Genomic DNA, 54,602 nt, shown 5'->3' with positions numbered 1-54,602 from the left:
GGTGGTTGAACGGCGCCGCCGGCAGGGTGCCCAGGCCACCGCGGTCGAAGCGCTCGACCATGGTGAGGCCGGCGACCAGCGGGTAGCCGTAGACGTACGCGTCGGCGGCCAGGGCCTCCAGCTCGGGCTGGTTCATCACGGGTCCTTCGTCCGGGGCGGGCAGCCGGTCGGCGGGGGCGGCGCCGCCGGCACGGCACCGGTGGGACGCTCGACGCCGGCGGGCCGTCGGTGCCGGCGCGGCGGGCGGGTCCGCCGTGCGGGGCGCGCACCGGGCCGGGGTGCGGTCGCCGACCGCGGTACACCTCGGATGCTAAGCGGGGCCGGGTGGGGCGGCATGTCGGACCGGAAGCCGCGCGGCTTCCGCCCGCCGGGATCTGCTGAGCGCTGATCCGGGCGTACCGGCGGGGCGGCCGGGAGAGGGTCGTCGGCATGAAGATCATCCTGCTTGGGGGCTCGTCCTTCCTCGGACGGGCCTACGCTGCCGAGGCCCTCGCCAGGGGCCACCGGGTGACCACCTTCAACCGCGGCCGCAGCGCCGCCGACCTGCCCGGTGTCGAGGCCGTCCGGGGCGACCGCGACAGCGCCGGGGAGCTCGCCCGGCTGGTCGACGGCCGCGGCTGGGACGCCGTCGTCGACACCTCCGCCCAGCAGCCCCGCCCAGGCCGCGCTCAGCGCCCGACTGCTGCGCGAGCGGGCCGGGCACTACACCTTCGTCTCCTCCGTGCACGCCTTCGCCGACTGGCCCGCCCACGTGGTCGATGAGGGTTCCGCGCCGCACCCCTGCCCCGCCGACACCCCGCCCGACCAGCCGCCCGGCAACGCCCTGAAGGCCGGCTGCGAGCGCGCCGTGCTGGCGGGGTTCGGCGCCGGGCGCACGCTGGTGCTGAACAGCGGGCTGCTCGTCGGGCCGTACGAGTTCGGCGGCCGGCTGCCCTGGTGGCTGGAGCGGATGGCGCGCGGCGGGCGGGTGCTCGCCCCGGGGGATCCGCGGCGGACCATGCAGGTGATCGACGTCCGGGACTTCGCCGGCTTCGGGCTGGACCTGCTGACGGCCGGGACGGCGGGGCGGTTCGTCACGACGGCGCCGCCGGGGCGGCTCCGCTTCGGCGAGTGGCTGGAGACCTGCCGGGAGGTGGCGGGCGCCGCGGACACCGAGCTGGTCCGGGTCCCGGACGGGCCGCTGCTCGCCGAGGGGCCGGACCGGGTCGACTGGTGGACCGAACTCCCGCTCTGGGCACCGGACCTGCCCGAGCTGGCGGGCGTCTGGCTGGCCGACACCGGCCGGGCGGAGGCGGCCGGGCTGCGCTGCCGACCGTTCGCCGAGACGGCGCGGGACACCTGGGAGTGGCTGCGGACGCGCGAGCCGGTCGAGGACACCGACGCCGAGGGGCGCAAGGGGCGGCCGGGGGCGGCGGTGCGGCACGGCATCGAACCCGCCAAGGAGCGGCGGCTGTTGGCCGCCTTCGGCTGACGGCGAGGTCGGCCGGGCCGTGGAAGCGGCCGGGAGTGGGAAGCCGGCCGGGCCGACTTCCCACTCCCGGGGAGACACCGGGGAAAGGCCCGGGGACGCATCCGGCCCGGGCGGCCCGCTCAGTGCGTACGGCGGGTGACCAGCTCGGCGAGCGCCAGCAGCTCGTCGGCCGCGGCCGGCTCCGGGACCGCGGCGGCCAGCTGCGCCATCGCCGTGGCCATCCGCTCGCAGGACTCGCCCTGCGCCCAGCCACGCCCGCCGGCCGCCTCGACGGCCGCCGCGCACCGCGCCAACTCCTCGGGGCTCAGCGGGCGTTCGATCGCGTACAGCTCGGCCAGCCGCTTGCCGTCCACGGTGCCGGACCCCAGCGCCGCGACCACCGGCAGCGACTTCTTCCGGGCGACCAGGTCCGCGCCGACCGGCTTGCCGGTGACCGCCGGATCCCCCCAGATGCCGATCAGGTCGTCGATCAGCTGGAAGGCCAGGCCGATCTCCCGGCCGAAGCCGTCCAGCGCCTGCGCCGCCTCCTCGGAGGCACCCCCGTACAGGGCGCCCATCGAGCAGGCCGCGCCGAGCAGCGCGCCGGTCTTGGCCTCCGCCATCGCCAGGCACTCGGGCAGCGAGACGTCGTCGCGCCGCTCGAAGGCGCAGTCGATCTGCTGGCCCTCGCAGAGCTCGACCACGCAGTCGGCGAGCCGGCGGATCGAGCCCTGGGCGGCCGGGTGGGTGTCCTCGGCGAGCAGGCGCAGCGCGAGGGAGTGCATGGCGTCGCCGGCCAGGATGGCCTCGGTGGTGCCGAACACCCGCCAGGCGGTGGGCCGGTGGCGCCGGGTGTCGTCCCGGTCGATGACGTCGTCGTGGAGCAGGGTGAAGTTGTGCACCAGCTCCACCGCGGCGGCCGCGGCGACGGCCTCGTTGGGCCTGCCGCCCAGGGCCTGGGTGGCGGCGAGGACCATGGCCGGCCGGATCGCCTTGCCGGCGGGGGCCTCGGCGGGGGTGCCGTCCGCCTCCCACCAGCCGAAGTGGTAGCCGGACACCTTGCGCATGGTGCCGGGCAGCGAGTCGACGGCGGCCCGCAGGACCGGGTCGACCAGGGCGCGGGTCCGGGCGAGGATGTCCGCCGCCTCGTGCCCCTCTTTGTGGTCCCGCTCCAGCGTGGGACTCGTCATGGGTCTCTCCCCCTGTCGGGCGCCTGTCGTGGGACGGCCCGCCGACGGCGGACCGGAGTTGCGCTGCGGTGCCGGGCGCGGTCGCGCCTCGCCCCGGCCGGGCCCGTGCCGGCGGGGTCGGTACGCACCAGGGTCGTACCGGCAGGGTCGGTACGCGCCGGGGTCGTACCGGCCGGGTCCGTACGCGCCGGGGCCGCCGTCCGCCGGGGCCGGATGGGCGGCCCCGACGGACGGCACGACGGCGCGGCGCCGCGACCGGCCGTGCGAACCGTCAGTACTGCGCGATGTCCACGTTCTCCAGGACGCCGACCGCGTCCGGCACCAGGATCGCGGCGGAGTAGTAGGCGCTCACCAGGTAGGAAATGATGGCCTTGTCGTCGATTCCCATGAACCGCACCGAAAGGCTCGGCTGGTATTCGTCCGGAATTCCGGTCTGGTGGAGGCCGATGACGCCCTGGTTGTCCTCGCCGATGCGCATCGCGAGGATCGAGCTGGTGCTCCCGACGATCGGGATCTTGTTGCACGGGAAGACCGGGACGCCGCGCCAGGACTGGATCTGCTTGCCGTCGACCTCGACCGTGTCCGGGTAGAGGCCGCGCTTGTTGAGCTCCCGGCCGAAGGCGGCGATGGCCCGGGGGTGGGCCAGGAACAGCTTGGTGCCGCGGCGGCGGCTGAGCAGCTCGTCCATGTCGTCCGGGGTGGGCGGGCCGGAGTGGGTCTGGAAGCGCTGGTCGTACGCGGCGTTGCCGAGCAGCCCGAAGTCGGGGTTGTTGACGAGCTCGTGCTCCTGGCGCTCGCGCAGGGCCTCGATGGTCAGCCGCAGCTGGTGCTCGGTCTGGTTCATCGGCTGGTTGTAGAGGTCGGCGACCCGGCTGTGCACCTTGAGGATGGTCTGCGCGACGCTGAGCTCGTACTCGCGCGGCTTGAGCTCGTAGTCCACGAAGGCGCCGGGCAGCTCGTACTCGCCCTGGTGGCCGGCGGAGAGGTCGATCGCGGCCTCGCCGTGCTTGTTCTGCGCCTGCTGGAAGCCGTTCAGGTATTCGATGATCTGGAGCTGGAGCGCCTCGGAGCGGTCGTGCAGCTCCTGGAAGGCGGGCCAGGACAGCGTCATCACGGTGCCGGCCGTCGCGGCGCGGACGGTGTACGGCCAGGCGCCGCCGTCCTGCCGGACCGCCTCGTCGCCGAGGTGGTCGCCGTCGGCGAGGGTGCCGACGACCGTCTCCTCGCCGTACTTGCCGGTTCCCAGCCGGTCGAGCTTGCCGTGCGCGATCAGGAACACCTCGGTGATCGGGGCGCCGGCCTGGACCAGCACGTCGCCCGGGGCGAACTCCCGCTGCACGAAGCGCGAGGCCAGCTCCTCCAGCACGGCCTCGTCCTGGAACCCGCGCAGCACCGGCACCTCGGCCAGCGTGGGCGCGACGATCCGCACCTCGGCACCGGTCTTGACGAAACCCACCCGGCCGCGGCCGACCGAGTGGCGCAGGCGGCGGTTCACCCGGTAGGTGCCGCCGGACACCTGCACCCAGGGCAGCTTCCTGAGCAGCCAGCGCGGGCTGATGCCCTGCATCTGGGGCGCGGACTTGGTGGTCGTCGCGAGGTTCCGCGCGCCGGCCGTGCTCAGACTCTGCTGCTGCCGGATCTCCGACTGCGCACTGGGCGCGGGAATTCCGGCATTGGTTTCGGTCGACATGGGGGAGCCCTTCGCATATCCCGATGAAGTGTCGCCTTGCACATGCGTGTTGCAGCTTCATGGTGGGCCCTGTCGAGGGTGCCCCGCAATCACTCGTTCGAGTGGTTCGGAATGCCTAAACAAATAGTACGAATAGATCACCCGATCGATATCTGTTCGACCGTCAATTCGAACAACTCGGAGCGCGGCGCCCCATCCTCCCCCATCCGCGCCCCGAACCGCGCCACCCCGCGCCACGATCCACAGGCGGCGCCCCCGCCGTCCGGACCGTTCGAACAGGCCGCTAGGGTGCCCTGACCCTTCGTCAACTCTCTTCCCGAGAGGGTCACATGAGTGCACCCGTACGTGTCTGGCTGAACCGCACCTACGCCGAGAACGTCTTCTTCATCGAACAACTGCGCGCCGCCCCGCGCCCGGTGGTGGTCCACGCGACCCACGGCGACCCGGACTCCCCCGTGCTCGCCGCCGCCGACCACGGCAGCGCCGAGCCGGCCGACCTGCCGGCGGACGGCTACGTCGGCTACGCGCTGGACTACTGCGCCCGGCACGCCGTCGACGTCTTCGTCCCGCAGCTGCACCAGCTCGCCATCGCCCTCGCCCGGCCGGAGTTCGAGGCGATCGGCACCGCGCTGCTCTGCCCGCCGGCCACCGCGATAGCGGCCTTCACCAGCAAGGCCGACGGCTACGCGGTGATCGCCGGGGCCGGCCTGCCCACCCCGCCCTGGTGGCGGGTGCGCACCCCCGGCGAGCTGTGGGACGCCGTCGAGCGGATCGAGGACGCCGGGCACACCGCCTGCCTCAAACCCACCGCCGGTGCGGGCGGCGCCGGCTTCCGGGTGCTCACCCGGGAACCGTACGGAGCGCGGCGGCTGACCGGCTGGGACCACCGGGTGCAGGTCGATCAGGTGGCCGCGGCACTGGCCGAGGGCGGTCCGGACGGCGAGCCGGTGGACCTGCTGGTGATGCCGTACCTGGACGGACCGGAGGTCTCGGTGGACTGCCTCGCCGACCGGGACGGCGGCCCGCTCACCGCGGTCGGGCGCACCAAGGAGGGCCGCCGCCGCGGCTTCACCACCGAGGAGTGCTACCTGGACCCGGTCCGGCGGCTGGTCCGGGCGACCGGCATGGCGTACCTGTCCAACGTGCAGTTCCGCCGCTTCGACGGCCGGCCGGTGGTCATCGACGTCAACACCCGCCCCGCCGCCGGGCTCCACCAGCTGCGGCTGTGCGGCCTCAACCTGCCGTGGGACGCGGTGCGGCTGGCACTCGGGGAGCGGCCGGAGTACCCGGGGGCGGAACCGGACGTGCGCGGCATCGAGTACACGCTGGTGTCCGGCATCCGGCCGGTGCTGCAGCGCCGGGCGCCGGGACGGGTGTCACTGGTCCGGGCGCTGCACCGGTGAACGGCCGCGGCCCTAGAGCGGGCCGTTCCAGTCGAGGGTCGGCTCCAGCACGCCCTCCAGCGTGAGCAGCCAGCGCTTCACCTCGATCCCGACCCGGCCGCCGCCGAAGCCGCCGATCCCGTCCGCCGCCACCACCCGGTGGCAGGGCACCAGCAGGGGGACGGGGTTGGCGGCCATCATCTGCCCGACCGTGCGGGCGGCCAGGCCGGGCTCCGTCACGTCCTCGAACACCCCGCTGCGGGCGGCCAGTTCGCCGTAGGTGATGGTCCGGCCGTACGGCACCTCGCGCCAGAGCGCCTGCAGCACCGCGCGGTGCGGGCCCGAGCTCAGGCTCCAGTCGATCGGCAGGCCCAGGTCGCGGGTGCGGCCCGCCAGGTAGGCGCCGATCCGGTCGGTCACGGCGGCGATCTTCGACTCGTCGGTGCACGGCGGCGCCTCGCCCTCGCGCGGCCCCCGGTAGCCGGCCGACACCACACCGAGCGGGGTCACCGCGATGTGCATCGGCCCGCTGGGCAGCGGCGTGGGCACGGTCAGCCAGGACATCGACCAGGACTGCGGCACGTTCGGGCCCCCACCCTCCGCCGGACCGGCCGCCGGCCACCCCGGCGTCCGGGGGGCGTCCCCGCCCCGCGCGCCATCGTACGGCGGGCGGCCGACAGGCCACGGCGCGCGATCCACGGGCTCGGGCGGGCCGGCAGCGGGCTCAGGCGGGCGGACAACGGGCTCCGGCGAACGGGCCGAGGGCTCCGGCGGGCGGCCCGGGTGCGGACGGTCCGCGGCCCGGGCCCGGGCGGCTCCGGTCAGAACTGCCCCTTCAGTCCGCGCGCGTTCGACGCGCACCAGTGCACCAGCTCGGCGCGGTCCGGGGCGCGGCCCTCGCACAGCACGGCGAGCTGTTCGTCGTTGATCCGGTTCGGCCCCGGGATCTCCAGCAGGTACGCCAGGTCCGCCAGTACGGTGGCGAGCCGCTCCGCGTCCGCGTGGTCCAGGGTGACCGCGGACCCGTGATGGCTGATGGTGAGCGAGCCGGGCATGATCGACCTCCTCCGTCACCCCCGTCCTCCACCGTACGACCGGGTCGGCCGCCCCGCCCGCCGCGGAGGCGTACGTGCGCGGGTGGGGCAGCCGGTTGCGCTCCGGGGCCGGCCGGGCGCGGTGCGCGGTGGGCCGGGGGTGCGCCCCGGAGCCGTCCGAGGGGTTGGTCAGCTGTCCGGGCCCTCCTCCCAGCGACGGTCACGTACCGCCGGTACGGCCAACACTACGGCCCCGGCCGCCAGTTGCCAGACCGCTCCGATCAGCAGCACGGTGTCCGCGCCGAACCGGCCCGCCAGCGGACCGGCCGCCGCCAGCCCGAGCGGGCCGAGGGCGAAGGAGCCCAGCACGCCGAAGGCCGTCACCCGGCCGAGCAGTTCCACCGGCACCCACTTCTGGGTGGTGGTGCCGTAGAGCGTCCCGCAGACCGCCGAGCCGACCCCGGCCACCAGCGCGCCGGCGGCCACCCAGGGCAGCCCCGTCCCGGCCGCGAGCGCCGCGGAGGGCAGCGCCCAGGCCAGCGCCGCCAGGGACGCCACCGCGAGCGGGCGGGCCGGCGACCGGCCGAGCACCAGCAGGCCGCCCAGCACCGCGCCGACGCCGTAGACGCCCATCACCAGGCCCCAGGCGCGGGCGCCGCCGAGGTCCCGCTGCGCGAGCAGCGGGCCGAGCACCAGGAAGGGGGCCCAGACCAGCAGGTTGAACAGGCCCATCTGCACGGTGGTGATCCACAGCCACGGGCGGGAGGCGAACTCCGACCAGCCGGCCCGCAGGTCCCGGACCATCGAGCCCTCGCCGGCCGCCGCCCGTACCGGCAGTCGCAGCCCGGCCAGCGCGAAGGCGCCGACGCCGTACGTCACCGCGTCGGCCAGCAGCACCGTCGCCGGGCCCCAGGCGGCGGTGACCAGGCCGGCGGTGGCGGGGCCGACCACGGTGGACACCGAACGGGCCAGCCCCAGCAGGGCGTTGGCGTCCGCCACCAGTCCCGTACGGCGCACCAGGTCGGGCACGATCGCGCCGAAGGCCGGCATGAACAGCCCCTCGCCGACCCCCCAGACCGCCACCAGCGCGACCATCGCCCAGACCGGGGCGTGCCCGGCCGCCAGCAGCCCGGCGAACAGCGCCTGGACCACGCCGCGCAACAGGTCCGAGCCCAGCATCACCCGGCGGCTGCCGATCCGGTCCGCGATCGCCCCGCCGGCCAGCAGCACCAGCACCACGGGGAGGATCCGGGCCGCCATCACCCACCCCAGGGCGGTGCCGCCCCCGCCGTTGCCGCTTCCACCACCACCGCCGTCGAGCACCGCGAAGGCGACCGCGACCGGCGCCATCGAGGAGCCGATCAGGGAGGTCGTGTACCCCAGGAAGAACCACGTGAACTCGCGCTCGCCGAACACGGCGAGCCGGTCTCCCAGGCGCCTTCGACGGGCCGGGATCCGTTCGGTCTGCACTGCCATGTGCAGAAAGTCTGCGCGTCGACGGAGGGCGGATTCAAGGGATTGCGGGAAAAAAGTTGAGCCTTTGGGAATCAATTCGACGAGGATTCGCTCTACCGCAGTAAATTCACACCTCTATGGCTCTTCACCTGCCATTTACTGCGCCCAGCGACTATGGTTCAGGCGTCCCGGAACAGTTATTTACTGCGGCACTTGGACACTTCGGAAGAAGGCGATCGTGACAGGAACCGCGACAGCACTCCCACCGGTCGAATACGCCGTCGCCGTCGAGCGCTACCTGGCCGCCTCCGGGCTCGCCGACGGCTCCCGGCGGATCTACCGGATCGCACTGGACACCTGGGCCTGGGCACTCTCCGACCGGCCCGCCCCCACCGGCCCCGAACGGCGACGGGCCCGGCCGCCCGTCCTGCCGCTCGCCCTGCTCGACCACCCCGACGCCGCCGAGCGGCTCCGCGCCGCGGCCGCCCGGCGCGGCGCCGACACCGACCCGCGCACCCTCAACCGGGAGCTCTCCACCCTGCGCGCGGCCGTGGCCTGGTGGCGGGCCCGCGGCTGGCTCGACGGCGACCCGACCACCGGCCTGCTCCCCCGCCCACTGCCCGAACCCGCCACGGCCACCGGCCCGTTGAGCCCCGAGGAACTGCGCGCCCTGTTCGCCCTCCGCGCGCCGCTGCGCGAGCAGGCGCTCTGGCACCTGCTGCACGAGTCCGGCGCCGCGATCGAGACCGTCCTCGCCCTGGACACCGACCACCTCGACCCGCCCCACCGCCGCACCCGCCCGCCCGGCACCCCGGTGCACTGGCAGTCCGGCACCGCCCGGCTGCTCCCCCTCCTGGTCGCCGGCCGCGCCACCGGCCCGCTCTTCCTCACCGACCGCCGCGCCCCCGCCGGCACCCCCGACCGCGACCGCTGCCCGTACACCGGCCACGCCCGCCTCTCCTACCGCCGCGCCGCCGAACTCTTCACCGCCCACACCCGGCCGCTCGGCCCGGGCTGGACGCTCCGCCGCCTGCGATCGGGGCGGTAGGGCAGGGCCGTAGGGCAGGGCGGGGGTGGCGGCAGCGTCGGGCTTTCCGGCGGCCCCGTCCGCGCCGTTACGCAGCCGATGGGCGGCCGTGACACGACCGGCCGAGGACCGCGACACGGCCCTCCTAGCGTCATCCCCGACGCCACCGGCCGAACCCGTCGAACCGGGTGAAGCGGCCGGAGGGCGTCCGCGACGAGGACGTACGCGTCCGGCGCCGACGACGGACGTCCCGCGACACCGGCTCGCCGGGGCCCGCGAACCGCACCGCGGACCGCACCGCGGACCGGCGGCCACCACCCACCGACCGACGCACGATGGAGACACCCCGTATGAGCAGGAGCCGTACCCACCACTCCCCCGCCCGCCGCGTCCTGGCCGCCTGCGCCCTGACCGGCGCCGCGCTGCTGGCCACCGTCACCGGCGGGCAGGCCTGGGCCGACGGCGCGCCGAAGCCGGCCGCGCCCTCCGCCGCCCCGGCCGGCGACGCCGCGGTGCGGACCGCCCCGCCCGCGCCCGCCGCGCCCTCCGCCGCCCCGAAGCCCGAGGCCTCGCCGGCCGTGGCCGCCCCGAAGGGCGCCGCCCCGGCCCCGGCCGCCCCCGGCGGCGCCCAGCCGCAGGTCCGCGAGGTGCCCAAGGGCGCCGCGCAGGCCGGTGACGGCTCCACCGCCTCCGACGGTTCCGGCCTGATGCTCGCCGGTGGCGGCACCGTCGCGGCCGTCGGCGCCGCGGGCCTGGGCTTCGCCCTCCTGCGCCGCCGCTCCGGTGCGCGCGGCTGACACCGGTCCCGAGTCCGCCGGGCACCCCGGCGCCGCTTCCCCGTACCCGGCCAGTCGGGGAAGCGGCGCCGGGGCCGCCCCGGTGGCGGGGACCGACAGCCACCGACGCGCCCCGGGCCACCGGCGGGGGCGCCGACGCGCCGCCCGGCCCGGCCCCGGCCCGCTGCGCCGTACCGCCTTCGGCACCGCGGGCCTGCTCTGCCTGGTGCTCGGCACCTCGCTCGCGCTGTCCGGCCGGGAGACCCCGGTGGTACGGGTCGAGACCTCCGGGCACGGCACCGGCGCCGACACCCCGGCGGCCCCGGGCACCCCGGGCGCCCCGGCCACGACCGGCACCGCACCCGCCGCCCCGAAGCCGTACGCCTCCTCGCCGCCGACCCGCCTGCTGGTGCCCTCCGTCGGAGTGGACGCACCGGTGACCGACCTCGGCCTCAACCCCGACGGCACGGTCGAGGTGCCGCCGGCCGACCGGGGCGAGGAGGTCGGCTGGTACCGCAACGGCCCCACCCCCGGCGAAGCCGGCCCCGCCGTGCTCATCGGGCACTACGACACCGTGCACGGCCCGGCGGTCTTCAAGCAGCTGCCGAAACTGCGCCCCGGCGACCTCATCCGGATCCGGCGCGCGGACGGCGGCACCGTGGACTTCAAGGTCCGCGAGCTGCTCCAGGCCGCCAAGGACCGCTTCCCGACCGAGCAGGTGTACGGCGACACGCCCGCGCCCGCGCTCCGGCTGATCACCTGCGGTGGCCGGATCGGCTCGGACGGCCACTGGACGGACAACATCATCGTGCTGGCGGACCTGGCCTGACGGTGCACGAACCGCCGTCGGGGAACCGCCGGCCACCGCCCGCACGACCTACCACCGGGGCGGCGACGGGAGGCGACGAGCCGGACCGTCGCCGTGGACGCAGGCAGAGCAGGCAGCGCGGACAGCGCAGGCCCGGCAGGAGGACGAGCACCGACCGTGGCAGCAACAGCACCCCCACCACCCCGCCGCCGTCCCGGCGCCGTCCCGGTGGCCGCCCTGGCCGGCCTGGTCGTCGTCCTCGCCCTCGCCGCCCTGGCCTTCGGCCGGGCCACCCCCGGCGAGCTGCGCGACCAGGGCCCGGCCCGGGCCGTCAGGCCGCCGGCGGTGTCCCAGCCGCTCTGGCCGGACCTGCCCACCTCCCCGCCGCCGGCCGCGTCCGCGACCGACACCACCCAGGAACCGCCGCAGCCCGTACCGGACGTGACCGTCCCCGGGCGCGACATCACCGCGGTCGACGTCCGCACCGTCCTCGCCAAGGACCCGGACGTCGACCAGGAGGAGCGCCAGGCACTCGGCTCCTGCGCCGGCTGCGAGGTCCGCGCCCCGGAGTTCCGCGACCTCACCGGCGACGGGCAGCCCGAGCTGATCACCGTCGTCACCACCCCCGGGCGGGCCGTGCTGCACGTCTACGCCCTCGCCGAGGACCGACTGCTGCCCGTCCTCCGGGTGCGGGTCCAGCCGGCGTTCAACGCCTCGACCATCGGCACCGACCTGTGGCTGATCGAGCCGACCAGCGTCGACGCCCGGACCACCAGCCACTACGCGTGGGACGGCAAGAGGCTCACCCTGAACGAACGCAGGGACGAGGGCGTCATACCGCTCCCGTCCACCGGCCCGGACGCCGGCCGGCCGGTCACCGCCGTACCCGACCCCGGACCGGCGCCCCGCCCCGCCCCGTACGCGCCGAAGCAGGCGGCCCCCGAGGCCGCCGTCCCGTCCCCGCGCGGCGCCCGGCCGTCCTCCGTGCCCTCCGCCCCCTCCGTGCCCGGCGCGTCCGTCGCGCCCGTCGCGCCCTCCGTCCCCGCCGTGCTCCCGGAAGCGAAGCGATGACCCCCGCCGCCACCCCCGCCCACCCGCACATCCTCCTGGTCGAGGACGACGAGGTGATCCGCGAGGCCACCCGGATGGCCCTGGAGCGCTACGGCTTCCCGGTCACCACCGCCGCCGACGGCCTGGAGGGCCTGGAGGCCTTCCACGCCGTCCGGCCCGACCTGCTCCTGCTGGACGTCATGCTGCCGCTGCTCGACGGGGTCGGCCTCTGCCGCCGGATCCGGGAGGAGAGCCAGCTGCCGATCCTGATGATGTCCGCCCGGACCGACCCGGTGGACGTGGTCTCCGGGCTGGAGGCCGGGGCAGACGACTACGTGGTCAAGCCCTTCGAGAGCGCCGTCCTGGTCGCCCGGATCCGTACGGTGCTGCGCCGCGTCCCGGTCGCCCCGGCGGCCGACGCCCCGCCGTCCCCGTTCGCTCCGCCCCCGCAGTCCTCGCCGTCCCCGCCCGCCCTGTCGCCCGCTCCGCCGTCCCCGCCCACCCTTCCGTCCGTCCGCAGCTTCGACGGCCTCCGGGTGGACACCGACAGCATGGAGGTCCGGGTGGACGACCGCCTCGTCCCGCTCACTCCCACCGAACTGCGGCTGCTGCTGGAGTTCAGCGCCGCGCCCGGGATCGTGCTGGAGCGCTCCACCCTGCTCGAACGCGTCTGGGACTACGAGTGGGGCGCCGACACCCGGGTCGTGGACGTCCACGTGCAGCGGCTGCGCGCCAAGATCGGCTCCGGCCGGATCGAGACCGTCCGCGGCTTCGGCTACAAGCTGCGGCGCCCGGCATGACCCTGCGCCGCCAGATCGCCGCCGCCGTCGCCGCCATCGCCGTCCTGGTCGCGGTGGCCGTCGGCCTGCTGGTCCACCAGGCGATGATCCGCCAGCACGTCGACCAGGCCCGCTCCTCCTCGCTCGCCACCCTCGACTCCGCCTTGAACGACTACGAGCGCGGCGGCGGGAAGGCGGTCGGCCGGGGCGCCGTCCTGAACGACCCGGCGCTGCCCGAGCGGCTGCGCGCCCTCACCGCCGGCGACCGGCACGGCTCGCTGCTCGTCGCCGACGGCACCGGCGAGTCGATGTGGGCGGCCGGCCCGGTGCCGGACGGGGTGGTGTCCGTCCGGGTGGACTTCACCCAGGACCGCCAGGCCATCGCCGACCTGGACCGGATCATCCTGCTCACCGTCGTCGCCGCGGTCTTCACCACCGTGCTGGCCGGCGTGCTCGTCGCCGACCGGATCAGCCGCCGGCTGCGCACCGCGGCCACCGCCGCCCGCGGCATCGCGGCCGGCGGGACGGACACCCGGATCGGCGAACTCGTCGACGGCAAGGACGAGGTCGCCGACCTCGCCGCCGCCGTCGACCTGATGTCCCGCACCCTGCACCGCCGGCTGGAGGACGAGCAGCGCTTCACCGCGGACGTCGCCCACGAACTGCGCACCCCGCTCACCGGCCTCGTCACCGCCGCCGAACTCCTGCCGCCCGGCCGCCCCACCCAGCTCGTGCAGAACCGGGTCCAGGCACTGCGCGGCCTGGTCGAGGACCTGCTGGAGGTCTCCCGCCTGGACGCCGACGCCGAGTCCCCCGACCTCTCCGCCGTCCCCCTCGAACGCGCGGCCCGCCGCACCGTCACCCTCACCGGCCTGGACGTCACCGTCGAGATCACCGCCGACCGGCAGGTCCGCACCGACCTGCGCCGACTGGACCGCATCCTCGGCAACCTCATCCTCAACGCCCACCGCCACGGCACCGGCCCGGTCCACCTGCACGTCGACGGCCCGCGGATCACCGTCCGCGACCACGGCCCCGGCTACCCCGAGGACCTCCTCCGCCACGGCCCGCAGCGCTTCCGCACCAACGCCCCCGAACGCGGCCGCGGCCACGGCCTCGGCCTCACCATCGCCACCGGCCACGCCCGCGTCATCGGCGCCACCCTGACCTTCGCCAACCACCCCGCCGGCGGCGCCCTCGCCACCCTCACCCTCCCCCCGAACTGACCCCGGACACGACGGAAGGGCCGGCCCGACAACCCGTCGGACCGGCCCTTCCCGTTCTGCCCGGAGCCCCCTGTCGGGTTCGAACCGACGACCCCCGCTACTGGGCCGGACGGGACCTGTCGGCCGGGGCTTCAAGATGGCGCGCGAGGATGGCGGCGAACGCGAGGTACGCCTCGATCTTCGCGGCTCCGACGAGAGCATCGGGCGACACATGCTTTGGCAGCCGGTCCAGGTACGCGCGGGCAGCGTTGGCGTGGTCAACGTAGTCACTCATGCAGGCCCCCCTGAGGATGATCACGAAGTTTGTGCGAAGCCTACGGCTGTACACCGGGCGGCGGCGCTGTTTCGGCGGATGTCCCGTCCGGACCAAGGTCGACAGTGCCGAGCGCCGCCGGCACACTTCGGGCTGAGCGGGTGGTTCCCTCCTCGATCGGGCAGCTTCGCCGCACCCGGGTTCTCCAGGAGCCGCCAAGGCCAAGGCCGGTGTCTCCCCGGACATCCACTTCCACGACGTCCGGCACACCGGACGCTTCTGGCACGCCCGTGGCACAGCCCGAGCAGGACCACAACAACGACGAAGGGCCAGCTCTCCCGGATCACCCCGGCGAACTGGCCCTCCGTACGACGAGCCCCCTGTCGGGTTCGAACCGACGACCCCCGCTTTACAAGAGCGGTGCTCTGGCCAGCTGAGCTAAGGAGGCACGGTGGCCGTCCGCGATGGATCACGGCGGCACCGGGGGGCAGTCTACCGGGCCCGGGTGACGGGATGGGGGTATATCCGGGGGTTGGTGGGATGGGTGGGCGTGATGGAACCGATGCCGAAATCGGGTCGGGTGGGGGCTGACAAGCGGCGGACGCGCAGGTAGCGTCGCCGGGAGCCGGTTCGTGGCAGTGGTTCAGACCACTGGTGGGCCGGCGGAGCAGAACAGACCCCCTTTACTCGGATCGTCCGGCACGTTCCTGCCGGTGAAGGAGACAAACAACCATGGCTTCTGTCACGTACGACAAGGCGACCCGCGTGTACCCCGGGGCGGACAAGCCCTCGGTGGACGCGCTGGACCTGGAGATCGCGGACGGCGAGTTCCTCGTGCTGGTCGGCCCCTCGGGCTGCGGCAAGTCGACCAGCCTGCGCATGCTGGCCGGTCTGGAGGACGTCAACGCCGGTGCGATCCGGATCGGCGACCGCGACGTCACCCACCTGCCGCCGAAGGACCGGGACATCGCCATGGTGTTCCAGAACTACGCGCTGTACCCGCACATGACCGTCGCCGACAACATGGGCTTCGCGCTCAAGATCGCCGGCGTGAACAAGGCGGAGATCCGCACCAAGGTCGAGGAGGCCGCGAAGATCCTCGACCTCACCACGCTGCTGGACCGCAAGCCGAAGGCGCTCTCCGGCGGTCAGCGCCAGCGCGTCGCGATGGGCCGCGCGATCGTCCGCCAGCCGCAGGTCTTCCTGATGGACGAGCCGCTGTCGAACCTGGACGCCAAGCTCCGCGTCTCGACCCGTACCCAGATCGCCGGCCTCCAGCGCCGCCTGGGCATCACCACGGTGTACGTCACCCACGACCAGACCGAGGCGCTCACCATGGGCGACCGGGTCGCGGTGCTCAAGGACGGTCTGCTCCAGCAGGTCGACACCCCGCGCAACATGTACGACAAGCCCGCGAACCTCTTCGTGGCCGGCTTCATCGGCTCGCCGGCCATGAACCTGGTCGAGGTGCCGCTGGTGGACGGCGGCGTGAAGTTCGGCGGCTCGGTCGTCAACATCTCCCGCGAGGACCTGGCCGGCGCCGGCACCGACAAGACGGTGACCGTCGGTGTCCGCCCGGAGCACTTCGAGATCGTCCCGGCGGGCGGCATCGAGGGCGTCGCGGTGACCGTGAACGTGGTCGAGGAGCTCGGCTCGGACGGCTTCGTCTACGGCACCACCCAGATCGGCGGCGAGAACCACGACCTGGTCGTCCGCGTGCCCGGCCGCCAGATCCCGGCCCGCGGCGAGACCGTCCACGTCGTGCCGATCGCCAACGAGACCCACGTCTTCTCCACCAGCTCCGGCCTGCGCCTGAGCAACTGACGCGACCCCGCGCGACGGCCGCGACCAGCGCGGCACCCGGAGCCCGTCGGACCCTCGTGGTCCGGCGGGCTCCGTCCGTACCCCCGCCCCTTCGACCCCGTCCGGACGCCCCCGCGTCAACACGGCAAGGGGACAAACCCGGACACCGTGTCACTCGATGGGGTAACGGAGGGCGATCCGGCCCGTACCCACCGCTACTCTCCTGAGGGTGAAGCAGCTGTTGCGCCGTATCGGCCAGACCGTCGCCCTGACCCTGCCGGTCGTCCTGGTGACCACCGGCACCCTCGCCGTGACCAGGGTCCCGTGGGCCCCGCCGACCGGGCTCGACCAGCAGGTCGTGGCGGCGTCCAGCGGCGACGGCGCCGGGATCGGACGCTCCAACAACGCGGCCGGCGCCGTGGCCAAGGCCTCGGACGGGCTCGCCCCGCAGGAGTCGCTGCGGGTGGTGCTGCTGGACGAGCTGCGGGCGAAGAACCCCTCCGCCGCGCTGGACCTGCTGGAGCGCTCGATGCGCGAGCAGCCCTCGCTGACGCCGTACTGCACCTCGCTGGCCACCGAGTTGGGCAAGGCCGCGGTGCGCAAGTACCAGGGCGACGTCCAGCGGGCCCGCACCTTCGCCCGCCCGGTCTGCGACGGCGCGTTCGCGGCCGGCGTCGTCGGCTGAGGCGGCCGGGAACGCAAGGGAAGGCAAGGGGGCCGAGGCAGGCCCCCGAGGCGGCGGACGCCCCCGTCCGCCGCCTTATTGTTCAGGCATGACCGCTGACTCCGGCCCCACCGCCGACCTCCCGTCCGCCCGGCCCCCGCAGCCCCACCCGCCGCGGCCGACCACGACGCCCGTCACCCAGGCCGTCATCCTGGCCGGCGGCCAGGGCTCCCGGCTGCGCCCCTACACGGACGACCGCCCGAAGCCGCTGGTCGAGATCCCCGGGACGGGCACGCCGATCCTCGGCCACCAGCTGGCCTGGCTGGCCGAGGAGGGCGTCACCGACGTCGTGGTCTCCTGCGGGCACCTCGCCGACGTGCTGGAGGAGTGGCTGGACAAGGCGGACCTGCCGCTGCGGGTGCGCACGGTGGTCGAGGCGGAGCCGCTCGGGCGCGGCGGCGGGCTCAAGTACGCGGCCAAGGCGCTGCCCCGCCCGGACGAGCCCTGGTACGCCACCAACGGCGACATCTGGACCCGGTTCAGCCTGCGCGAGATGGCCGCGTTCCACCACGAGCGGGACGCCGTCGCGACGCTCGCGCTGGCCCGGCCGCGGATCCCCTGGGGCGCGGTGGAGACCGACCAGTTCGGCAACGTGCTGGACTTCATCGAGGCGCCGCCCTCGCCCTTCCTGATCAACGCTGGCCTGTACGTGTTCAGCCCCGAGTTCGCCGAGCTGCTGCCGGACGTGGGCGACCACGAGCGCACCACCTTCCCCCAGCTCGCCCGCGGCAAGCGGCTGGCGGGCTACCAGCTGCCGCAGGGCGTGTACTGGCGGGCCATCGACACCGCCAAGGACCTCACCGAGGCGGCCAAGGAGCTCGCCTCCGGCGCCGGCCGGTCCCCCAGGTAACCAGCGGGCCGCGAGCCGTACGGCCGCCCGCGGACACGCGTCGGCCGGGTGCTCCCCGCGGAGCACCCGGCCGACCGCCGTCACGAGGGCCTCAGGTCGCGGTCGGCACCCCCGGGTGGGAGGTCCGGCCGCCGGAGAGGTCGGCCAGCGGCGCGCTGCCCAGCACCCCGCCGAGCAGCCCGCCGGAGCTCGGGCTGGACTTGGCCGCCGGCCCCGAGCCGCCGGTGCCCGGGGTGCCGCGCGAGGCGGGGGCGGTGCCGCCGGAGCCGCCGGACGGGGCGGGCGCGGCCGGGGAGGAGCCCGACCCGGCCTCCGGCTTGCCCGAGTGCGCCTTGCCGCTCGGCGTCGGGGTGGCCGGCTTGGTGGACGGCGTGGCGGCCGGGGTGGTCGCGCTCGGCGTCGGGGTGGCCGGGTGCGGGGCGGCGGGTTGGGGCGTGGTGGACGTGCCCTTGCCGCCGGGGGCGCCGGACGGGCTGCCGGACGGCCAGACCGGGGTGCCGTAGTCGGTGGCCGGACGGTCCGGCGCCTGGTGCGCCCGGGCGCCGGTACGGACGGCGGCGCCGAGCATCGAGCCGAGCAGCAGGGTCAGGCCGACGACGACCGTGGTGACCACGGTGCCGCGGCGCAGCACCCGGCGGCGCAGCGCCCCGGGCGCGTCCGCGCCGTACCGGCGCCAGGCCTCCAGGCTGAGCCGCCCGTCCAGCGAGGCGAACGGCGCCCCGGCGATCAGCAGCGGGCTCCACGCCGCGAGGAAGATCAGGTCCGGGGTGTCGTAGACCGGGACGGCCCGCCAGCTGACGGTGAACAGCAGCGCGGCGGAGAGCGCCATCGCGGCGCCGGCGGCGAGCCGCTGCCAGAGGCCGAGGACGGTCAGCACGCCGACCACGATCTGGGTGAACGACACCACCAGGCCGGCGCCCACCGGGTGCGCCATGGCGAAGGCCAGCAGCGGTTCGGCGACCTTCCAGGGGTGCAGCGAGGAGAGCCAGCGCATCATCGAGCCGCGCTCGCCGCCGTCGAAGTACACCGGGTCGCAGAGCTTGCTGAACCCGGCGTAGACGGAGAGCGAGCCGAGGACGGCGCGCAGCGGCAGCAGCACCAGGCCGAGGTCGACCCGGCGGCCCGGGTACCAAGGCTGCCTGCCCGCGGCGTCGACGGCGGAGACCTCGGGCAGTTCGCCGCTCGGGGTCCAGCCGTGCGGCTCGCCGACCGGGCCGACGCCCGCGTCGGTGGCGGTGCCGGCGCCCTCGCGGGGCTGGCGCGGGAGGGTGCGGGCGCCCGCGAGGGAGGGGAGCGCCTGGGTGTCCGCCTCGATCAGGCGGACGCCGCCGGCCTGGGTGCCGCCGGGGCGCACCGCCTCCAGCAGCCGGGTGGCCGCGAGGTCCCCGGGGGGCGCCTGACCGGTCCAGGTGACGGCGGTGACCCGGCCCTTGCGGCGCGGTGCGCCGCCGGCCCCGGCCCCGGCCAGCGCCGGGACGGCGGAGGAGGGCACGACGACCTGCGGGGTGACCAGCGGACGGCGGATCAGGCCCTGGTTGGCGTACGGGTCGCCGAATGCGGCACCGGTGGACAGCAGTCCGGCCGGGGCATCGATCAGCGGCGCCACCGGGCCGCCGAGCCGGAGCCGGAAGCTCGCCTGGGTGCTGCTGAGCCGCGAAGGGTCCGACTCCACCTTGACGGTGTTGAGGCCGGGGCCCGCGTCTATCCCGGTGCTGCCGTCGCCGAACAGGGGGCGCCGAGGTGTTCTGGTGTCCACGCCCGTCTAACCGGGTGACGCCCGCTTAGGACACTCTCCCGGGTGGATGTCCGGCGCACACTTGAAGTGATCATGAAAAAAGCGATCGGGCCCGGTCGGGGCCCGATCGCCTTCACTCGGATTGCGGGGAATTCGGAAGATCTCCTGCGCGCCGCGACCCGGCCGTGCTCAGCGCTTGGCGCGCAGTCGCGCGGCCTCGTACAGCACGATGCCCGCCGCGACACCGGCGTTCAGCGACTCGGTCAGGCCGGACATCGGGATCCGGACCCGCATGTCGCAGGTCTCCGAGACCAGCCGGGACAGGCCCTTGCCCTCGCTGCCCGCGACGATCACGACCGGACCGGTCAGCAGCTCCAGGTCGCCGATCTCGGCCTCGCCGTCGGCGGCCAGGCCGACCACCATCAGACCGGCCTTCTGGTAGGCCTCCAGGGTGCGGGTCATGTTGGTGGCCCGGGCGACGGGCAGCCGGGCCGCGGCGCCGGAGGAGGTCTTCCAGGCACCGGCGGTCATGCCGGCCGCGCGGCGCTCGGGGATGACCACGCCGTGCGCGCCGAAGGCGGCGGCCGAGCGGACCACGGCGCCCAGGTTGCGCGAGTCGGTCACGCCGTCCAGCGCGATGATCAGCGCGTCCTGGCCGGCGTCGGCGGCGTCGACCAGCAGGTCGTCGGGGTGCGCGTACTCGTACGGCGGCACCTGGAGCACCAGGCCCTGGTGGTTCATCCCGCCGGTCATCTGGTCCAGCTGGGGCCGCGGGGCCTCCATCAGCGGGATGCCGCGGTCGTTGGCGGCCTGGAAGGCGTCGCGGACCCGGTCGTCGGTGTCGATGAACTGCTGGACGTACAGCGCGTTGGCCGGGACGTCGCCCTGCAGGGCCTCGACCACCGAGTTGCGGCCGAAGACCAGCTCGGCGCTGCCCGCACCGCCGCGGCCACCGCGGCCGCCGCCGCCGGCCCGGCGCATGCCGGCCCGGGCCTTGGCGTCCCGCTCGCGCTTGATCGCGGCGTTGGCGGCGCGCTGCTTCGGGTGGCCCTTGCGCTCCGCACCGGGCGGCGTCGGGCCCTTGCCCTGGAGCGCCTTCCGGCTGTGGCCGCCGGTACCGACAGACGCGCCCTTCTTCGATCCGGGGTTGCGACGGTTCCTGCGTGCACTGTTGCCGGCCATGGCTGTACTTCCTGTCTGTCCGGCATGCCCCGGCCGTCCCGGTCTGCCCGGTGGCGGCCGACGGCATGCGCTACGTCATGCGGGAGGGCCGCACCGGTCCGGTACGGCCCACCCATCACCCCGATCGTCGGATGGGGTTACTGGCTGTTGATCGTCCAGCGCGGGCCGGACGGGGTGTCCTCGATGGCCAGCCCGGCGAGGCCGAGCTGGTCGCGGATGGCGTCCGCGGTGGCGAAGTCCTTGCGCTCGCGCGCGGCCTGCCGCTGGTCCAGGACCAGACGGACCAACGAGTCGACCACTCCGTGGAGGTCCTCGCCGCGCTCCGTCCCGGCCCAGTGCGGGTCGAGCGGGTCGAGGCCCAGTACACCGAGCATCGCACGGACCTCGGCCAGTCGCGCCACCACGCTCTCCTTGTCGTCCGCGTTCAGGGCGCTGTTGCCCTGGCGGACGGCGGTGTGCACGACGGCCAGCGCCTGCGGCACGCCGAAGTCGTCGTCCATCGCCTCGGCGAAGGCCGGCGGCACCTCGGGCGCCGCGTCGACCGTGCCGCAGCGCTCGACGGCGCGCTGGATGAAGCCCTCGATCCGGCCGAAGCCGGCCTCGGCCTCGCGCAGCGACTCCTCGCTGTACTCGATCATCGAGCGGTAGTGCGGGGCCGCCAGGTAGTAGCGGAGCACGATCGGCCGCCACGCCCGGACCATCTCGGAGACCAGCACCGAGTTGCCCAGCGACTTGCTCATCTTCTCGCCGGCCATGGTGACCCAGGCGTTGTGCACCCAGAAGCCGGCGAAGTCGTCGCCGTAGGCCTTGGACTGGGCGATCTCGTTCTCGTGGTGCGGGAAGATCAGGTCCAGCCCGCCGCCGTGGATGTCGAAGGCCGCGCCCAGGTACTTGTGGGCCATCGCCGAGCACTCCAGGTGCCAGCCCGGACGGCCGCGGCCCCACGGGGTCTCCCAGCTCGGCTCGCCCGGCTTGGCGGCCTTCCACATCGCGAAGTCGCGCTGGTCCCGCTTGCCGGTCTCGCCCTCGCCCTCGGGCTGGCGCAGGTCGTCCAGCTTCTGGTTGGAGAGCGCCAGGTAGTCGGGGTACGACCGCACGTCGAAGTAGACGTTGCCGTCGGCCGCGTAGGCGTGGCCCTTCTCGATGAGCCCCTGCATCATCGCGATCATCTCGGGGATGTGCCCCGTGGCCCGCGGCTCGACCGTCGGCCGCAGGCAGCCGAGCGCGTCGTAGCCGTCGTTGAAGGCGCGCTCGTTCTCGTAGGCGATCTGCCACCACGGCGTGCCGAGCTCGCGCTCCTTGGCGATGATCTTGTCGTCGATGTCGGTGACGTTCCGGGCGAAGGTCACCTGGTAGCCGCGGTAGGCGAACCACCGCTGCATGAGGTCGAAGTTGAGGTACGACCGGATGTGCCCGATGTGTGGCGCCGACTGAACGGTAGCGCCGCACAGGTAGATCGAGACACAACCCGGTACAAGCGGGACGAAGTCGCGTACCTGGCGGGTGCTGGTGTCGTACAGACGAATGCTCACAGCGTCAAGCGTAGTGGGCACCGGGGGGTGCCCCGCCACATTCCCCGGGACAACGGGGGCGTGATCCCGGGGAAACGGCGGGACGCGGACGGGACTCAGATGTTGCCGAGCACCTTGTCCGGGGAGATCCGGACGACCACCCGGACCGCCTCCGGGCCGTCGAAGGTGTAGTCCTTGCCCAGGTACTTGCGGGACAGCTCGTCGATCAGCTCCCGGCCGCCCTCGGTGGTCAGCGTCGCCTCGCCGCGCGCCTCGAAGTACTCGTACGGGTTGTCCTTGTCGTTGATGACGAGGGACACCCTCGGGTCCCTGACCAGGTTGAGGTGCTTCCGGCGGCCCTCGACGGTGGAGAACAGGATGTCGTCGCCGTCCCGCTTGACCCAGACCACGGAGGCCTGCGGGCCCCCGTCGGGCTGGATGGTGGAGACCACGGCGAAGCTCGTGCTGTCGAGCAGTTCCTTGACCTTGTCCGCAAGTTCGACACCCATCGGAAACCCCTTCACGTCGGCGTTCGGCCCGAGCGGAAGCCCCGTCCGGGCCCGAGCCGAACACTAGCGACTCGGGCCCCGGGAACACCCGGTGAACACCCGTCAGGTCCGGGTTGTTCCCGACCGCTCACCGCGACCGGCTCAACGCCGTTCGTACACCAGGGCGGTGGCGATCGCGGCCAGGCCCTCGGCCCGGCCGGTCAGCCCCAGCCCGTCGGTGGTGGTGCCGGAGACGGACACCGGGGCGCCGACCGCCTCGGACAGCGCGGCCTGCGCCTCGGCCCGCCGCTTGCCGATCTTCGGCCGCACGCCGATCACCTGGACCGCCACGTTGCCGATCTCGAAGCCCGCCTCGCGGACCAGCCGGGCCGCCTCGCCGAGCAGCTTCGCCCCGGACGCGCCGGCCCACTCCGGGCGGTCGGTGCCGAAGTGGGCGCCCAGGTCGCCGATCCCGGCGGCCGAGAACAGCGCGTCGCAGGCGGCGTGCGCGGCGACGTCGGCGTCCGAGTGCCCGGAGAGGCCGACCTCGGCGTCCGGCCAGTCCAGCCCGGCCACCCGGAGCGGGCGGCCGGTCTCGAAGGCGTGCACGTCGGTGCCGATCCCCACGCGGGGGATCACGGGGGTCTGCGGGTCAGTAGGCATCGGCGGCCCTCCTGCGGGCGAGTACGGCCTCGGCGAGCACGAGGTCCAGTGGACGGGTGACCTTGAACGCCTCCTCGTGGCCGGGCACCACGACGACCCGGCCGCCGTAGCGCTCCACCAGGCCCGCGTCGTCGGTGACCGGGGGCGCGTCGGCGGTGCCCGCGCTCTCCTCGGCCAGCGCCTTGGCGTGCACCTCGACCAGGGTGGCGCGGTCGAAGCCCTGCGGGGTCTGCACCGCGCGCAGGGTGGCGCGCTCGGGCGTGTCGAGCACCGGCTCGGGGCCGCCCGGGTTCGGCTCGACCCGCTTCACCGTGTCGGCCAGCGGCACCGCGGGCACCACCGCCCGCGCCCCGGCCCGGACGGCGGCCGCGACGGCGTCCACCACCTCGACCGGGACCAGCGGGCGGGCCGCGTCGTGCACCAGCACGATCCCGACCTCGTCCGGGATCGCGGCCAGGCCCAGCCGGACCGACTCCTGGCGGGTCGCCCCGCCGGCCACCACCCGGATGTCCTTGTCGTCCAGCCCGTGGCTGTCCAGCAGGGCGACCACCTCGGCCACCCCGTCGGCGGGCGCGGCGACCACGACCAGGCCGACCGCCCGGCTGCGGGCCAGGGCCCGGACGGCGTGCACCAGGAGCGGCACGCCCCCCAGTTCCCGCAGGGCCTTCGGGGCCCCGGGCCCCAGCCGCTCACCCCGTCCGGCGGCGGGCACCACTGCTGCTGCGACTGCTCCTGACGCGTTCAGGTTTCACTCCTTCGGCGAAGTGGGTATGGCCATGGCGTGCCCGGCGGGCGCACCGGGCCCCTTCCGAAGAACCACGGTCCACCGTCCGCCGCACAGCTCCGCAAGTTCCGCGCAAGAACGGGTGCGGAAACGGTCTTGCAGGCCTGGGCCAGCTCGGGCGGGTGGCGTGGTCCGGACATGCCTCAGCGCCCGGAGTGCCACTGCACCACTCCCGGACGGTTCGTCCGAGGAGTGGCGCGCCGGCACCGGGCGCTGTGAGCGTTGGGCGGCAGCCCGACCGCACTGCGGTGGCGCGCTACGAGGCGAGGACCTCGTCGAGCAGCGTCTCCGCCTTGTCCTCGTTGGTGTTCTCCGCCAGCGCGAGCTCGCTGACGAGGATCTGGCGCGCCTTCGCGAGCATCCGCTTCTCGCCGGCCGAGAGGCCGCGCTCGCGCTCGCGGCGCCACAGGTCGCGGACGACCTCGGCGACCTTGATGACATCACCCGAGGCGAGCTTCTCCAGGTTCGCCTTGTAGCGACGGGACCAGTTGGTCGGCTCTTCCGTGTACGGTGCCCGCAGCACCTCGAAGACCCGGTCCAGACCCTCCTGGCCGACTACATCGCGCACACCGACGAACTCCGCGTTCTCGGCGGGCACGCGGAGCGTCAGGTCTCCCTGCTGCACCTTGAGCACCAGGTAGGTCTTGTCCACACCTTTGATCTGGCGAGTTTCGATGGCCTCGATCAGCGCGGCCCCGTGATGGGGGTAGACCACCGTGTCGCCAACCTTGAACGTCATGTGACAGGACCCCTTCCGTGGCTTTCCAGAATAACACGCTTCTCGGCCCACCCGAAGGGCGTTTTCGCAGGTCAGGGCCGGTCTCGGGGCTTGACAAGGACCCCCATGACGTGCTGCGACCGGTGTTCGAGAGGGGCTTCCCGCAGGTCGGAGGCGGTTCCGGGGTTCGACGAAACCCTTGCGCAACACCCCCGCAACCATGATTGGATCTTGAGCTTTCACCCCTTTTCGAGTCGCGGCCGAATCGTTATTCGATCTTGGTCGAACCTTGTCCTCCGCGTGACCCGGACATGTCGACGTACCGCCGGACGCACCCCCGGCGTACGGCCGGACGGCCCCCGGCGGCCCCCGGGAGTGCGACACGGGGACCACCCCGTGAGGAGCGCATAAGCGAGGTCGATAATCTGAGACCTGACCACCCGACACGTGACCTAGGGAGAAGCCGCCGCCGTGAGCCGCAGCCTTCGACGCGGCAGCATCGCCGCCCTCGCCGCCATCGCCATCGCCTCGCTGTCCTCCTGCGCCGCCGGCAACACGCCGGACACCCTGCAGATCAAGCCGGACAACGCGGCGGCGACCCTCGGAACGAACCTCCGGCTGAACAACATCGTGGTCGTCACCGGGGAGGGCGCCTCGGGCGACCACACCGGTCCCGCCAACGTGGTCGTGAACATCGCGAACACCGCGGACGCCCCGGCCGAGCTCCAGTCCGTCACCGTCGGCGGTGCCGCCACCACCTTCGCGGACGCCGCCGGCGCTCCGCTGTCCGGCATCATCATCCCGGCCCGCGGCGCGGTGGTGATCGGCGGCCAGGGCAACCCGTCCGCCACCGCCGCCTCCGCGACCGTCCACGTCGGCGGCTTCGCCCCGACCGTGTTCACCTTCAAGGACGGCCAGAAGGTCGAGGCCCAGGCCGCCGTGAGCCCGGACTCGGGCGCAGACGGCCGCGGCCTGTACAAGGGCTTCGGTCCGACCCCGTCGCCGACCGCGACCCCGGCCAAGACCACCACCCCCGGTGCCGCCACCCCCGGTGCCACCGCTCCGGCCCCTGGCGCCACCACCCCGGGCGCGCCGGCCACCGGTGCCGCCGTCCCGGCCGGCACCACCGCCCCGGCCGTCCCGGCCGCGCACTGACGCCGCACCCCGCCCCCGGCGGGCCCTCCAGGGCCCGCCGGAGCGACGCGAAGGCCCCCTCCGGCTGCTGCCGGCGGGGGCCTTCCGCGTGGTGGGGACGGTTTACGGCTCGAACTTGTAGCCCAGGCCGCGGACCGTGACCAGGTAGCGCGGCGCGCCCGGGTCCGGCTCGATCTTGGCCCGCAGGCGCTTCACGTGGACGTCCAGGGTCTTGGTGTCGCCGACGTAGTCCGCGCCCCAGACCCGGTCGATCAGCTGCATCCGGGTGAGCACCCGGCCCGCGTTGCGCAGCAGCATCTCCAGCAGGTCGAACTCCTTGAGCGGCAGGTCGACCTTGGCGCCGTCCACGGTCACCACGTGGCGGTCCACGTCCATCCGGACCGGGCCCGCCTCCAGGGCGCCCGGGCCGCCGCCGTTGTCGCCCGCGCCGCCGTCCTCGCCGCGGCGGCGCAGCACCGCGCGGATCCGCGCGACCAGCTCGCGGGTGGAGTACGGCTTGGTGACGTAGTCGTCAGCGCCTATCTCCAGACCGACGACCTTGTCGATCTCGCTGTCCTTCGCGGTCACCATGATCACCGGGACGTTGGAACGCACCCGGAGCTGGCGGCAGACCTCGGTGCCGGGCAGGCCCGGCAGCATCAGGTCGAGCAGGACGAGGTCGGCGCCGTTCCGTTCGAACTGCTCCAGGGCGTCGGGGCCGGTGGCGGCCACGGCCACCTCGAAGCCCTCCTTGCGGAGCATGTACGAGAGGGCGTCGCTGAACGACTCCTCGTCCTCGACCACCAGTACTCGGGTCACGATCAGGCCTCCGGGGCAAGCTGCGGGGTTGTGTCTGACAGGTGTGGTGCCCGCTCCCCGGTGGGGAGCGAACGGTCCGTGCGGGGCGCGCGGGGAGCGCGGTCCGTCCGGTCCGTGGTGAGGGTTCGGGGTGCGGCGGCGGGGCCGGCGGGGCCGCCGTCCGGCGTGTGGTCCGGCTCGTCGCCGAACTCGTCGTCGAACGCGTCGTCGGGCTCGTCCTCCGTGGGTGCCTGCCCGGCGGGCAGGCGGACGGTGAAGGTCGACCCCTGGCCCTCGACGCTCCACACCGAGACGGTGCCGCCGTGCGAGGCCGCGACGTGCTTGACGATGGACAGGCCCAGGCCGGTGCCGCCGGTCGCCCGGGAGCGGGCGGGGTCGACGCGGTAGAACCGCTCGAAGACCCGCTCGCGGTCCTTCTCGGAGATGCCGATGCCCTGGTCGGTGACCGAGATCTCGATGAGCTCGCCGTCCGCCTCCCCGAGCGCCGCGGCGCTGGAGATCCGCCGGGTGGCGATGGCCACCCGGGTGCGGGGCGGGCTGTAGTTGACGGCGTTCTCGACCAGGTTGCCGAGCGCGGCGGCGAGCTGGCCGCGGTTGCCGTGCAGGTAGAGGCCGGCGATGCCGCCCGCCGCGATCAGGATCTGCTTGGCGGCGGCCTGCTGGCGGCAGCGGTCGATCGCCTCGGCGATCAGCTCGTCCACCGCGACCGGCTCCGGGTCGATCATCAGCCGGTCGTCCTGGACCCGGGAGAGGTCGATGATCTCCTGGACCAGGCTGGCCAGCCGGGCCGCCTCGACCTGCATCCGGCCGGCGAAGCGCTGCACCGCCTCCGGGTCGTCGGACGCGTCCACGACCGCCTCGGAGAGCAGCGACAGGGCGCCGACCGGGGTCTTGAGCTCGTGGCTGACGTTGGCCACGAAGTCCCGACGGACGGCCTCCACCCGGCGGCGCTCGGTCTGGTCCTCGACCAGCACCAGCACCAGCCGGGAGCCGAGCGGGGCGACCCGGACGGAGACCGCGAGCGGCTCGGCCGCGCGGGCCGCGCCCGGCCGGGGCACCTCCAGCTCGACCTGGCGGATCTCGCCGTCCCGGCGGGTGGAGCGGGCCAGCGCGAGCATCTGGTCCACCGCGACGGCACCGCCGCGCACCAGGCCCATCGCGTACGCCGCCGAACTGGCCTTGACCACCTCGTCGCCCTCGCCCAGCACGATCGCGCAGGAGCGGAGTACGGAGAGCACGGTGTCGACCCCGGGCGGCAGCGGCGGCTCGGGGTTGCCGGTACCCAGTGACTGGTACCGGCCGGGGTTCCTGCCGCCGGTTGCGCTGTACCTGCCCTTGGCCTGCTCGCGCTCGCTCCAGCGGAAGGCGATGGAGGCGGTGAGGCCGACACCGAGCCCGGCTATGGCACAGGCAGCGGCGGCGGCCACGTTCACGTCCATGTGGCCAGCGTAAGCGCACGGCCAGGCCAGTCCCCAAGCACCCGATCAAGGCATCGACCACGCGTTGCCGAGAATTCACCTTCAGGTAGCCGCCGATTCACCAGAGCGGCCGTGCACCGTCGCCCAGGCGGCCGAAAGTTGGCCAGGCAGCCCGTGTGGGAGAGATCGGTGTGCCGAACAGCGGCCACCGGCTCGGGTGTGCGCGTACGATGCGCGCCACCAGCAGCGGTCACCCGGACACCGGAACGACGGTCGGACGGGCTGACCGGTCGGCACCGCCACCGACACAGCTACTGAGGAGAGAACATGCGCGACGCGTACCACGAGGAACTCGATGCGATCGGCGACAGCCTGGTCGAGATGGCCCGGCTGGTCGGCTCTGCCATGGGCCGCGCCACCACCGCCCTCCTCGACGCGGACCTCGCCCTGGCGGAGGGCGTGATCGCCGCCGACGAGAAGGTCAACGAGCTCCACCACGACCTGGAGAACCGGGCCATCGACCTCCTCGCCCGCCAGCAGCCGGTCGCCACCGACCTGCGCATCGTCGTCACCTCGCTGCGGATGAGCGCCGACCTGGAGCGCTGCGGCGACCTCGCCCGGCACGTCGCCAAGGTCGCGCGGATGCGCTACCCCGACACCGCCGTGCCGAGCGACCTGCACTCCACCGTCCTGGAGATGGGCCAGCTCGCCCAGCGCCTGGTGGCCAAGGCCGGCCTGGTCATCGCCACCAAGGACGTCGACAAGGCGCTGGAGATGGAGCAGGACGACGACGCGATCGACACCCTGCACCGCGAGCTGCTGTCGCACCTAATCGACGAGCGCTGGCACCACGGGATCGAGACCGCCGTCGACATCACCCTGGTCGGCCGCTACTACGAGCGCTTCGCGGACCACGCGGTGTCGGTCGCCAAGCGCGTGGTGTACCTGGTGACGGGCGAGCACGTGGCCGAGTTCGTGGCCGCCACCGAGGCCGCCGAGGCCGCGCCGGTCGACTGACCTCCGGTCCGGGCGGTGCTTCGTGGCCGCTCCCGGCTCACCCCCCGGGGCGAGTAAACCTGCGACGAGGGTGGTGCGGGCGCACGGCACTCCGTGCGCCCCACCACCGCGCGCCCGTTGACGCTCCGTCCATTCGGCGGCTTCACTCGACGTTGGGGGCACAGGACTGTGCCCGTCACAAGGAGGGAAGCTCGATGAAGGCCCACCCGACCCGACCGGCATCCGCCCACACCACCGTCGAGCCACCCGCCCCGAAGCTGCTCCCCGTCCTCGCCGCCGGCTGCGGCTGCGGCCCGGGCTGCGGCTGCGGCTGCCAGTCCGGCGCGCCCTGCCAGTGCGGCGGTGCCGACGGCGGCTGCTGCGGCGGCCACTGAGCGCGCCGCCGTCCGAGGACTCCCCGAGGTGCACGGTCTTCCGGCGGCCGTGCACCTCGTTCGCGTCCGGGTCCGCGTCCTCGTCCGTGTTCGCGTCCGCGTCCGCGTCCGCGTCAGGACCGGACGTCAGAACGCGACGTCGGTGCAGGAGTAGAAGGCGTTCCCGGTGTCGGAGATCGTCCAGACCGCGACGACCACCTGGTGGCCGGTGCGCCCGCCCGGGATGGTCGCGGTGTGGCTGAGCGTGCTCGGCACCTGCTGCCCGCCGTACGGGACGGTCAGGAAGGGCGTCAGGTCCAGGTTGGCCCGGGTGACCGGCTGGCTCGCGTCGTAGCCCGGCTTGGTCATGTAGTACCGGAAGTCGGTGGTCGCGTGCCGGGCGGTGAACTTCCAGGTGAAGGTGAGCTGCCCGCCCGCCGTCACCGGCGTGGTCGGCCAGGCGCCCGCGTGCGGGTCGTCCAGCTCGGCGAAGCGCGCGTTGCCGCCGGCGCAGATGGTGCCGTCCGAGAGGCCGAGGGCCGGGAAGCCCTTGGGGCCCTCGACGCTCTGCGGCTCCCACTGGATGTCCCCGCAGTCCCACGGGACGCCGTCCACGTGGGTGTCGCAGAGCGCGGCCCGGCTGGGCGGGGTCGTGATCCAGCCGTGGGACGCGGCCGGGAAGGCGAGGGTCAGCGGGATCGCCAGCGCGGCGACGGCCGCCCCGACGATGTGGCGTGTGCGCATGGTGCTCCTCCGTGGGGGTGGATGGAGTGTGCGCCGGGGGCACAGACGCGCGCGCGTGGGGGTGCGGCGGCCCGGACGGGGAGATCCTGGCATGCCTGCGCCAGTCCGGTGCCCTCACGGTAGGAGCCGCCGACTGCGGCCGTCAATGGTCTGAACCATTTTCCCACCTACCCAACTCCCCCACCAGGCAAGCGGGTTGACCCCGAACCGACCGAAAACGAACGAAGGCCCCGCCGCCCGGTCGGACCGGGTGACGGGGCCGTAGCGGCAAGCGGCCTACTTCTTGCCCTGGTTCTTGACCGCCTCGATGGCGGCCGCGGCGGCGTCCGGGTCGAGGTAGCGGCCGCCCGGGGTGACGGGCTTGAAGTCGGCGTCCAGCTCGTAGACCAGCGGGATGCCGGTCGGGATGTTCAGGCCGGCGATGGCCTCGTCGGAGATGCCGTCGAGGTGCTTGACCAGCGCGCGCAGGCTGTTGCCGTGGGCGGTGACCAGGACGGTCCGGCCGGCGGCGAGGTCCGGGACGATGGCGTCGTACCAGTACGGCAGCATCCGGTCGACGACGTCCTTCAGGCACTCGGTGCGCGGACGCAGCTCGCTCGGGATGTCGGCGTAGCGCGCGTCACCGGCCTGCGAGTACTCGGCGTCGTCGGCCAGCACCGGCGGCGGGGTGTCGTACGAGCGGCGCCACAGCTGGAACTGCTCCTCCCCGAACTCGGCCAGGGTCTGGGCCTTGTCCTTGCCCTGGAGCGCGCCGTAGTGGCGCTCGTTCAGCCGCCAGCTGCGGCTGACCGGGATCCAGTGCCGGTCGGCCTTGTCCAGGGCGATCTGGGAGGTGCGGATGGCGCGGCGCAGCAGCGAGGTGTGCAGCACGTCGGGGAGCAGACCCTCGGCGGCCAGGAGCTCGCCACCGCGGGCGGCCTCCTTCTCGCCCTTCTCGTTGAGGTCGACATCGACCCAACCGGTGAACAGGTTCTTCTGGTTCCACTGGCTCTCGCCGTGGCGGAGCAGGATGAGTCGGTACGTCGTGTCAGCCATGGCCCCCAGCTTAGTGGGGGGTCGGAAAACCCCTGGTGGGGACCTTCGGCCGATGTGTAATGTGTGCTCCGCGCATCTGACACTTACATGCGTCGGCTGACCGGGCCTGCCGCACCGTTCGGCGGACGCCTGCCCACGGGAGCCCCCACATGCTCGTCGCCCTGGTCGCCAACCCCCGGATCCGAAGACTCGTACAGGAGACCGTGGGCGGGCTGCCGCGACAGTTCTGGTGGCTCTGGGTGAGCACGCTGGTGAACAAGCTCGGCGCTTTCGTCGTCACCTTCCTGGCGCTGTATCTGACCGTCGACCGGGGGTACTCGGCCTCCTACGCGGGCCTGGTGGCCTCGCTGTTCGGCCTCGGCTCGGCCGTCGCGGCGATCCTCGCGGGCGTGCTGGCCGACCGGATCGGGCGCCGGCCCACCCTGCTCGCCGCCCAGCTCGGCACCGCGCTGTTCACCGCCGTGCTCGGCTTCGCGGACGGCCAGGTGGCGATCGCCGTGGTGGCCTTCCTGGTGGGCCTGTGCAACAACGCCACCCGGCCGCCCACCTCGGCGATCATCGCCGACCTGGTGCCGGCCGAGGACCGGGTCCGCGCGTACTCGCTGAACTACTGGGCGATCAACATCGGCTTCGGCCTCTCGGCGGCCGTGGCGGGCCTGATCGCCACCCACGGCTACCTCACGCTCTTCCTGCTGGACGCGTTCTCCACCCTGGTCTGCGCGGTGGTGATCTTCATCCGGATCCCGGAGACCAGGCCGCAGGCCGCGCCCGGCCGGGCGGACGGCTCCGCCGAACCGCCGGTCAGCCTGCTCTCGGTGTTCCGGGACGCCCCGTTCATGGCGCTGGTCGGGCTCACCCTGCTGCTCGCGCTGGTCTTCCAGCAGGGCAGCACCACGCTGGCCGTGGACATGGGCGCCTCCGGCATCACCTCCACCGAGTACGGCCTGGTCATCGGCCTGAACGGGCTGCTGATCGTGGTCCTGCAGATCCCGCTGACCCGCTGGATGGAGGGCCGCTCGCGCACCGGACTGCTGATCACCAGCTGCCTGCTCACCGGCTGGGGCTTCGGGCTGGCCGCGCTGGCCGGGTCCTCGGCCTGGCTGTTCGCGCTCTCGGTGGCCGTCTGGACGGTCGGCGAGATCCTCAACACGCCGGTGATGATGGGCCTGGTCGCCGAGCTGGCGCCGACCCACGGGCGCGGCCGCTACCAGGGCGTGCACAGCCTCTCCTGGTCGCTCGCCTCGTTCCTCGGCCCGGCGGGCGGCGGGCTGCTGCTCCAGCACGCGGGGCCGGCGGTGCTCTGGACGGCCTGCGGGGCGGTCGGGACGGTCACCGCGCTCGGGTACGTGGTGCTGGCCCGCCGGACCGGCGCGGCCGGGCGCCGGCGGCCCGTGGCCACGGAGGTCCCGGCGCCCGCGGTGGGGGCTCCGGCGCGCACGGCCACGGCGCCTTCGGCCGCGGAGCCCGCGGTGGAGCCGGCCGGGAAGGCCCCGGCGGGCGCCTGACCGGCCCGCGGGTCAGCCGGCGGCCGGGGTGTCCGGTGCGGCCGGCGCGTCCGGAGTGACCGGGGCCTCGGCCGAGGCGTCCCGCGGGGCGGCCAGGTGGGCGAAGGCGGCCAGGTTGCGGGTGGACTCCCCGCGCTTGGTCCGCCACTCCCACTCGCGCCGGATCGCGGTGGCGAAGCCCAGCTCCAGCAGGGTGTTGAACGGCTCGTCCGCGTTCTCCAGCACCGTGCCGAGCAGCCGGTCCACGACCTGCGCGGTGAGCGCCTCCAACGGCAGCCGGCCGGCCAGGTAGACGTCGCCGAGCGCGTCGATCGCGTACCCGACGCCGTACAGCCGGGTGTTGCGCTCCAGCAGCCAGCGGTAGACGGCCTCGTGGTTCTCGTCCGGACGGCGGATCACGAAGGCGTTCACCGACAGGGTGTGGTCGCCGACCCGCAGGGCGCAGGTGGTGCTCAGCTTGCGGGTGCCCGGGAGGGCCGCCACCAGCGTGTACGGGTCGGTGGCGGCCGGCTCCCAGGCCACCCCGGCGTCGTCCAGGGCGGCGCGCAGGAGGGTCAGGGCCTCGTCCTTGGTGCGGATTGCCATGGGGGTGACGTTACTCGTCGGTACCGGGCGGGCGCAGCCCCAGGCCGCTCGACCCCGGGGCTTCCGCCCGGGCCTCCGCTCAGGCCGGTCGGCGACGGACCCCGGCCAGCCGGCCCGCCGGGCGGGCCATGCTCCCGGCGTACACCTCGGCGGTGGTCGCCGCGGCCGTGTCCCAGCCGAAGCGGGACGCGTGCCGGGCCGCCGCCTCGCCGCGCCGGGCCGCGAGGCCCCGGTCGGTGACGTACGGCTCCAGCGCGTACGACCAGTCCAGCGGGTCGTGGCCCTGCACCAGGGTGCCGGTCTCGCCGTCCCGCACCGCGACCGGCAGGCCGCCCACCGAGGCCGCCACCACCGGGGTGCCGCAGGCCTGCGCCTCCAGCGCGACCAGCCCGAAGGACTCGCTGTACGAGGGCATCACCAGCGCCGACGCCGCGCGGTACCAGTCGGCGAGGTCCGGCTGGCCGACCGGCGGGTGGAACCGCACCACGTCGCCGATGCCCAGCTGGGCGGCGAGCTTGTGCAGGCTCTCCGGCCGGGCCAGCCCGGTGCCGGACGGCCCGCCGACCACCGGCACCACCAGGCGCTCGCGCAGCTCCGGGCGGCGGCCCAGCAGCGCGGCGACCGCCCGCAGCAGCACGTCCGGGGCCTTCAGCGGCTGGATCCGGCCCGCGAACAGCAGCACCGCGGCGTCCTGCGGCAGGCCCAGCCGGGCCCGCGCGGCGGCGGGCGTCCGCGGCCCGCCGGGGCGGAAGACGTCCAGGTTGACCCCGGGGTGCACGACGGCCAGCTGGTCCGGCCGGGCGGCGTAGTGCAGCGCCAGCTCGGCGGCCTCCTCGGTGGTGTTGGCGATCAGCCGGTCGGCCGCCTCCACCACCTGGGTCTCACCGATCACCCGGGCCGCGGGCTCGGGCGTGTCGCCCTCGGCCAGCGCGGCGTTCTTGACCTTCGCCATGGTGTGCATGGTGTGCACCAGCGGCACCCCCCAGCGCTGCGCGGCCAGCCAGCCGACCTGCCCGGAGAGCCAGTAGTGCGAGTGCACCAGGTCGTAGTGGCCGGGGCGGTGGCCCGCCTCCGTCCGCAGCACCCCGTGGGTGAAGGCGCACAGCTGGGCCGGCAGGTCCTCCTTGACCAGGCCCTCGTACGGACCGGCGGTGACGTGGCGGACCAGCACGCCCGGGGCCAGCTCGACCGTCGGCGCGTCGTCCGAGCAGATCGACCGGGTGAACACCTCGACCTCGATGTTGAGGTCGGCCAGGCGCTTGGCCAGCTCCACGATGTAGACGTTCATCCCGCCGGCGTCCCCGGTGCCGGGCTGGTGCAGCGGCGAGGTGTGGACGCTCAGCATGGCTATCCGGCGCGGGCGGCGGCGACCGGGGACGAGCGACTGGAGCCGGCCGCGCGCGGGGGCGGCGGGCTGGGCCCGGCGTACCGAACGGACGGGGTGCTGGATCACCTGGCTGAAGCCTCCTCTGTGCGGCCCGTCGAGGCGGTCCGCGCCGGGCCGCCCGTTGTCCGGTGTGCGCAGCCCCGTCCGGGCACACATCACCATCAGGGTGCCAACCACACGGACCGCGCCCGGCATTCCCGCCCCGGCCCACCGGCCGGAACGGCCGCCATCGCCCCAGGTCAGCACGGTGCCGTCGGCAACCCGACTACCCTTCTGGGCATGGCTGCCTCCTTCGACCCCGCTCCCGCCGCGCCCGCCCGCGGACGGACCGGGCGCCCGGTCGGGACGGTCACCCGGGGCACCACCAACACCAACCGGCTGCGCCGGATGGACCGCTGGATCGCCCACACCCTCGGCCGCGAGCTGCGCGCCGCCGGACGGCCGCCGGTCGCGGTGGACCTCGGCTACGGCGCCGCGCCGTGGACCGCCGTCGAACTGGCCGGACGGCTGCGCACGGTGCGGCCGGACGTCCGGGTGGTCGGGATCGAGATCGAGCCGGAGCGGGTCGCCGCCGCACTGCCGTACGCCGAGCCGCCGCTGCTCACCTTCCGGCGCGGGGGCTTCGAGGTGCCGCTGGACGGCGGCGGGCCGGCCCAGCTGATCCGGGCCGCGAACGTGCTGCGGCAGTACGACGAGGCGGCGGTCGCCGGGGTGTGGGAGCGGCTGTGCGCGCGGCTCGCCCCGGACGGGCTGCTGGTCGAGGGCACCTGCGACGAGATCGGGCGGCGGCACGTCTGGGTCGCGCTCGGCCCGGAGGGGCCCCGGACGGTGACCTTCGCGGCCCGGCTGGGCGGCCTGGGCCAGCCCTCCGACCTGGCCGAGCGGCTGCCGAAGGCGCTGATCCACCACAACGTGCCGGGGCGGCCCGTGCACGCCTTCCTGGCCGACTTCGACCGGGCCTGGGCGGCGGCCGCGCCGTACGGGGCGTTCGGGGCGCGGCAGCGCTGGGTGGCGGCCTGCACGGCGCTGGCGGGCAGCTGGCCGCTGGTGGACGCGCGCGGGCGGTGGCGGCAGGGCGAGGTCACGGTGCCCTGGTCGGCGCTCGCGCCGTAGCCGCCGTGGCCGTCGTGGCCGCCGTGCGGGCGGTGCGCGCCGGGAGCCGGTGAGCGATTCGATACGTTCACTCGAACGAGTTATCGAATATCTCTGGCGTGTTGACGCCCCGACACGCCACGATGGTCCCGCCCTCAGACCCCCCGGCCGAACAGCTCCCGCCGGGCCCGCAGCAGCCCCGCCCGCTCCTCGTACTCCTCCGCCCGGTACACCGGCCCGACGGTGTGCACCACGACGAGTTGGCGGCGTTCACCACGACGTCCACCGGCTGTTCCGTGATGTCACCCTCCACCAGAGTGATCCGCGCAACCATCGCCCTCTCCCCTTTCCCGGAGCCGCCCGGCAGCCCTTCCGGCAGCCACCCGACGGAGCCCGGGTGCTCGTCCGAGTCCAGTCACCACACCACCACCGGCGTGGCAATAGCCACAACGGCGCCGGTCGGCCAGAGAAATCCCCGGAGATCACGTTATGGTCGCGAGAAGTTCCCCGACGCGCGGTGCCAGGCGGGCACTGCGGACGGACGTCGACCGTTACGCAGTCGGGGAAAGGGAGGAACCACCGATGCCCGCAACGGGAGACGGGCGGGCACCTGGTGCCGCGGGCCTGCCGGGCGCCCATGACGGCGCCCCCGTCGGTCATGCCCGAAGCCGCGTCACGACCGGACCGGCCTCGGCGGCTCCCCCGATACCCCACCCCCGCTCGCGGGCCGCGCACGCCTCCCACCCGTCCCACATCTCCGACCCGGGCGGCCCGGCGGCGGACGGACCGGCCGACGGCGCCCCGCTGCGGCTGCTGGTCATCGAGGACGACGCCTCGGACGCCCAGCTGATCAAGGCGGCGGTGGCCGACAGCGGCACCTCGATCGAGATCCACTGGGCCCGCGGCCTGGACCAGGCCACCGAACTGCTCGCCCCGCCCGTGAACTGGGCCCGGCGCGGGCGCTCCCGCACCCCCGAGTTCGGCTGCGTGCTGCTCGACCTCGCCGCGCCCGCCGACCTGCCGCACCCGACCGACTCCTCGGACGGGCTGGAGGGCCTGCACGAGCTGCTCCGCCGGGCCCCGCACACCCCGGTCGTGGTGCTCACCGACGCCGCCGGGGCCGAACTCGGCGCGGCCGCCGTCGCCGCCGGCGCCCAGGACTTCCTGCTCAAGCACGAGACGGACGGCCCGCTGCTCGCCCGCGCCCTGCGCTACGCCGTCGAGCGCAAGCGCGCCGACGAGTCCCAGCGCCGCCTGGTCGAGGCCGAGTTGCGCGGCCAGGAGAACGCCCGCCTCCAGCGCCACCTGCTCCCCACCCCGCTGCTCGACGGCGCCGGGCTCTCCTTCACCCGGCGCTACCGCCCCGGCCGCCGCCGCGCACTGCTCGGCGGCGACTTCTACGACGCCGTGCGCACCGACGACGGCGCCGTCCACGTCGTGATCGGCGACGTCTGCGGCCACGGCCCGGACGAGGCCGCGCTCGGCGTCGCGCTCCGGATAGCGTGGCGCACCCTGGTCTTCGCGGGCCTCACCGGCGAGACCCTGCTCACCACCCTCCAGCACGTGCTGGAGCACGAACGGCGCAGCGACGAGATCTTCGCGACGCTCTGCATGCTGGTCATCGAGCCCGGCGGCCCCGGCAGCGGCCTCGACTCGCTCGGCACCGGCGAGCGGGCCCGGCTCTACCTCGCCGGGCACCCGGCGCCGCTGCTGCTCGGCCGGGACCACGAGCCGATCACCCTGCCCGCCGACCTCGCCGGGCCCGCGCTCGGCCTGCTGCCGTGCCACGACGGGCAGTCCGCCTGGCCCGCCCACGAGGTCGAACTGCGGGCCGGCTGGCGGCTGTTGCTCTACACCGACGGACTGATCGAGGGCCGGGTCGGGGCCGGATCGCGCCGGCTGGGCCAGGACGGGCTCGCGGACCTGATCGGCGACCACCAGGCCGCCGGACTGACCCGGGGGCGGCTGATCGACAGCGCCATCGCCGAGGTCGAGGAGCTGAACGGCGGCGCGCTGACCGACGACGTCGCGGTGCTGCTGCTGGAGCGCAACCCGGTGCAGCTGATCCTCGGCTGATCCCCGGCCGAGGGACGCGCGAACGGGCGCGGAAGCGGTCGACGAAGAACGAGGGCGGACAACGCGACGGCCCGGGCGGGTGAACTCCCCGTCCGGGCCGTCGCGTTGTCGGCTGCCGCTCCTACCAGGGGCCGTACGGCCCGGTGTTGCTCCGACCGCCCCGGCCGCCGCTGCCGCCGGTCAGCGCCCGGATAGCCGGGCGGACGTCCACCACGTAGACGATCGAGGCGACCAGGCCGGCCAGGGTGCCGATGCCGGTGAAGAAGTTCACCCCGAACAGGAAGTCCCAGCCGAAGGAGATCGCCAGGATCGCCACCCAGAAGCCCTTGGTCTTCTTGTCGGCCGCCCGGTAGGCGTCCTCCCGGCGGGTGACCGCGTCGGCCAGGGCGAACAGCTTGTAGGCGAGGATGGCGATGGTCGCCCACCAGATCGGGTTCAGGTAGGAAAAGGCCAGAATCTGCAACACTCCGACCATTTCGATCTCCTCTGCTCTCGACTCCGGCGCTGCGACCGCTGCCCATCCTGGCACGACGACCGTCCGCGACGGGCTCAACGTCCCGTGGTCACCGGATGTGCCCCACGGGGTACGGGGACGTGTCGGACACGCCCCGGGTCACTCCGCGGCGTCGGCGGCGCCCTTGCGGGCCCGCGCGGACCTCTTCGGGGCGGGCTCGGCGTCGACCTCCGCGAGCTCCGAGACCTCCACGACCTCCGCGACCTCCGCCACCGGCTCGGCCTCGACCAGCTCCGCGGCCGGCTCGGGCCGCTCGGCCTCGTCCGGCGTGCCCGGGCGGGCCTTGTCCACCACGACCTTGCCGCGCTCGGCCAGCTCGTCGTACGTCTCCTTGGCCTTCACCGCCAGCTCGACCGCGCGGGCCACCTGCTGCAGGGCGAAGCCCTGGGCCCGCTCCTGCAGGGCCTTGAGGTCGGTCGGCAGGGTGGTGACGGTCTCGGTGACCTTGGCCTGCGCCCCGGTCAGCAGCGACTGCGCCTCCTGGAGCCTGGCGGTCGCCTTCTCCTGCGCACCCTTGCGGTCCGCCGCCAGCGCCTCGACCCGGCCCGGCACCTCGCGCAGCTTCTCGTACGCGAGGTCCCCGGCGCCGGCCAGGGCGTACAGCGGGGTCGGGTCGCCGAGGGTCTTCTTGATCTCGTCGGTGATGGGCATGGTTACCGGTCCTCCCGGTGGGTGTTCTGGGTGGCTGGGCCGTCGGCCGTCGGCTTGGGAGCCGACGACGCGTTCTCCTTGAGGAAGGCGTCGTAGACCGCGAGCAGCGCCTGCTTCTGCTGCTCGTTGATCAGCGGATCGGCCAGGATCGAGGCCCGCAGCTCCAGGCCCTCGCCCCGCCGCTCCTCCAGGATCCCGGCCTGGACGTACAGCGTCTCCGCCGAGATCCGCAGCGCCTTGGCGATCTGCTGGAGGATCTCCGCGCTCGGCTTGCGCAGCCCGCGCTCGATCTGGCTGAGGTACGGGTTGGACACGCCGGCGGCCTCCGCCAGCTGCCGCAGCGAGTACTGGGCGTTGCGGCGCTGCTCGCGGATGTACTCGCCCAGCGAGCCGACGTTCAGTGAGGCCATGCGGACAGCCTGCAACACCCTGCTTGCAAATGCAAGCAGGGTGCTAGCGGCAGCAAACGGGCCCTGCCGGGAGGCCGGCCGGGTGGGCGGGCCGGGGCCGGGGGTCAGGCCAGGTGGGCGAGGAGGAGCTCGATGAGCCGTTCGGGGGTGCGCAGCGGGAGGTAGTGGTCGGCGTCCGGGACGAGGTGGCCGCGGGCGCCGGGGATGTCGGCGGCGAGCCGCCGGGCGATCGCCGCGATCTCCGGATGGTCGCGGTCGCCGTGGACGACCAGGGTGGGCGCGGTGACGGTGCCGAGGAGCGGTTCGGCCGCCCGGGCCGGCGCGCCCGCGAGGTGGTGCTCGCTGACGATCCGGCGGGCCGCGTTCTCCTCGACCATCGTCGCGACCAGCTCGCCGCCCGGCGCGTCGCGGCCCATGGCGGCCCAGACGGAGAGCTCCAGCTCGGCCAGCGCCGCCGTGTCGCCCCGGCGCCGGGCCTCGGCGTAGGCGGTGGTCTCCGGGGACGGCGGCCAGTCGTGGCCGCTGACCGAGGCACCGACCAGGCCGAGCGCGGCGACCCGGCCGGGGTGGGCGAGGGCGAAGTCCAGCGCGGTCTCCCCGCCCATGCTCAGGCCGACCAGCGCGGCGCGGCGCAGACCGAAGCGGTCCAGGACGGCGAGCAGGTCCGCGACGTCGTCGAAGGCCCGCTCCGGCGCGTCGGACCGGCCGAGGCCGCGGGCGTCGTAGCGGATCACGTCGTGGCGCCGGGAGAGCGCCGGGGCGACGGCGTCCCACAGCCGGGAGTCCATGCCGGAGCCGTGCAGCAGGACCACCGGGCTGCCGGTGCCGCGGCGCTCCGCCCACAGCCGGCCGCCGCCGGGAGCCGGGACGTGGACCTCGGAGGCGCGGGGATCGGGGTGCGGGCTCATGCGGTGATCCTTCCAGAGCCCGCGCAGGCCCGGCCGGTCAGGCCGGTCAGGCCGCGGCCGTCAGGCGGTCAGGCGGACTCGGGCAGCCGGACGGGCATCAGGACCGAGAAGGTGCCCGCCCGCCCGGGGGTGCGGACGGCCAACGGGGCGATCGGGCCGCCGAGTTCGAGGAGCAGCTGTCCGGGCCGCCCGGCGTCGAGGGCGTCGAGCAGGAAGTCCCGGTTGACGGCCAGTCGGTAGCCCTCGGGGGCCGGGTCGTCGGCGACCGTCAGGCTTCCGTCCCCGGCCAGGGTCAGGACGGTGACCTCGCAGTCGGCGCCGTCCGGGCCGGAGGGCAGGGTGCGGGTGGCGCCGGTCTCGACGGCGGCGCGCAGTTCGGCGGCGGACAGGGTGATCCGGTGCTCCGGTTCGAGCCGGGTGACAGCCCGGTGGTCGGGGTAGTCGACGTCCAACGCGACGCCCTCGATGCGGTGCTCCCCGACCTCGGCCCGGACCGGTCCGTCCCCGAGGGTGAGCGCCACCTCGGCCGGGCCCGCGCCGAGCAGTGCGCGCAGCGCGTCCACCAGCGCGGTCGGGACGACGGTGCCGGCCACCGGCCGTTCGGGCGTGTCGCCGGTGGCGGGCACCTCGGCGAAGGCCATCCGGTAGCGGTCGGTGGCGACCAGGCGCAGCACCGGTCCGTCCGGTTCGAAGAGCACGCCGGCGAGCGCGGGCAGCTCCGGGCGCCCGCAGACCGCGAAGCGGACCGCGTCCAGGGCGGCCGCGAGCTCCTCGGCCGGGACGGTAAGCCGGAGTCCGGCGGGGGTGGTGGTCATCGGCTGCTCCCTCTGGTCGATCATCGCGTGGATCAGGGAGAGCTCGCGGCGGGCGTCGGCGAGGCCGTCCTCCAGTCGGCGCAGGTGTGCGTCGAGCACCTGCCGGGCCTCGCCGCTGCCGGGCGCGGCGCCGAGCACGGCGCGGATGCCGGCCAGCGGCAGGCCGACCCGGCGCAGCCGGGCCAGCAGCCGGGCGTCGGCGAGCTGGCCGGGCCGGTACCAGCGGTAGCCGGTCTGCGGGTCCACCCAGGCGGGGGTGAGCACCTCGGCGCCGTCGTAGTAGCGCAGGGTACCGACGCCCAGGCCGCTGGCGCGGGCCAGTTCGCCGATGCTGTGCAGCTCGCTCTCCATGCCGGTGACTCTGCGGGCTCGACCTGGTCGAGGGTCAAGCCGGGCCGGAGCGGTCGGCGCTGCCGTCGGCGCCGGGAGCGGGGGCCGGGCCGGCCAGGTGGGCCAGCTTGTGCGGGTTGCGGACCGCCCGGATCTCGGAGATCCGCACGGCGCCGTCGGGCTGCTCGGCGAACTCGAAGACGGTGACGGAGTCGACCACGCCGTCCACGGTGACCAGCACGCCGGGCACGCCGTTGACCAGCACCGGACGGACACCGGCCCCCTCGCCCAGCCGGCGGAGCACCCCGAGGACGAAGCGGGCGACGTTGTCGGCGCCGGTGACCGGCCGCAGCGCGGCGCTGATCACCCCGCCGCCGTCCGTCCAGCTGGTGACGTCGGGGGCGAGCAGTTCCAGCATCCGGTTGAGGTCGCCGCCGACGCAGGCCGCCAGGAACTCGTCGGTGGCGCGGCGGCGCAGCTCGGGCGGGGCGTCGTAGCGCGGCCGGCGGGCGCGCACGTGCGCCCGGGCCCGGCTGCCGACCTGGCGGCAGGCGGCCTCGGTGCGGTCCAGGGCCTCGGCGATCTCCTGGTAGGAGAAGCCGAAGGCCTCCTTGAGCACGAACACCGCCCGCTCCAGCGGGGACAGGCTCTCCAGGACCACCAGCAGGGCGACCGAGACGGTCTCGGCCCGCTCGACGCCGTCGGTCGCGTCCGGCTCGGCGACCAGCGGCTCGGGCAGCCAGGGGCCGACGTAGGACTCGCGGCGGACGGCGGCCGAGTCCAGCTTGTTGAGGGCGAGGTTGGTGACCGTACGGGCCAGGAAGCCGCCGGGACTGGCGACCGGGCCGGTGACGCCGCTCCAGCGCAGCCAGGTGTCCTGGACCAGGTCCTCGGCGTCGGCGACGCTGCCGAGCATCCGGTAGGCGATGCCGAAGACCGTCCGCCGGTGCCGCTCGAAGTCGGCCAGCCGGGGGTCGGTCGGCCCGGTCGCGCTGGTCTGCCCGGCTTCAACGGCCGGCCCGGTCTCGTGGGTGTCGGTCACCCGCGCGACGCTACCGCACGGTAGTCGTCGCGCTCAGCTCCGGAAGGCCTCGTAGGCGGGGGCCAGCACGGCGGAGAGGTCGCGGCCGTACGCGGTGATGCCGGAGCGGCCGAGGCGGCGCAGCGAGGGCTCGTCCGGGCCGTCCTCCTCCTCCGCCGGGGCGGGGCTCAGGGTGAAGTCGCCGCGCCAGTAGGCGGCGACGTTGACCACGGGCGGTCTCGGTTCGTTGGTCACGCGTCCTCCTCGGTGCCAGGGCCGGTCACACGTCCTCCTCGGCCACGGCGTCCTCCCGGGTGAGGGCGACCAGTTCGCGCAGCGCGTCGACCGGCAGGTCGGTGAGCCAGCGCTCCCCCTCCCCCACCACCGCCTCGGCCAACGAGCGTTTGGCGGTGAGAAGTTCGTCGATCCGCTCCTCGACGGTGCCGACGCAGACCAGTCGGCGGACCTGGACGTCCCGGCGCTGGCCGATCCGGAAGGCGCGGTCGGTGGCCTGCTCCTCGACCGCCGGGTTCCACCAGCGGTCCAGGTGGATCACCTGGTTGGCGGCGGTCAGGTTGAGGCCGGTGCCACCGGCCCGCAGCGAGAGCAGGAACACCCGTGGCCCGTCCGGGGACTGGAAGCGGTCGACCAGCTCCTCGCGGCGCGCCCGGGCCAGGCCGCCGTGCAGGTAGAGCACCTCCTCGCCGAGCCTGCGCTCCAGGTACGGGCGGAGCATCGCGCCGAACTCGGCGTACTGGGTGAAGACCAGCGTCCGGTCGCCCTCCGCCAGCGCCTCCTCCAGCAGTTCGGCCAGCCGGGCGACCTTGCCCGAACGCCCGGCCACCGCCGAACCGTCGTGCAGCAGTTGGGCCGGGTGGTTGCAGACCTGCTTGAGCTTGCCGATCGAGGCCAGCACCGTGCCGCGCCGCTCCACGCCCCGGATGCCCTCGACCCGCCGCAGCAGGTCGGCGACCACGGCCTGGTAGAGGCCGGCCTGCTCGGCGGTGAGGTTGCACCAGACGGTCATCTCCTGCTTGGCGGGCAGCTCGGCCGCCACCGCCGGGTCGGACTTGACCCGGCGCAGCACGAACGGGGCGGTGCGGCGCAGGAGTTCGGCGGTGCGCTCGGGGTTGCGGTGCAGCTCGACCGGGATCGCGTAGCGCTCCTTGAAGCGCTCGGCCGGGCCGAGCAGGCCGGGGTTGGCGAAGTCCAGGACGGCGTGCAGTTCGGCGAGCCGGTTCTCCACCGGGGTGCCGGTGAGGGCGATCCGGTGCCGGGTGACGGGCAGCGACCGGATCGCCCGGGACTGCGCGGTGCCGGTGTTCTTGATGTGCTGGGCCTCGTCGGCGACCACCCGGCGCCAGCGGATCGCGCGCAGGGCGGCGAGGTCGCGCTGGACCAGCCCGTAGGTGGTGATGACCAGGTCCACGCCCCCTACGGCTTCGGCGAGTTGCTCCGCGCCGAGGCGGCCGGCCCCGTGGTGGACGTACCGCCGCAGGCCGGGGGCGAAGCGCTCGGCCTCGCGCTGCCAGTTGCCGACCAGGGACATCGGGCAGACCAGCAGGGTCGGGCCGGCGGCGTCACCGGGCCGTTCGGAGGCCTTCCCGGAGGCCCTCCCGGGGACCTTCCCGGAGGCCCGCCCGGGGACCTTCTCGGAGGCCTTCTCCGCAGCCAGCAGGGCGAGCGTCTGGACGGTCTTACCGAGGCCCATGTCGTCCGCCAGCACGGCGCCGAGGCCGAGCCCGGACATGGTCCGCAGCCAGGCCAGCCCGCGCTCCTGGTACGGGCGCAGCTCGGCCCGGAAGTCCGGCGGCAGCTCCGGCGCCACCGCGCCGCCGCCCCGCCCGGCGAGCAGGTCGCCGAGCGGGCCGTCCGCGCGCACCGAGGTGACCGGCAGCCCGGCGACCGTCGCGTCCGGGTCGAGGGCGAGCCGGAGCAGTTCGGTGGCGGCGAGCACGCCGTCGCGCCGGTCGGCGAGGAAGGCGAGGGCGGCGGCGATCTGGGCCGGGTCGGCCTCCAGCCAGGTGCCGCGCACCCGGACCAACCCCTGCTTGGCGGCGGCGAGTTCGGCCAGTTCGCGCTCGGTGAGCGGCTCCCCCTCCGGGCCGAGCGCGGCCTGCCACCGGAAGGCGACCACGGCGTCCCGGTCCACCTGGCTGGTGACCGCGAGGGTGCCGGGCGCGGGCGGGGTGGTGGCGCGCAGGGCGAGCCCGAGCCGGGGGCGGCGGCGCCACCAGGCGGGCAGCAGCACCCCGAAGCCGCCCTCGGCGAGGGCGGGCGCGGCGGTGCGCAGGAAGTCCAGCGCACCGGCCCGGTCGAGCGGCAGGGCGGACGGGCGGGAGCGGTGGCGCAGCCCGTCCAGGGCGGGCCAGCGGTGGGCGGCGCGGGCGAGTTCGGCGACCAGGACGTCGACCGGGTCGGCGGCCTTGCGGGCGAGCGCGGCGTGGGCGGCGCCGCCCTCGTGCAGGTCGGCGGCGCGGACCAGCAGGGAGGGCTCGTCCACGGCCTGGAGCAGGAACTCCAGCCGCCAGGCGTCGTCGGAGGGGCGGCCCTCGGGGTCGTCCGCGTCGGGGCCGAGCGGCTCGACCAGGCGGAAGCAGAGCCGCAGCGCCGGGTCGACGGGCTCGGCGGCGGCGTACCAGGCGCCGAGCCGGCGGCGCAGTTCGGCGACCTCCCCGGCCGGGGCGCCGTCGATCGCGCCGTCGGGGGTGGTGAGGGCGTGCAGCCAGCGCTCGGCGACCGCCTCCCCCGGCGCGGGGAAGGGGGTGTCCGCCAGCGCGGCGCGGGCCTCGGCGTCCACCAGCGCGCCCAGGGCGGCGCCCAGCAGCGCCTCGCCGCTGCCGGGGCCGTGCGGCCACTCCCCCAGCAGGACGGGCGGGCAGCCGGCGGCCAGGGCGGCGGCCTCGCGGCGCCCGGCCGGGGTGGGGTCGGGCCGCCACCGGGCCCGCGGCCGGCCGTCGGCGGCGGTCACGGGCAGCGGCAGCACCCGGCCCCGGCCGACCGTCCGCCAGGCGAGGTCGTGCACCCCGGTGAGCCAGCGCAGCGAGGGGCCGTGGACCACCTCGACCCGTCCGGCGCCGGGCAGGTCGGTGCCGGTGACGGCCCAGACCGGGTCGAAGACCTCGCCGAGCAGCTGGGCGGCGGCCCCGGCGTCGAAGAGCAGTGCCGGCACGCGCCAGGGGGTGAGCACGGCGCCGCCGCGCGGCGGGGTGACCGGCAGGTCGGGCGAGGGCGCGGGGGCGGTGCCGACGGTGGGCAGCAGCAGGGTGGCCCAGCGCTCGGGGGCCTGGCCGGCGAGCCAGCCGAGGCCCGGGCCGATGCCGCCGAGCACGGCGGCCAGCTCGCCGGCCGGGCAGGCGTAGGGGTGGGCGCGCGGGGCGGGCCGGTCGGGGTACGGCTCGGGGGCGCCGGGGTGGGCGCGGGCGTCCTCGGCCCAGAGCGCCAGCCGCCCGTCCGCCCGCCAGAGCGCGTGCAGGACGAACATCGGGGGCCTTCCGGGCGGGGTGGGAACCGTCCTTCGCAGCCTAGCCGGGAGGGCCGACAGGACCGGTCCGCTGAGCCGTTCGGGGGAAGCCCGGACGCCATGGTTGAAAGTTGAACGAAGTTGTCCTACGCTGGAGCCAACAAGTTGAAGCCTAAACAACTGGCTTCGAACCAAGGAGGAAGCCATGGGCCTGTTCAACCGCACCAAGACCGTCACCGCCCCCGCCGCGGCCGCCGTCCGGACCCCGGCCGGCCCGGACCTCGCCCACCTGACCGGCGACTGGACGATCGACACCACGCACAGCGAGATCGGCTTCTCGGTCCGCCACGCGATGGTCACCAACGTCAAGGGCCGCTTCACCGAGTACGACGGCGCGCTGCACCTGGACGGGACCCACCCGGGCAACTCCACGGCCGAGCTGGTGATCAAGGTCGCGAGCGTCGACACCAACCAGGCCCAGCGCGACGAGCACCTGCGCACCGGCGACTTCTTCGCTGCCGACGCCCACCCGGAGATCCGCTTCCGCAGCACCTCCGCCCAGCTGGTCGGCGGCGACTCGTACCGGATGACCGGCGACCTCACCATCAAGGGCACCACCCGCCCGGTCGTGCTCGACCTGGAGTACACCGGCAGCGCCACCGACGCGTACGGCGCCGACCGGGTCGGCTTCGAGGGCAAGGCCGTCCTCGACCGCACCGAGTTCGGCCTGACCTACAACGCCGCGCTGGAGACCGGCGGCGTGCTGATCGGCGAGAAGGTCAAGCTCAGCTTCGAGATCTCCGCCGTCAAGGCGGCCTGAGCCGGCCGTCCCCGTCGCGGGTCGCCCCCGTCGCGGCCGGCCTCGCCCCGTCGCGGGCCGCCCCCTGAGCACCGTCCCTGCCCCTCCCCCCGGGGGCAGGGGCGGTTTTCGCCTACCCCGGGGGCAGCAGCGCCGCGTCCGCCGCGGGGAGCCAGCTGCCCGGCGGGCGGCGCAGCCAGCCCTCGGCCGCGCCGAGCTCGTCCGCCGCCGCGGCCAGCGCCCGCAGCCCCGGGTGACGCTCGCCGGGCCGGTGCACCAGGCTGACCAGGGTCAGCGGCACCGGCTCCACCAGCGGCACGTTCACCGTCCCCGGCATCCGCGGACCGCCGACCGTGGTCAGCATCGGATCGCCGTGCCGGACCAGGTAGCGGGCGGTCTCGTCCACGCCGACCGGCGGCGCGTACGGCGCGGCCGCCGTCAGGCCGTGCTCGCGCAGCAGCCGGGTGCCGAGGTCGGCCCACTCGGTGGTGGCCGGATTGCCCACGCAGACGTCGACGGGGTGCCCGACCAGGTCCGACAGGCGCAGGGCGGCGCGGCCGGCCAGCGGATGGGTGTCCGCCATCATCACCGAGACCCGCTCCAACCGCACCGGCAGCTGGACGAGTTGACCGCGCACCGGGGCGGGCAGTCCGGCGAAGCGCCCGAAGGAGGCGTCCAGCCGGTGGGCCAGGAGCTCGGCGGCGGCCGCGGCCAGCCCGCCGTGGAAGCGGGCCAGCAGTTCGCCCTCCGGCCAGGCGGCGCGGGCCCGTTCGAGCACCCGGTCGGCGGCGAGGTCCGGGCCGTTGACGTCGCTGTTGAGGTCGAGCAGCAGCGGCCGGGCGGCGGCCCCGGCCCCGGTCGCCGCCTCGGCGAGGATCTCGTCGTGCAGGGCGAGGAACCGGCGCGCCCGGGGCAGCAACCGCCGCCCGGCCGGGGTGAGTTCGACGCTGCGGGTGGTTCGGGTGAACAGCGCGTCGCCGAGCAGCCCCTCCAGGGTCCGGACGTCCCGGCTGAGCGCCTGCTGGGCGGTGTGCAGCCGCTCGGCGGCCCGGCCGAAGTGCAGGGTCTCGGCGGTCGCGACGAAGCCGCGGAGCAGACGGGGGTGCAGGTCACGGGGCATGGGCGGCAGATTAACAACAGGGTGTTGTGAGTGCGGCGAAACAGGTGTTGGACGGCCGCCCGCCGCCGGCACCAGGCTGGGGGCACCCCCTTCCCACCTGCTCACAGGAGCCCGATGCCCTCGCGCGCCCTCCTCACCTCCTACCGACGGCTGTTCGCGGCCCCCGGCGCCGTCGCCTTCACCCTGACCGGACTGCTCGGCCGGCTGGCGCTGTCGATGAACGGCGTCGCACTGGTGGTGCTGCTCTCCGAACGGCGCGGCTCGTACGGGCTGGCCGGGGCGGTCTCGGCGACCGGGCTGGTCACCGGCGCGATCGGGATGCCGCTGATCGGACGGCTGGTGGACCGGTACGGGCAGGCGCGGGTGACGGTACCGGCCGCGCTGTACAACGCCGTTCCGCTGACCGGCCTGCTGCTCTGCGTCCGGCTCGGCGCACCCGACTGGACGCTCCTCCTCTGCTCCGCGGCCTGGGCGGCGGCACCCAACCTCGGCGGCATGGCCCGCTCCCGCTGGGCGCACCTGCACCGGGACGACCCGGCCGCCCGGCACCTGGCCAACTCCTTCGAGCAGGCGCTGGACGAACTCTGCTTCATGGCCGGACCGGTGCTCGCGATGGTGCTCTGCACCACGTTCGCCCCGGAGGCCGGACTGGTCACCGCCGGCGCCCTCGGCACCACCGGCGCCCTGCTGTTCGCCGCCCAGCGGCGCACCGAACCGCCGCTGCCGCCGCCCGTCTCGGCCGGCTCTGTCGGCTCGGCCGACTCGGCCGGTTCCCCGCTGCGGGTGCCCGGGCTGCGGGTGCTGGTGCTGACCTTCCTGGCGACCGGCATGGTCTTCGGCGCGACCGAGATCACCACCGTGGCGTACGCCGACGCGCTCGGCCACAAGGCGTCGGCCGGCCTGCTGCTGGCCCTGGTCGCGGCCGGCTCCTGCCTGGCGGGGCTGCTGTTCGGACTGCTGGCCCCGCGTCGGGCGCCGGGCCCGCGCTTCCTGCTCGGCGCCACGGCGATGGTCGCGGTGCTGCTGCTGCCGCTCGCCGCCGGACTGGGCGGGGCCGGGCTCGGACTGCTCGGCGTGGCGCTGTTCGCGGCCGGCACCGCCACCGCGCCGACCATGGTGACGGGAATGACGCTGGTCCAGGAGCTGCTGCCGCGGCGGCAGTTCAACGAGGGGATGGCGATGGCGGTGTCCGGCATCGTGGTCGGCATCTCGGCGGGGGCGGCGCTCGCCGGGGCGGTCGCCGAGCGGGCCGCTCCGGGCACCGGCTACGCCCTGCCCGCCGCGGCCGCCGGGCTCGCGCTGCTGATCGCGCTGGCGGGACGGCGGCACCTGGCGACGCCGGGGGCAGCGACGACCGGTGGCACCTCGGACGGTGCATCAGGTGCGGCGGGTTCGGCGGCCGCGGATAATTCCGAGCGGATTGTCAGTGCCTCCCTCTAACGTCGAGGCATGGAGGAAATCACCTACGTCCGAGGCGATGCCACCACGCCGCACGGCAAGGGCGTGAAGGTGATCGCGCACGTCTGCAACGACCTCGGCGGCTGGGGCAAGGGCTTCGTGCTCGCGCTCTCCAGACGCTGGCCCGAGCCGGAGGCGGCGTACCGGCGCTGGCACCGGGAGCGGGCGACGAACGACTTCGGGCTCGGCGCCGTCCAGCTGGTGCGGGTCGATCCGCACGTCTGGGTGGCCAACCTGGTCGGCCAGCGCGGCATCCGGACGGGGCGCTCCACCGGGGTGCCCGTGCGGTACGAGGCGATCGACACCGGGCTGGACGCGCTGGGCGGGCACGCGCTCCGGCTCGGCGCCTCCGTCCACATGCCGCGGATCGGCTGCGGTCTGGCGGGCGGGCGCTGGGAGCGGGTCGAGCCGCTGGTCACCGCCCGGCTGACTGACCGGGGCGTCCCGGTGACGGTCTACGACTTCGACTGACCAGGCCGCTCCGGCGCCGCTTCCACGTCCACCGGTCCGTTCCTACTGATCCGTTCCCATCGGTCCGTTCCTACTGGTCCACCGGCTCCGGCCGGTCGGCCCCGGTCGCCACGCGCTCGGCCGGCCAGGCGTACACGTACTCGGGCAGCAGGAATCCGCCGGGGAACTCCCCCTCCTGCGCCCGGACCCGCTCGGCACCCTCGCGCTCGTAGAAGGCGATCGCGCGGGTGTTGTCCCGCAGCACCTCCAGGGAGAGTGCGGCCCCGGGGTGCCGCTCGGCGACATGGGCGCGGCCCGCGGTCAGCAGCTCGCGGCCGATGCCGCCACCGTTCAGGCCGGGGCGCACGTGCAGGTTGTCGATCAGCACCCCGCCGTCCGGCTGCGGGACGAGGTAGATGAACCCGACCACCGCACCGGCCCGTTCGGCGATCAGGAGCTCGGGCGTGTTCTCCGGCTCCCCGTAGTCGGCGTCCAGGCGCAGTTCCCACAGCTCGCGCCGCTGGGCCGCCATCCCGTCGCCCAGCCCCTCCTCCGGGACGATCCCCCGGTAGGTGGTGCGCCAGCTGTGGGCGTGCAGCTCGGCGACGGCCTCGGCGTCCCGCACTCCGCCGCGCCGAATGACGATCTGTCCTGAACTGATCATGTGACCAGCCTCCCACAGAGATGGAGTTGAACATGTTCAACCGAAGCGTCTACAGTTCCACTCAGCTTTTGAACGCGTTCGAAATTCGGGGGGTCATCGTGGTACCGGGTGCGGAGGGGGCATCCGGTGCCACGAACACCGACACCGGATGGAACGTCGTCTCCGGCTAGGCTCGTCCTCGTGGACGACCTGGCAGCGACGAACCGAACGGACGGCGGGAACGGCACGGCCGGGGCTCCGGCCGTGCCCGGACCGGAGGGCGGCCCCGCACCGGAGGGCGGGCCCCTGCCCGGCGGCCGGGCCCAGCCGAAGACCGACAAGAGTGAGGCGACCCGTGCCCTGATCCTGGAGACGGCCATGCGGCTGTTCCAGGAACGGGGCTACGAGAAGACCACCATGCGCGCCATCGCCACCGAGGCCGGCGTCTCGGTGGGCAACGCCTACTACTACTTCTCGGCGAAGGAATTCCTGATCCAGGGGTTCTACGACCGGATGACCTACGAGCACGCGGCCGACGCCAGGCGCCGGATGGCCCACACCCCGGACTTCTCCGAGCGGCTGCGGATCGCGCTGGACTCCTGGCTCGACACGGCCGCGCCGTACCACGAGTTCTCCGCGCAGTTCTTCCGCACCGCCGCCGACCCGACCAGCTCGCTGAGCCCGTTCTCCAACGAGTCCCACCCGGCCCGGGCGACGGCGGTCGAGCTGTTCCGCGACGTCCTCCAGGGCTCGGAGCTGGCGCCCAAGCTGGACGCCGAACTGGTCGAGCTGCTGCCGGACGTGCTCTGGCTCTACCTGATGATCGTGGTGCTGTACTGGGTCTTCGACCGCACCCCGGACACCGAGCGGACCAGGGAGTTCGTCCGGCGCTCGACGCCGCTCGCGGCGCGGATGATCAACCTGTCCCGCTACCGGGTCTTCCGGCCGATCGTCCGCGACGCCAAGGGCCTGATCCAGGACTTCATCCTGCCCACCATCGGCAAGGCGGCGGTCAAGTAGCACCCGCGACAACGCCGGAGGCCGGCCCGCGAACGGGTCGGCCTCCGGCGTGTGCGCGGGATCAGAACTCGGTCGGCGTCCAGGCCCGCAGCGGGGTGCGCAGCAGCAGGTCGGCGGCGGCGGCCGCGCCCGGGCGCAGTTCGGTGAGCAGGGCGGCCGCGGCCAGCCTCGACGCCGTCTCCGCGCCCAGGTAGAGCGAGCCCAACTCCGAGGCGCCGAGCGCGAGGTCGGCGTCGTCCGTGGTCCGGACGCAGCGGCCGGTGCCGTCCTCGGCCGTCTCCAGCGCCCAACGGCCGGAGGCGTAGCCGAGCCTGTCGTCGACCTCCAGCACCACCCGGCCGGGGGCGCCGTAGCTCCGGGCGCCGAACGCGGCCTCGACGTCCAGCACCCTCAGCCACACGAGGTCCCCGTTGCCCTCGTGCGGGGTGGCCGCGCGAGGGTCCTGGAGCAGCAGCGGCAGCGGGTCGTCCGGGGCGAGCTTGGGCACCTCGACCCGGGACACCCAGTCGACCGACAGCACCAGGCGCCACAGTTCGACGGCGGTGGGCAGGTCGAGGGCGATGAACTCGCTCACGGTGAGCTTGCAGTCGGGGTAGGCGCCGTCCCACTTGTTGGCGATCCGGTAGAGCACCAGGCCGGTGACCTCCCCGGCGGCGTCCCGGTGGACGGCGGCGAAGGGCTCCTTGAACTCGTCGCCCGGCGCCCGCACCTCGCCGGAGGTGCGCTCCCACCAGAGCGTGTCGCGCTCGATCGCCCCCGGCTGGGTGCGCCGCCAGCGCTCGTGCAGGTCTGCTCCCAGCTCGCGCAGCTCCGCCATGGTCACGAAGTCGGTCCGGCCGCCGGGGACGCCCGGCAGGCCCTCGCGCAGACCGCGGGTGCGGCGCAGCTCGATGTTCCAGCCGGCGCCCTGGGTGGCCGGGCCGAAGCCGAAGCGGCCGTAGATGTTGTACTCGGCGGCGGCCAGGATCGCGACCGCGCTGCCGCGCTCGGCGGCGGCCGCGAGGTCCCGCCGCATCATCGCGCTGAGCAGGCCGCGACGGCGGTGGGTGGCGGTGACCGCGACGTTGGTGATGGCGTCGGCCGGCACGACGGCCCCGCCCGGGACGGTCAGTTCGGTGTCGAAGCTGCGGAAGGTGGCGATCTGGCGCTCGCCGTCGAAGCCGGCCAGCATCCGGCCGGGCTCCCAGTAACGGCGGCGCAGGTCCTCCGCGACGGCCACCTCGGGGCGCAGGAAGCCGAAGTTGAGCGCCCGGTTCCACTCCGCGACCTCGTCCACCGAGACGGCCCGGACCTGGAGCCCGCTCACGGTGTCGACGGCCGCGTGATCGTTGCTGTTGCCCATGGGGCCACCGTACGGCGGCCTTTCGGGGGCGGCATCCGATTTATTCCGTGCGCGACCCGGTGTGCTCGCCCGGCACCACCACCCAGTGGTTGGTCCGCAGGACGCGGTCCGCGAAGTCCAGGTCCCGCTCGCCGAGCAGCCGGAAGCCGAGCGCCCGGCAGATCCCGTTGGACGGCCCGTTGGCCGTCCCCGGGTTGGCGTGCACCTCGCCCCAGCGGCCGTCCTCGGCGGCGGCGTCCAGCACCAGGCGGACGGCCGCCTTGGCGAGGCCGCGGCCCTGGTACTCGGGCAGCACCATCCAGCCGATCTCGGAGACCGGCACGCCGTCCTCCTCGTCCGACCAGAGCGTGACGACGCCCGCGGCCTCGTCGCCCCCGGCGCCGTCCGGCACGATCATCCTGATCCAGGCGCCGTCCGCGGCCACCTCGGCCAGGTCCTTGCGCAGCCGCGCCTCCACCTTCTCCCGGGGCAGCGGCCCGCCCAGCTCGGCCATCATCACCGGGTCGCACCGCATCCGGACGTACGCCTCGACGTCCCCCGCCCGAACATCCCGCAGCCGCATGACGCCTCCTCAGTGCCGGTCCGGCGGCCACGCTAGCGCGACCCGCCGACAGTGGCGTCCCGGCGGCCCGACCTGGCATCCTCGTGCCGGTTCAGGCACAAACGATCCGATTTCGGGGGGAACCATGGAGGACCAGTACGTCCGCCGGCTGAAGGACTACGAGAGCTGGTCGCTGGCGGCGAAGCTGGTCGGCGGGCTGACCGTGGCCGGCTGGCTCTGGGCACTGTGGCTGGTCTTCCTCCCGGCCGCGGGGATCTGCGGCACACCGGCCTTCTACGAGCCGACCGGCTTCCACATGGCGGAGGCCTGCGACTCCGAGATGATCGGGCGGATCGGCGGCGCGCTCGCCGTGTTCCTCGTGTCGCTCCCGTTCGCCGCCGCCTGGGGCTGGACCGTCGTGCGGCTGCGCGACAGCCGCCAGGCCCTGGCCGACCTGGCCGACCGGTAGCCCGCCGGAGCGGCGGCCTTCATGACGGCCTTCACGGCGGTCCTCGTGGCGTCCACCATCGGCGGCGCCCGCCGGAGTTGACTGGTCGGCGATCCCCGCGCCCCGAGGAGGCCGCCACCGCCATGGCCACGTACGTGATCACTCCGGAGGTGGCCCTCCACCTGGTCCGGGACGGGGCCGCGGCCCCCGCCGGGCACCAGCTGCCGGCCCCGACCCTGCTGCGCTCGCAGCTGCTGTCGCTCCTCTACGGGGCCGTCCGGCGGGGCGAGTTGGCCGAGCGGGACGCCGAACGCGCGCTCGACGCGGTGCGGGCGCTGCGGATCCGGCTGCTCGGCGACCGCGTCCTGCAGGCCACCGCCTGGCGGATCGCCGAGCGGCTCGGCCTGCCGGACACCCCGGACGCCGAGTACCTCGCGCTGACCCGGCTCCAGGCGGACGCCCTGGTCACGCTCGACCCCGGCCTCGTGGCCGCCGCCGAGGGGGTGGTGCCGACCGCCCCCGTCGAGGTGCTGACCGGCGCCCACCGGCCCGGGGGTCAGGGGCGGGCGTAGAAGTTCGGGGTGCCCATGATCCAGAGGCTGGCCTGCTTGACCGGCATGCCGGCCCGCGGGGCCTCGATCATCTGGTCGTCGCCGATGTAGAGCCCGACGTGGTAGATGTCGGCGGCGCGGCCGGTGTCGGTCCAGAAGACCAGGTCACCCGGGCGCAGCTGGCGGTAGCCGATCGGGGTGCTCTGGGCGTACTGGTCGGCGGCGAAGTGGTTGAGCTGTCGGCCGCCCTCGCGCCAGGCCATCATCGTCAGCCCGGAGCAGTCGTAGCCGCCCGGGCCCTCGCCGCCCCAGACGTAGGGCAGGCCGATCTTGGACTTGGCGAAGGCGATGGCGGCGGCCGCGCCCTCGGCGGAC

The 54,602-nt window shown here is 74.6% G+C and carries 57 protein-coding genes and 1 tRNA gene (2 of these 58 cut by a window edge); 24 read left to right on the top strand and 34 right to left on the bottom strand.

Annotated elements, in window-relative coordinates; genetic code table 11:
• Positions 1-136: the start of a DUF1254 domain-containing protein gene (locus ACFVXH_RS12270; RefSeq protein ID WP_117488356.1), read on the bottom strand. The gene continues 1,199 nt to the left of window position 1, outside the view; 136 of the gene's 1,335 nt are visible here — the first part of the coding sequence; the start codon lies at positions 134-136; its stop codon lies beyond the left edge, outside the window.
• Between the two features lie 293 nt (positions 137-429).
• On the opposite strand from ACFVXH_RS12270, the gene ACFVXH_RS12265 reads away from it, so the two are divergent.
• Positions 430-762, top strand: a complete 333-nt coding sequence (locus ACFVXH_RS12265; protein WP_387822679.1) for an NAD-dependent epimerase/dehydratase family protein — start codon at positions 430-432, stop codon at positions 760-762.
• The gene (locus ACFVXH_RS12260; RefSeq protein WP_387822676.1) at positions 722-1,471 is read left to right on the top strand and encodes an NAD-dependent epimerase; all 750 of its coding nucleotides are present in this window, start codon (positions 722-724) and stop codon (positions 1,469-1,471) included. The genes ACFVXH_RS12265 and ACFVXH_RS12260 overlap by 41 nt, the downstream gene beginning before the upstream one ends.
• Positions 1,472-1,590: 119 nt before the next feature.
• On the opposite strand, the gene ACFVXH_RS12255 is transcribed toward ACFVXH_RS12260, so the two are convergent.
• Both ACFVXH_RS12255 and ACFVXH_RS12250 read right to left on the bottom strand, forming a co-directional pair.
• A complete protein-coding gene (locus tag ACFVXH_RS12255) occupies positions 1,591-2,640 on the bottom strand; it encodes a family 2 encapsulin nanocompartment cargo protein polyprenyl transferase (RefSeq protein WP_380742683.1) in 1,050 nt (349 codons plus the stop codon).
• Between the two features lie 271 nt (positions 2,641-2,911).
• Complete coding sequence (locus tag ACFVXH_RS12250) at positions 2,912-4,330, bottom strand: family 2B encapsulin nanocompartment shell protein (protein WP_074001715.1); 1,419 nt, start codon at positions 4,328-4,330, stop codon at positions 2,912-2,914.
• A gap of 329 nt (positions 4,331-4,659) precedes the next feature.
• Between ACFVXH_RS12250 and ACFVXH_RS12245 the strand changes: the two genes are divergently transcribed.
• Entirely contained in the window at positions 4,660-5,733 is a 1,074-nt protein-coding gene (locus ACFVXH_RS12245; RefSeq protein ID WP_117488360.1) for an ATP-grasp domain-containing protein, read from the top strand.
• A 12-nt stretch (positions 5,734-5,745) separates the two neighbouring features.
• Here the strand turns inward: ACFVXH_RS12245 and ACFVXH_RS12240 are convergent, their stop codons facing one another.
• The 3 genes from ACFVXH_RS12240 to ACFVXH_RS12230 all read right to left on the bottom strand — a co-directional run bounded on the left by ACFVXH_RS12240 (position 5,746) and on the right by ACFVXH_RS12230 (position 8,222).
• Positions 5,746-6,294, bottom strand: coding sequence for a methylated-DNA--[protein]-cysteine S-methyltransferase (locus ACFVXH_RS12240; protein WP_387822671.1), 549 nt, complete (start codon positions 6,292-6,294; stop codon positions 5,746-5,748).
• Positions 6,295-6,533: 239 nt separating this feature from the next.
• Positions 6,534-6,767 (bottom strand): hypothetical protein, encoded by a 234-nt coding sequence (locus tag ACFVXH_RS12235; RefSeq protein ID WP_049661653.1) that lies wholly within the window; start codon positions 6,765-6,767, stop codon positions 6,534-6,536.
• 168 nt (positions 6,768-6,935) lie between these two features.
• Positions 6,936-8,222, bottom strand: coding sequence for an MFS transporter (locus ACFVXH_RS12230; protein ID WP_387822668.1), 1,287 nt, complete (start codon positions 8,220-8,222; stop codon positions 6,936-6,938).
• 217 nt (positions 8,223-8,439) lie between these two features.
• On the opposite strand from ACFVXH_RS12230, the gene ACFVXH_RS12225 reads away from it, so the two are divergent.
• The 6 genes from ACFVXH_RS12225 (at position 8,440) to ACFVXH_RS12200 (ending at position 13,867) form a co-directional block, all read left to right on the top strand.
• The gene (locus ACFVXH_RS12225; protein ID WP_387822665.1) at positions 8,440-9,249 is read left to right on the top strand and encodes a hypothetical protein; all 810 of its coding nucleotides are present in this window, start codon (positions 8,440-8,442) and stop codon (positions 9,247-9,249) included.
• A 329-nt stretch (positions 9,250-9,578) separates the two neighbouring features.
• Positions 9,579-10,025, top strand: a complete 447-nt coding sequence (locus ACFVXH_RS12220; protein ID WP_079271955.1) for a hypothetical protein — start codon at positions 9,579-9,581, stop codon at positions 10,023-10,025.
• An 82-nt stretch (positions 10,026-10,107) separates the two neighbouring features.
• Positions 10,108-10,833: a class F sortase gene (locus ACFVXH_RS12215; RefSeq protein ID WP_387822662.1), complete on the top strand. Its 726-nt coding sequence runs from the start codon at positions 10,108-10,110 to the stop codon at positions 10,831-10,833.
• Positions 10,834-10,989: 156 nt separating this feature from the next.
• A complete protein-coding gene (locus tag ACFVXH_RS12210) occupies positions 10,990-11,883 on the top strand; it encodes a hypothetical protein (RefSeq protein WP_387822659.1) in 894 nt (297 codons plus the stop codon).
• Complete coding sequence (locus ACFVXH_RS12205) at positions 11,880-12,662, top strand: response regulator (protein WP_387822657.1); 783 nt, start codon at positions 11,880-11,882, stop codon at positions 12,660-12,662. The genes ACFVXH_RS12210 and ACFVXH_RS12205 overlap by 4 nt, the downstream gene beginning before the upstream one ends.
• On the top strand, positions 12,659-13,867 hold the full coding sequence (locus ACFVXH_RS12200; RefSeq protein WP_387822654.1) for a sensor histidine kinase: 1,209 nt from the start codon (positions 12,659-12,661) through the stop codon (positions 13,865-13,867). The genes ACFVXH_RS12205 and ACFVXH_RS12200 overlap by 4 nt, the downstream gene beginning before the upstream one ends.
• Positions 13,868-13,964: 97 nt before the next feature.
• On the opposite strand, the gene ACFVXH_RS12195 is transcribed toward ACFVXH_RS12200, so the two are convergent.
• Both ACFVXH_RS12195 and ACFVXH_RS12190 read right to left on the bottom strand, forming a co-directional pair.
• A complete protein-coding gene (locus ACFVXH_RS12195; protein ID WP_158077680.1) occupies positions 13,965-14,141 on the bottom strand; it encodes a hypothetical protein in 177 nt (58 codons plus the stop codon).
• A 353-nt stretch (positions 14,142-14,494) separates the two neighbouring features.
• Positions 14,495-14,568, bottom strand: a tRNA-Thr gene (locus ACFVXH_RS12190).
• A 284-nt stretch (positions 14,569-14,852) separates the two neighbouring features.
• On the opposite strand from ACFVXH_RS12190, the gene ACFVXH_RS12185 reads away from it, so the two are divergent.
• From ACFVXH_RS12185 to ACFVXH_RS12175, 3 genes are all read left to right on the top strand, one after another.
• Positions 14,853-15,944: an ABC transporter ATP-binding protein gene (locus ACFVXH_RS12185; protein WP_387822651.1), complete on the top strand. Its 1,092-nt coding sequence runs from the start codon at positions 14,853-14,855 to the stop codon at positions 15,942-15,944.
• Positions 15,945-16,152: 208 nt separating this feature from the next.
• Positions 16,153-16,608, top strand: a complete 456-nt coding sequence (locus ACFVXH_RS12180) for a hypothetical protein (RefSeq protein ID WP_049656385.1) — start codon at positions 16,153-16,155, stop codon at positions 16,606-16,608.
• 88 nt (positions 16,609-16,696) lie between these two features.
• Positions 16,697-17,497, top strand: coding sequence for a nucleotidyltransferase family protein (locus ACFVXH_RS12175; RefSeq protein ID WP_107086556.1), 801 nt, complete (start codon positions 16,697-16,699; stop codon positions 17,495-17,497).
• A gap of 91 nt (positions 17,498-17,588) precedes the next feature.
• On the opposite strand, the gene ACFVXH_RS12170 is transcribed toward ACFVXH_RS12175, so the two are convergent.
• From ACFVXH_RS12170 to ACFVXH_RS12140, 7 genes are all read right to left on the bottom strand, one after another.
• Entirely contained in the window at positions 17,589-19,253 is a 1,665-nt protein-coding gene (locus ACFVXH_RS12170) for a DoxX family membrane protein (protein WP_387822646.1), read from the bottom strand.
• Between the two features lie 168 nt (positions 19,254-19,421).
• Positions 19,422-20,414: a 23S rRNA (guanosine(2251)-2'-O)-methyltransferase RlmB gene (gene rlmB / locus ACFVXH_RS12165; RefSeq protein ID WP_049657177.1), complete on the bottom strand. Its 993-nt coding sequence runs from the start codon at positions 20,412-20,414 to the stop codon at positions 19,422-19,424.
• 137 nt (positions 20,415-20,551) lie between these two features.
• Positions 20,552-21,946, bottom strand: a complete 1,395-nt coding sequence (gene cysS / locus ACFVXH_RS12160) for a cysteine--tRNA ligase (RefSeq protein ID WP_049657179.1) — start codon at positions 21,944-21,946, stop codon at positions 20,552-20,554.
• A gap of 95 nt (positions 21,947-22,041) precedes the next feature.
• Complete coding sequence (locus ACFVXH_RS12155) at positions 22,042-22,434, bottom strand: PPOX class F420-dependent oxidoreductase (protein ID WP_049657181.1); 393 nt, start codon at positions 22,432-22,434, stop codon at positions 22,042-22,044.
• 141 nt (positions 22,435-22,575) lie between these two features.
• Positions 22,576-23,076, bottom strand: coding sequence for a 2-C-methyl-D-erythritol 2,4-cyclodiphosphate synthase (gene ispF, locus ACFVXH_RS12150; RefSeq protein WP_387822641.1), 501 nt, complete (start codon positions 23,074-23,076; stop codon positions 22,576-22,578).
• Positions 23,066-23,821 (bottom strand): 2-C-methyl-D-erythritol 4-phosphate cytidylyltransferase, encoded by a 756-nt coding sequence (ispD, locus tag ACFVXH_RS12145; RefSeq protein ID WP_074001725.1) that lies wholly within the window; start codon positions 23,819-23,821, stop codon positions 23,066-23,068. The genes ispF and ispD overlap by 11 nt, the downstream gene beginning before the upstream one ends.
• Positions 23,822-24,116: 295 nt before the next feature.
• Positions 24,117-24,599, bottom strand: a complete 483-nt coding sequence (locus ACFVXH_RS12140) for a CarD family transcriptional regulator (RefSeq protein ID WP_014136563.1) — start codon at positions 24,597-24,599, stop codon at positions 24,117-24,119.
• Positions 24,600-25,049: 450 nt separating this feature from the next.
• Here ACFVXH_RS12140 and ACFVXH_RS12135 point away from each other — a divergent pair, with 450 nt between their 5' ends.
• Positions 25,050-25,733 carry a DUF461 domain-containing protein gene (locus ACFVXH_RS12135; RefSeq protein ID WP_387822638.1) on the top strand — a complete coding sequence of 228 codons (684 nt, stop codon included), beginning with the start codon at positions 25,050-25,052 and terminating at the stop codon, positions 25,731-25,733.
• 102 nt (positions 25,734-25,835) lie between these two features.
• Here ACFVXH_RS12135 and ACFVXH_RS12130 read toward each other — a convergent pair whose 3' ends face one another.
• Together ACFVXH_RS12130 and ACFVXH_RS12125 are read right to left on the bottom strand one after the other, a co-directional pair.
• On the bottom strand, positions 25,836-26,531 hold the full coding sequence (locus ACFVXH_RS12130; protein WP_031069385.1) for a response regulator transcription factor: 696 nt from the start codon (positions 26,529-26,531) through the stop codon (positions 25,836-25,838).
• Between the two features lie 2 nt (positions 26,532-26,533).
• Positions 26,534-27,970 carry a sensor histidine kinase gene (locus ACFVXH_RS12125; RefSeq protein WP_375876597.1) on the bottom strand — a complete coding sequence of 479 codons (1,437 nt, stop codon included), beginning with the start codon at positions 27,968-27,970 and terminating at the stop codon, positions 26,534-26,536.
• A gap of 306 nt (positions 27,971-28,276) precedes the next feature.
• Here ACFVXH_RS12125 and phoU point away from each other — a divergent pair, with 306 nt between their 5' ends.
• Both phoU and ACFVXH_RS12115 read left to right on the top strand, forming a co-directional pair.
• Positions 28,277-28,966 carry a phosphate signaling complex protein PhoU gene (phoU, locus tag ACFVXH_RS12120; protein ID WP_049657907.1) on the top strand — a complete coding sequence of 230 codons (690 nt, stop codon included), beginning with the start codon at positions 28,277-28,279 and terminating at the stop codon, positions 28,964-28,966.
• Between the two features lie 194 nt (positions 28,967-29,160).
• Complete coding sequence (locus ACFVXH_RS12115) at positions 29,161-29,340, top strand: hypothetical protein (RefSeq protein WP_074001727.1); 180 nt, start codon at positions 29,161-29,163, stop codon at positions 29,338-29,340.
• A 126-nt stretch (positions 29,341-29,466) separates the two neighbouring features.
• On the opposite strand, the gene ACFVXH_RS12110 is transcribed toward ACFVXH_RS12115, so the two are convergent.
• Positions 29,467-30,063: a lytic polysaccharide monooxygenase gene (locus tag ACFVXH_RS12110; protein ID WP_387822633.1), complete on the bottom strand. Its 597-nt coding sequence runs from the start codon at positions 30,061-30,063 to the stop codon at positions 29,467-29,469.
• Between the two features lie 276 nt (positions 30,064-30,339).
• Complete coding sequence (locus ACFVXH_RS12105; RefSeq protein ID WP_049657900.1) at positions 30,340-31,098, bottom strand: phosphoglyceromutase; 759 nt, start codon at positions 31,096-31,098, stop codon at positions 30,340-30,342.
• Positions 31,099-31,247: 149 nt separating this feature from the next.
• Here ACFVXH_RS12105 and ACFVXH_RS12100 point away from each other — a divergent pair, with 149 nt between their 5' ends.
• On the top strand, positions 31,248-32,603 hold the full coding sequence (locus tag ACFVXH_RS12100) for an MFS transporter (RefSeq protein WP_387822630.1): 1,356 nt from the start codon (positions 31,248-31,250) through the stop codon (positions 32,601-32,603).
• A gap of 12 nt (positions 32,604-32,615) precedes the next feature.
• Here the strand turns inward: ACFVXH_RS12100 and ACFVXH_RS12095 are convergent, their stop codons facing one another.
• On the bottom strand, positions 32,616-33,188 hold the full coding sequence (locus ACFVXH_RS12095) for a YbjN domain-containing protein (RefSeq protein ID WP_387822627.1): 573 nt from the start codon (positions 33,186-33,188) through the stop codon (positions 32,616-32,618).
• 79 nt (positions 33,189-33,267) lie between these two features.
• Complete coding sequence (gene mshA / locus ACFVXH_RS12090) at positions 33,268-34,638, bottom strand: D-inositol-3-phosphate glycosyltransferase (protein ID WP_369808316.1); 1,371 nt, start codon at positions 34,636-34,638, stop codon at positions 33,268-33,270.
• 216 nt (positions 34,639-34,854) lie between these two features.
• Here mshA and ACFVXH_RS12085 point away from each other — a divergent pair, with 216 nt between their 5' ends.
• Positions 34,855-35,688: a class I SAM-dependent methyltransferase gene (locus tag ACFVXH_RS12085; RefSeq protein ID WP_375876600.1), complete on the top strand. Its 834-nt coding sequence runs from the start codon at positions 34,855-34,857 to the stop codon at positions 35,686-35,688.
• A gap of 561 nt (positions 35,689-36,249) precedes the next feature.
• Complete coding sequence (locus ACFVXH_RS12080; RefSeq protein ID WP_049654153.1) at positions 36,250-37,743, top strand: PP2C family protein-serine/threonine phosphatase; 1,494 nt, start codon at positions 36,250-36,252, stop codon at positions 37,741-37,743.
• A 121-nt stretch (positions 37,744-37,864) separates the two neighbouring features.
• On the opposite strand, the gene ACFVXH_RS12075 is transcribed toward ACFVXH_RS12080, so the two are convergent.
• The 8 genes from ACFVXH_RS12075 to ACFVXH_RS12040 form a co-directional block, all read right to left on the bottom strand.
• On the bottom strand, positions 37,865-38,218 hold the full coding sequence (locus ACFVXH_RS12075; protein WP_049654152.1) for a DUF2516 family protein: 354 nt from the start codon (positions 38,216-38,218) through the stop codon (positions 37,865-37,867).
• 138 nt (positions 38,219-38,356) lie between these two features.
• On the bottom strand, positions 38,357-38,908 hold the full coding sequence (locus ACFVXH_RS12070; protein WP_387822622.1) for a hypothetical protein: 552 nt from the start codon (positions 38,906-38,908) through the stop codon (positions 38,357-38,359).
• Between the two features lie 2 nt (positions 38,909-38,910).
• Positions 38,911-39,318 (bottom strand): helix-turn-helix domain-containing protein, encoded by a 408-nt coding sequence (locus tag ACFVXH_RS12065; RefSeq protein ID WP_049654148.1) that lies wholly within the window; start codon positions 39,316-39,318, stop codon positions 38,911-38,913.
• Positions 39,319-39,422: 104 nt separating this feature from the next.
• Entirely contained in the window at positions 39,423-40,226 is an 804-nt protein-coding gene (locus tag ACFVXH_RS12060; RefSeq protein ID WP_387822619.1) for an alpha/beta fold hydrolase, read from the bottom strand.
• Positions 40,227-40,294: 68 nt separating this feature from the next.
• A complete protein-coding gene (locus tag ACFVXH_RS12055) occupies positions 40,295-41,392 on the bottom strand; it encodes a MerR family transcriptional regulator (RefSeq protein WP_387822616.1) in 1,098 nt (365 codons plus the stop codon).
• Positions 41,393-41,426: 34 nt separating this feature from the next.
• Positions 41,427-42,413, bottom strand: a complete 987-nt coding sequence (locus tag ACFVXH_RS12050; RefSeq protein ID WP_387822613.1) for an RNA polymerase sigma-70 factor — start codon at positions 42,411-42,413, stop codon at positions 41,427-41,429.
• 33 nt (positions 42,414-42,446) lie between these two features.
• Positions 42,447-42,647 carry a hypothetical protein gene (locus ACFVXH_RS12045; RefSeq protein ID WP_387822610.1) on the bottom strand — a complete coding sequence of 67 codons (201 nt, stop codon included), beginning with the start codon at positions 42,645-42,647 and terminating at the stop codon, positions 42,447-42,449.
• A gap of 25 nt (positions 42,648-42,672) precedes the next feature.
• A complete protein-coding gene (locus tag ACFVXH_RS12040; protein WP_387822607.1) occupies positions 42,673-45,876 on the bottom strand; it encodes an SNF2-related protein in 3,204 nt (1,067 codons plus the stop codon).
• A 184-nt stretch (positions 45,877-46,060) separates the two neighbouring features.
• Here ACFVXH_RS12040 and ACFVXH_RS12035 point away from each other — a divergent pair, with 184 nt between their 5' ends.
• Positions 46,061-46,675, top strand: coding sequence for a YceI family protein (locus ACFVXH_RS12035; protein WP_049661334.1), 615 nt, complete (start codon positions 46,061-46,063; stop codon positions 46,673-46,675).
• A 112-nt stretch (positions 46,676-46,787) separates the two neighbouring features.
• Here ACFVXH_RS12035 and ACFVXH_RS12030 read toward each other — a convergent pair whose 3' ends face one another.
• A complete protein-coding gene (locus ACFVXH_RS12030; RefSeq protein ID WP_375876609.1) occupies positions 46,788-47,774 on the bottom strand; it encodes a LysR family transcriptional regulator in 987 nt (328 codons plus the stop codon).
• A gap of 114 nt (positions 47,775-47,888) precedes the next feature.
• Between ACFVXH_RS12030 and ACFVXH_RS12025 the strand changes: the two genes are divergently transcribed.
• Both ACFVXH_RS12025 and ACFVXH_RS12020 read left to right on the top strand, forming a co-directional pair.
• Positions 47,889-49,214: an MFS transporter gene (locus tag ACFVXH_RS12025; protein ID WP_387822603.1), complete on the top strand. Its 1,326-nt coding sequence runs from the start codon at positions 47,889-47,891 to the stop codon at positions 49,212-49,214.
• Positions 49,215-49,223: 9 nt separating this feature from the next.
• Entirely contained in the window at positions 49,224-49,703 is a 480-nt protein-coding gene (locus tag ACFVXH_RS12020) for a macro domain-containing protein (protein WP_049658671.1), read from the top strand.
• A 70-nt stretch (positions 49,704-49,773) separates the two neighbouring features.
• On the opposite strand, the gene ACFVXH_RS12015 is transcribed toward ACFVXH_RS12020, so the two are convergent.
• Positions 49,774-50,346, bottom strand: coding sequence for a GNAT family N-acetyltransferase (locus tag ACFVXH_RS12015; protein WP_387822599.1), 573 nt, complete (start codon positions 50,344-50,346; stop codon positions 49,774-49,776).
• Between the two features lie 180 nt (positions 50,347-50,526).
• Between ACFVXH_RS12015 and ACFVXH_RS12010 the strand changes: the two genes are divergently transcribed.
• On the top strand, positions 50,527-51,345 hold the full coding sequence (locus ACFVXH_RS12010; protein ID WP_375876611.1) for a TetR family transcriptional regulator: 819 nt from the start codon (positions 50,527-50,529) through the stop codon (positions 51,343-51,345).
• 61 nt (positions 51,346-51,406) lie between these two features.
• Here ACFVXH_RS12010 and ACFVXH_RS12005 read toward each other — a convergent pair whose 3' ends face one another.
• Together ACFVXH_RS12005 and ACFVXH_RS12000 are read right to left on the bottom strand one after the other, a co-directional pair.
• The gene (locus ACFVXH_RS12005) at positions 51,407-52,687 is read right to left on the bottom strand and encodes a GNAT family N-acetyltransferase (RefSeq protein WP_117488441.1); all 1,281 of its coding nucleotides are present in this window, start codon (positions 52,685-52,687) and stop codon (positions 51,407-51,409) included.
• 40 nt (positions 52,688-52,727) lie between these two features.
• Positions 52,728-53,249: a GNAT family N-acetyltransferase gene (locus ACFVXH_RS12000; protein ID WP_380745196.1), complete on the bottom strand. Its 522-nt coding sequence runs from the start codon at positions 53,247-53,249 to the stop codon at positions 52,728-52,730.
• Between the two features lie 124 nt (positions 53,250-53,373).
• Here ACFVXH_RS12000 and ACFVXH_RS11995 point away from each other — a divergent pair, with 124 nt between their 5' ends.
• Both ACFVXH_RS11995 and ACFVXH_RS11990 read left to right on the top strand, forming a co-directional pair.
• Entirely contained in the window at positions 53,374-53,697 is a 324-nt protein-coding gene (locus ACFVXH_RS11995) for a hypothetical protein (RefSeq protein ID WP_387822594.1), read from the top strand.
• A 122-nt stretch (positions 53,698-53,819) separates the two neighbouring features.
• The gene (locus ACFVXH_RS11990) at positions 53,820-54,248 is read left to right on the top strand and encodes a type II toxin-antitoxin system VapC family toxin (RefSeq protein ID WP_387822592.1); all 429 of its coding nucleotides are present in this window, start codon (positions 53,820-53,822) and stop codon (positions 54,246-54,248) included.
• Here the strand turns inward: ACFVXH_RS11990 and ACFVXH_RS11985 are convergent.
• On the bottom strand, positions 54,233-54,602 hold the 3' portion of the coding sequence (locus ACFVXH_RS11985) for a C40 family peptidase (protein WP_387822589.1). 926 nt of this gene lie beyond the right edge of the window; the window shows 370 of its 1,296 coding nt (coding positions 927-1,296); its start codon lies beyond the right edge, outside the window — the gene reads right to left on this strand; the stop codon is at positions 54,233-54,235. The two genes, ACFVXH_RS11990 and ACFVXH_RS11985, sit on opposite strands and share 16 nt — an antisense overlap.

Source organism: Kitasatospora sp. NPDC058184 (assembly GCF_042883725.1).
GTDB lineage: Bacteria > Actinomycetota > Actinomycetes > Streptomycetales > Streptomycetaceae > Kitasatospora.
Note: the sequence above shows the minus strand (reverse complement) of the source record. Positions and strands in the feature narration are given on the sequence as shown.

Bases quoted from the DNA above. Each gene is read 5' to 3' on its own strand.
- ACFVXH_RS12265 (WP_387822679.1), top strand. From the start codon at position 430: ATGAAGATCATCCTGCTTGGGGGCTCGTCCTTCCTCGGACGGGCCTAC.
- ACFVXH_RS12255 (WP_380742683.1), bottom strand. From the start codon at position 2,640: ATGACGAGTCCCACGCTGGAGCGGGACCACAAAGAGGGGCACGAGGCG.
- ACFVXH_RS12250 (WP_074001715.1), bottom strand. From the start codon at position 4,330: ATGTCGACCGAAACCAATGCCGGAATTCCCGCGCCCAGTGCGCAGTCG.
- ACFVXH_RS12245 (WP_117488360.1), top strand. From the start codon at position 4,660: ATGAGTGCACCCGTACGTGTCTGGCTGAACCGCACCTACGCCGAGAAC.
- ACFVXH_RS12235 (WP_049661653.1), bottom strand. From the start codon at position 6,767: ATGCCCGGCTCGCTCACCATCAGCCATCACGGGTCCGCGGTCACCCTG.
- ACFVXH_RS12230 (WP_387822668.1), bottom strand. From the start codon at position 8,222: ATGGCAGTGCAGACCGAACGGATCCCGGCCCGTCGAAGGCGCCTGGGA.
- ACFVXH_RS12220 (WP_079271955.1), top strand. From the start codon at position 9,579: ATGAGCAGGAGCCGTACCCACCACTCCCCCGCCCGCCGCGTCCTGGCC.
- ACFVXH_RS12205 (WP_387822657.1), top strand. From the start codon at position 11,880: ATGACCCCCGCCGCCACCCCCGCCCACCCGCACATCCTCCTGGTCGAG.
- ACFVXH_RS12200 (WP_387822654.1), top strand. From the start codon at position 12,659: ATGACCCTGCGCCGCCAGATCGCCGCCGCCGTCGCCGCCATCGCCGTC.
- ACFVXH_RS12195 (WP_158077680.1), bottom strand. From the start codon at position 14,141: ATGAGTGACTACGTTGACCACGCCAACGCTGCCCGCGCGTACCTGGAC.
- ACFVXH_RS12185 (WP_387822651.1), top strand. From the start codon at position 14,853: ATGGCTTCTGTCACGTACGACAAGGCGACCCGCGTGTACCCCGGGGCG.
- ACFVXH_RS12175 (WP_107086556.1), top strand. From the start codon at position 16,697: ATGACCGCTGACTCCGGCCCCACCGCCGACCTCCCGTCCGCCCGGCCC.
- rlmB (WP_049657177.1), bottom strand. From the start codon at position 20,414: ATGGCCGGCAACAGTGCACGCAGGAACCGTCGCAACCCCGGATCGAAG.
- ACFVXH_RS12155 (WP_049657181.1), bottom strand. From the start codon at position 22,434: ATGGGTGTCGAACTTGCGGACAAGGTCAAGGAACTGCTCGACAGCACG.
- ispF (WP_387822641.1), bottom strand. From the start codon at position 23,076: ATGCCTACTGACCCGCAGACCCCCGTGATCCCCCGCGTGGGGATCGGC.
- ACFVXH_RS12140 (WP_014136563.1), bottom strand. From the start codon at position 24,599: ATGACGTTCAAGGTTGGCGACACGGTGGTCTACCCCCATCACGGGGCC.
- ACFVXH_RS12125 (WP_375876597.1), bottom strand. From the start codon at position 27,970: ATGGACGTGAACGTGGCCGCCGCCGCTGCCTGTGCCATAGCCGGGCTC.
- phoU (WP_049657907.1), top strand. From the start codon at position 28,277: ATGCGCGACGCGTACCACGAGGAACTCGATGCGATCGGCGACAGCCTG.
- ACFVXH_RS12115 (WP_074001727.1), top strand. From the start codon at position 29,161: ATGAAGGCCCACCCGACCCGACCGGCATCCGCCCACACCACCGTCGAG.
- ACFVXH_RS12110 (WP_387822633.1), bottom strand. From the start codon at position 30,063: ATGCGCACACGCCACATCGTCGGGGCGGCCGTCGCCGCGCTGGCGATC.
- ACFVXH_RS12105 (WP_049657900.1), bottom strand. From the start codon at position 31,098: ATGGCTGACACGACGTACCGACTCATCCTGCTCCGCCACGGCGAGAGC.
- ACFVXH_RS12100 (WP_387822630.1), top strand. From the start codon at position 31,248: ATGCTCGTCGCCCTGGTCGCCAACCCCCGGATCCGAAGACTCGTACAG.
- ACFVXH_RS12095 (WP_387822627.1), bottom strand. From the start codon at position 33,188: ATGGCAATCCGCACCAAGGACGAGGCCCTGACCCTCCTGCGCGCCGCC.
- ACFVXH_RS12085 (WP_375876600.1), top strand. From the start codon at position 34,855: ATGGCTGCCTCCTTCGACCCCGCTCCCGCCGCGCCCGCCCGCGGACGG.
- ACFVXH_RS12080 (WP_049654153.1), top strand. From the start codon at position 36,250: ATGCCCGCAACGGGAGACGGGCGGGCACCTGGTGCCGCGGGCCTGCCG.
- ACFVXH_RS12075 (WP_049654152.1), bottom strand. From the start codon at position 38,218: ATGGTCGGAGTGTTGCAGATTCTGGCCTTTTCCTACCTGAACCCGATC.
- ACFVXH_RS12070 (WP_387822622.1), bottom strand. From the start codon at position 38,908: ATGCCCATCACCGACGAGATCAAGAAGACCCTCGGCGACCCGACCCCG.
- ACFVXH_RS12065 (WP_049654148.1), bottom strand. From the start codon at position 39,318: ATGGCCTCACTGAACGTCGGCTCGCTGGGCGAGTACATCCGCGAGCAG.
- ACFVXH_RS12060 (WP_387822619.1), bottom strand. From the start codon at position 40,226: ATGAGCCCGCACCCCGATCCCCGCGCCTCCGAGGTCCACGTCCCGGCT.
- ACFVXH_RS12055 (WP_387822616.1), bottom strand. From the start codon at position 41,392: ATGGAGAGCGAGCTGCACAGCATCGGCGAACTGGCCCGCGCCAGCGGC.
- ACFVXH_RS12040 (WP_387822607.1), bottom strand. From the start codon at position 45,876: ATGTTCGTCCTGCACGCGCTCTGGCGGGCGGACGGGCGGCTGGCGCTC.
- ACFVXH_RS12035 (WP_049661334.1), top strand. From the start codon at position 46,061: ATGGGCCTGTTCAACCGCACCAAGACCGTCACCGCCCCCGCCGCGGCC.
- ACFVXH_RS12030 (WP_375876609.1), bottom strand. From the start codon at position 47,774: ATGCCCCGTGACCTGCACCCCCGTCTGCTCCGCGGCTTCGTCGCGACC.
- ACFVXH_RS12025 (WP_387822603.1), top strand. From the start codon at position 47,889: ATGCCCTCGCGCGCCCTCCTCACCTCCTACCGACGGCTGTTCGCGGCC.
- ACFVXH_RS12020 (WP_049658671.1), top strand. From the start codon at position 49,224: ATGGAGGAAATCACCTACGTCCGAGGCGATGCCACCACGCCGCACGGC.
- ACFVXH_RS12015 (WP_387822599.1), bottom strand. From the start codon at position 50,346: ATGATCAGTTCAGGACAGATCGTCATTCGGCGCGGCGGAGTGCGGGAC.
- ACFVXH_RS12005 (WP_117488441.1), bottom strand. From the start codon at position 52,687: ATGGGCAACAGCAACGATCACGCGGCCGTCGACACCGTGAGCGGGCTC.
- ACFVXH_RS12000 (WP_380745196.1), bottom strand. From the start codon at position 53,249: ATGCGGCTGCGGGATGTTCGGGCGGGGGACGTCGAGGCGTACGTCCGG.
- ACFVXH_RS11995 (WP_387822594.1), top strand. From the start codon at position 53,374: ATGGAGGACCAGTACGTCCGCCGGCTGAAGGACTACGAGAGCTGGTCG.
- ACFVXH_RS11990 (WP_387822592.1), top strand. From the start codon at position 53,820: ATGGCCACGTACGTGATCACTCCGGAGGTGGCCCTCCACCTGGTCCGG.